The organism is Paenibacillus sp. JT22N15, from assembly GCF_059383755.1.
Genome location: NZ_JBXENV010000020.1, coordinates 1 through 57671, shown reverse-complemented (window position 1 = coordinate 57671; position 57671 = coordinate 1). Strand labels below are relative to the sequence as shown.

The window sequence follows — 57671 nt, the reverse complement described above, 5'->3', positions numbered from 1 at the left end:
TATCTTTCATGTCCATATCACTCATATCCATGTCGTGATCCTTGTTGGTGTCTTCTTCTGTAGCTGTGGAGCCGCCATGATGATGGGCAGAGCCGCCTTCGCCAATGTATTGCATCACGACTTTCTGGAACAGTCCTTCAGGGAAGGAGGAGAACGATTGCACCGTCTCAACACTTGGCTCAGTAAGCTTCTCAAAGCCTTCTTGTGTCAGCGCTGGGGCGGTTGTCTTCACCTCTTGAACCCACGCTTTATAATCATCCTCGGAAGTTGCCTTCACATTAAAGGTCATTTGGGCAAAATGCTCCCCAGTGAAGTTGGCGCCCGAGCCATAATAATTGCCAATCTCATCTGCTTGCAGATAAAGCGTCATAGCCATGCCGGACATCGTATAAATTTGGCCGCCCAGCTGCGGAATCCAGAACGAATTCATCGCCGTATCCGAAGTCAGTCTGAACTGAATCGGAGTGCCCTCTGGAATTTGAAGGTAGTTGACTGTAGATATGCCCTCTTCCGGGTACGTGAACAGCCATTTCCAATCCAGCGAGGTCACTTCAATCGTTATCGGTGCTTTCGCGGAAGCAATCGGCTTGGATGGCTCCAGCTCATACGAATACTTGACCGTTACGATTGCCAGAATAGCGATAACTACAATTGGAATACTCCACCAAATAATCTCCAGCTTCGTGCTGTGATTCCAGTTCGGCTGGTAGGGAGCGTTGTTGCCTTTTTTGTCACGGTAGCGCCATACGATGTAGCCGGTCAAGATCAGAACGGGCACGACAATAACCAGACAGAGGATCGTTGAAAAATAAATCAAATCCTTCTGGCTCTCGCCAATTGGCCCTTTTGGATCGAGCACCAGATACTGCTCGCCGCAGCCAGAGAGAAGAACGGCCATCAGCATGATGAGCAGGGGTGTCAATACACGAATATAACGTCTCAAATGGTTCAACTCCTTGGATATACTCTTAGCCTTAACATTAGCAGAAGTTACGGAGAATAACTGCTGACTTAACAATTACGTCAACAATTCGTCTTTTTTTTGTAATAGAAAGTTCACCAGTTCGACAATTGTCTTTGTCGGGCTCTCTAAAAAGCTCCGGCTTTATCTAAGGTGAAACGGATATCTCCGTCCTTTGGCGGTTTGCGCGGGCTAAGGCTTGTCCTGCTGCATGAATCCTATCGTCATAATTATGGCTGCATTAAATAGGTTGAAAAAAATAAAAAGCCTCACTGTCAAATCGACGGTGAGGCTTTAAATTGTACGTTCTCAATGGCTGTGCTGCTTCAGCACGGTTACTTCTGTTCTTCTTCAGCCTGCTGGGCCCGTCTTGCATGCACAAGGCCAATGGCAGTGCCAATGGTGTAGATAAATACGCTGCCTACCATAAATCCGAGCCCGACCATAAGCCATACGTTCTTATCGCTGAAGTGGCTGAGATTTATTAAGCAAAGGACTACGCCTACTGAGAGAACGGTCCAAGCGATGATGGTCATTGCGGTTACTAAACGTTTCACACTAGCTGCAGTTGCAGATTTAACGTCGCTGATTGTTGCTGTTTTCGTTGTCATTATAAACACCCCGTTTACTTGTAAGTGCTTTCTTGCACTCATTATAACACACTTTATGCGAAATGTTCAAAGAAAATTCACGATTTGATCAAATTTCCGACAAAATTAGGGGAAGTGCCTTTACTTTTAGGTTTTTGTATTAGTCGTGCTGCCACCAGCGCTTCAAATCATTCCACCAGGATTTTCGCTCCTCGGCAGCTTTGCTCTCTCCTGTTCCCTGAACGGAGGTGTCCCCGGGCTCTCCCGATGCTTCGCCGCATACTTCGACAGGTTCTGTGCCTTTGACGAAATATTCGAGCTGCTTCGCCGAGCAGGTGGCTTCTGCCAGCTTGCCGCTGGCGGGATCGACGTAGACGCTGACGACATCCTCCGGTATCGGAAAAATTTTCGGCGGAACCGCCGACAGCGCCTGTTCGGTATAGGCGGCGAAAATCGGCGCTGCGCGGTGCGCCTCGGCAACGGTCAGCTTGCGGCCTTTGTCAAAGCCCGTCCAGACTGCTGTAGCCAGCTCTGGCGTATAGCCAACGAGCCAAGCATCATTAGCGGTCGTGCCTGTTTTGCCAGCGACAGGCCGTTTAATCATGGCCGCTACGCGATTTCCTGTACCTCCGGTATCGAAGACACTCTCCATCAGGCTGGTCAATACGAACGCATTTGCGGGATCGACAACCTGCTCGGCTTGTTGCTTCGCTTCATATAAGATGTGTCCGCTGCGATCCTCTATTCTTGTAATAGCAATCGGCTCTACCCGTTTGCCGCCGTTAGCCAGCACAGCGAAAGCCGAAGCCATCTGGTAGGGGCTGACCGGGAAGGTGCCCAGCGCGAGCGATGGCAGCGGGCTCATCGGGCTGGTTATGCCCAGCTTGCGCGCCGTCTCAATGACTTTGTCCGCGCCGACCGCCATAATCGTATCTACAGCGTAAATGTTATCGGAGCTGGCAATCGCCTGCCGCATCGTAATAAAGTCATTGGTGTACTTGTCATTGTAATTGCTCGGCTTATACACTTTGCGTCCCTCATCATAGATGAAGGAGGTCGGCTCGCTTTTGAAGCGTGAAATGGGCGTCAACAGCCCGTTTTGGAGCGCGGTTAAATAAACAATCGGCTTGAAAGAAGAGCCGGGCTGGCGTGTATCCGCAAATACGCGGTTAAATTGATTGTTCTTGTAATCCCGCCCGCCAACCATGGCTTTAATGTAGCCATTGCGCGGATCAAGCGAGATGAGCGCTGCTTGCTGACCGTCACTGTCCGCCAGCTCCTTGTCGACGGCGGCTTCGGCAGCATTTTGCGCCACAGGATCAAGGGTTGTATAAATCGTAATGCCGCCTTCGTTCAGCAGCTGCTCGTTGATGCCGAGCTTGTCTACGGCTAAATATTTCACATAATCGCGAAAATACGGTGCGAATCCGGTCTGGTTGCCGGCTCCGAGCGGCTGGAATTGCAGCACCTCTTTATAAGCCTTACCCGCTTCCGTCTTCGAAATCACACCATCTTCCGCCATAATGGACAAAATGGTAAGCTGCCTGTCCTTGGCGTTTTTCATATCCATGTATGGGGAATAGTATTTGGGACCCTTCGGAATGCCGGCCAGCATGGCGCTTTCGGCGAGCGTCAATTCCGATGCTTTCTTATTAAAATACAACGACGCTGCCGCCTCAATGCCATACGCGCCATGCCCGTAATAGATTTGGTTCAAATAGAGGCCCAAAATTTCGTCCTTGGAATAATGCATCTCCAGCTGAATCGTATAGATCGCTTCTTTGAATTTGCGCTGCCACGTTTTCTCATGCGTTAAATACAAATTGCGGGCGAGCTGCTGCGTCAGCGTGCTGGCGCCTTGCTTGGCTGATAACGAAACGGTATTCGCCACGATGGCGCGTCCCAGCCCTTTGATGTCGAAGCCAGGGTGGTCGTAGAAGCGCCTGTCTTCAATTGCAATGGTCGCCTTCACCAGATTGGGGGATATTTGATCGAGCGGGACGGAACGGCGATTTTCGCCCGTATGGAATGTATCGATAACCTGGCCATGCAGGTCGAGCATTTGGGAAGTTTGGCTTATGGATGCCGCAGGCAGCGACTGCATGCTTAAATACAGCAGTGCACCGACAAAGCAGGCGGTCAGCAGCAGAAACAGCGCGGCGAGCCGCCCCGCCCATTTTTTAAATCGATAAAAGGCTGTAGGCTGCTGGACCATTCCGGGTACCTGATGCTGGGGCGTCTGATGCCGGGATGCTTGCTGTGCGGATGCTGGGGCCGCTTGTGTGCGCCGGTTTCGGTTCAAGCTTGGACGCTGGTGGAGTCTAGGGAAAAACCGTTCAGAAAACGCAGAAAGCTTGCGTCTTAAGGACGGCTTGGCGGGCTTGATTTTGTGCTTGTTCATGGAGCGTGCTCCCTTCGGATGAACGATCATTCCTCATTAGTATGGAAAAAGCAGGGAGGCTATATTCATCCTATGTTAGCGGAGTGTTAATTTTTTGGGCGGATATGGTTTAAAAGGTTGCTTTTTGACCTCGTTCTACTATAATACAGATTGAACCATTGACGGAAAGAAGGGATATCACGCTATGGAATTGTGGTACACGGAGAAACAAACTGACAGCTTCGGCATTACGGCGAAGATTAAAGAAACTTATGTTACGGAACAAACAGACTTTCAAAAGCTCGATATGATTGAGACGGAAGAATTCGGAACGATGCTCGTATTGGATGGCATGGTTATGACGACAGTGAAGGATGAGTTCGTTTACCACGAGATGGTTGCTCACCCGATCCTGTTCACGCACCCGAACCCTGAGCATGTGCTCGTCGTGGGCGGCGGCGACGGCGGCGTTATTCGCGAAATCATGAAACACCCTAAGGTGAAAAAAGCAGTCCTCGTTGACATCGACGGCAAAGTTATCGAATATTCGAAAAAATATTTGCCGACTATTGCTGGCGAGCTGGACAACCCGCGCGTAGAAGTAATCGTGAATGATGGCTTCATGCATATCCACGATCACAAAAACACGTATGATGTCATTATGGTTGACTCCACAGAGCCAGTTGGCCCTGCAGCCAACCTGTTCACACGCGGCTTCTATCAAGGCATTTACGAAGCGCTGAAGGAAGATGGCATTTTCGTTGCTCAGACGGACAACCCTTGGTTTAAAGCGGACCTGATCCAAAGCGTCAACAAGGATGTGAAAGAAGTGTTCCCAATCGTGCGTGTATACGGTGCGAACATTCCTACGTATCCAAGCGGCCTGTGGACATTTACGCTGGGCAGCAAAAAATACGATCCGCTTGAGGTTGACGAAGCGTCGATCGCCGAGATCGATACGAAATATTACACTCCGCGCCTTCACAAAGCGGCATTCGTGCTGCCTAAATTTGTGGAAGACCTGATTAAATAAGCAAACGTACAGAAAGCGAGGACAAGCCCTCATGAAACTCGATCAAAAATATTCCGGCAACGTCTTCATCCTGAGCTCTGAGGATTATGCGGCTTCCAAAGCAGTCATCTACGGCATGCCTATGGATTTCACCGTCAGCTTCCGTCCAGGCTCGCGCTTCGGCCCTCCGCGCATTCGCGAAGTATCGATTGGCCTGGAAGAATACAGCCCGTATCTTGACCGCAGCCTCGAAGAGATTGAATACTTCGATGCAGGCGACCTGCTGCTGCCATTCGGCAACGCGGCACGCAGCCTTGAAATCATCGGCGAATTTGTGCGCGGCGTACTGAACGATGGCAAAATGCCAGTCGGAATGGGCGGCGAGCATCTCGTATCTTGGCCGATTTTCCAAGAGGTGTATGCGAAATATCCGGATCTTGCGATCATTCATTTTGATGCGCATGCGGATCTGCGTGAAAGCTACGAAGGCGAGCCTTTGTCGCACTCCACGCCGCTGCGCAAAGCAGCAGGACTGCTTGGCGGCAAAAACATTTACCAATTCGGTATTCGTTCGGGCTCGCGCGAGGAGTTCCAATATGCTCGCGAGAACATTAATTTCCACCCGTTCGAGGTGCTGGAGCCTTTGAAAAAAGTGCTTCCGGAGCTGGCAGGACGTCCGGTTTACTTGACGATCGACATCGATGTGCTTGATCCTTCGGCAGCGCCGGGCACGGGCACAGCAGAAGCAGGCGGCATCACATCGAAAGAGCTGATCGAAGCGGTTCACGCTATCGCGGCTTCCGGTGTGAACGTTGTGGGCTGCGACCTTGTCGAGGTAGCGCCAGCTTACGACCCGACGGAGCAAACGCAAATCGTTGCGGCGAAGGTCATTCGCGAAATGCTGCTTGGTTTTATTAAGTAGAACTTGAATATAAGCAGCACTTGAAATCAGAAAGAAGCTTGCTCTGGCATAGATTGCCGGGGCAAGCTTCTTTTTCATTCAGACTCAGGATTTCTACTTCTGAAACGAAGGCTATTTCGTCATTTCATCGCTTCGCCGACAGCTTCTCCCCGCCCGGTATTTCATTGTTGGCGATCATTTCGCCGAACGGGCTGATGAAGGAAGGGTTGCTTTCGGTATCCCTAAGGTTTAAGGGCAGCTTCGGAAAGAGCAGCTCGGCTGTTCGGTAAGCTTCCTCCAGATGCGGATAGCCTGACAAAATAAACGTTTCAATGCCCAGCTCCGCGTATTCTTTCATGCGTGCAGCTACGCTGTCCGGGCTTCCGACCAGGGCCGTACCTGCGCCGCCGCGAACAAGTCCGATGCCCGCCCACAGATTAGGGCTGATCTCCAGCTTGGAGCGGTCGCCGGCGTGCAGCTGCGCCATCCTCTTCTGGCCCTCAGAGTCCATTCTGGCGAAAATTTGCTGGGCAGAAGCAATCGTATCTTCATCTAAATGCTGAATCAATTCATTTGCAGCCTTCCATGCTTCTTCATCAGTAGAACGGACAATGACATGCAGGCGAATGCCGAACCGCAGTGTTCGGCCCTGTGCGGCTGCGAGCTTCCGCATCCGGGTGATTTTTTCCTCGACCTGCTGAGGCGGCTCGCCCCATGTTAAATACACATCGACATGCTCGGCTGCGACCTCCATGGCTGCTTCCGAGGAGCCGCCGAAATAGAGCGGAGGGTAGGGCTTTTGAATCGATGGGTACAGCGCCTTGCCTCCTTCGATCCGGATATGCTCGCCTGCAAAATCCACCGATTCCCCTTCGAGCTCCTTGCGCCACACCTCCAAAAACTCGTCCGTCAACGCATACCGATCATCGTGGCTGAGGAAAAGGCCGTCTCCAGCCAGCTCTACGGGATCGCCGCCCGCTACGACATTAATCAACAATCGACCGTTGGAGAAGCGGTCTAGCGTCGCGGACATGCGTGCGGCAAGGGTAGGCGATACGAGCCCGGGCCTGACCGCCACCAGAAATTTCAACCGTTCTGTAACGGGGATGAGGCTGGAGGCGACGACCCAGGCGTCCTCACAGGATTTGCCCGTCGGCAGCAAAACGCCGCTGTAGCCGAGCTCATCCGCTGCTTGGGCAATTTGCTTGCAATAGGAGTAGCTGACGGCCCGCGCTCCCTCGCGTGTTCCTAAATATCGCCCGTCGCCATGTGTGGGAATAAACCAGAATATTTCCATGCCGTAGTGGCCTCCTTTATTAAAATCGTTGCTTTATCGCAAGCTTGTCATTCAGCGCTTGCTGCTTTCCTTAAGCAGCCGCCAGACGGGGTCTGTCAGGCTTTCCTTATCAAAGCCGAGATATTGGTTGGCATAAGCCCGGACGGGATCGCCGGCATAGAAACGCTCATACAGCTCATGCCGTGACCCGAGCGGACTTCCGACCAAATCCCAGGCCAGCTTGAACAACTGGACCTTCTTCTCGGCGCTGACGGAGGCACCCTCAAAATAAAGATGCATCAGCTTCGAGATGGGGCCATAAAAGTCCTCGACGCCTGCGGGTGCCTGCACAAACCCGCCGCCACCGACCTGCTGGACAATTTCAATGGCTCGCGGGTAAAACTTCGTTCCAATATTGCGAGCTGCATCAATGTAGGAAATATCCGGAACGAGCACGCCGGCAGCATCGGGCCGGGCCTGTGTCTCGGAGGCGATGACAAGCGCCTTCATGACCGAAATTTGTGTCAGCAGCTCCCCGAGCTTTTCCTGCACATGCAGAAAGCCATTGGCGCCAATCGCCTCCGCAATCGCGAATGCAATGCCGGTTACAAATTCGAGCTTGGCGACATAGCGCACAACATTTTGATGGAAAGCCAGCGCATTGGCTGTCTTGTTCGCTCTGAGCGCGAGCACCTTCTCGGAATCGCCGTGCAGCAGCACCCTTTCCCAAGGAATGAGCACATCATCGAAAAATAGCACCGCATCCATCTCGTCATAACGGGAGCTCAAAATATGATTCTGCTCTCTGCCGTCCGCGAAGGATTCCCGGCACACAATATGCAGCCCTGGCGAGTTAGCCGGTACGATCAGCACATGAGCGTGCTTGCGCTCCTCAGACTTGAATTTAAGAAAGGAGAAAATGAGGAAATCATGGGTATAGGGCGCGCCTGTCGCAATCATTTTGGCACCCCGTACGACGATGCCTTCGCTCGTCTCCTTCACCACATGCAGAAAACGTTCAGAGATGCGGCTGTCTTCCAAACTGCTGGATCGGTCAATCTGCGGGTCGATAATGGCGGTAGTCAAAAATAAATCCTGATCCCGCGCTTTCTCATAATAGGCGGTGATTTTGGGTTCGAAATGGGGATCTATCTGCCCCAGCTCGGATCTTGCCGCATACCAGCCGGTTACCATCGACCGTGCATAGTCGGACAGCCTGCTCATCATGCCGTGCGTTTCCTGTGACCAGAAGGCAAACGACTCGCTGCGTTTCGCAAGCTGCTCAGAAGTATAGGGCACAAGGAAGGAGCTGTGGGCATAGCGGTCGGTCCCTGGAACTTGAAAGCCGATTTTATCTCGCACTTCCGGGTCGTCGAGTTGATTAAATAAGGTTTTGATCGTCTCAAGCGTGCCTTTGAAGGCAGGATGGGCAGGCAAATCACTTAGCTTCTCTCCTCCAAGCCATACGCTTCTTCCATCATTCAAGCTTTGAAGAAAATGTCCTCCCCGCACTGAAGCTGGTCTCCTTTCATGGGTAAACCCTTGCTTTTTTAATCTCGCAAAAACCAATTGATTTAGTTTGATTTATTTATTATTATAGCTAGTAACCTGAAGGCAGCAACAAACAATCTGCCTGCTTTTATTGCTAAACCAACATTAAGCGGCCATATGTTGCCGTGCTTTGCCCATAGCCTATTTTTCCAACATATTCAATTCATGTGTCGGACTAAGCGGAGGAGGACTGAAGTTCATCAGATGGAACATTCAAACGCTCATTCTGTTGATCGCCGTATTCAACGCACGCGCCAGACGATTATCGATGCATTTGTGAAGCTCATGATGGAGAAGGAGTTTTCAAGCATTATCATTAAGGATATTACGGAGAAAGCCAATGTGAATCGCTCAACGTTCTATGCCCACTATTTGGATAAGTATGATTTGCTGGATAAAATCGTGGAACAAAAGTTTTCTGCCCTGCGCATTCTTATGGAGCATGAGCTCGCGAAGCCGGAGCGCGAGCAGCCGGGTTTTGAAGCGCCTGATCCTTATTTTCTCGCTTTATTCGAGCATATTGCGGACAATGAAAGCTTCTATAGCGCGATGTTTGCTAAAAAGCCGAGCGAAGCTTTCGGGGTGAAAATGGCAGATGTCATTCGGGAAAGCTGCTATGCCCAAATATCAGCGATGAGCCTGGAGAAGAAGATGATGGTTCCTATGGACTTGCTGCTCGATTATATGAGCGCATCCATTATGGGCATTATCCAAAGCTGGCTTGACCAGCGGATGATTTATTCCCCGCGTTACATTGCCCTCCAGCTTACACGCCTCTCCCTTTCGGGAACGTATGCGGCAATGGGGCTGCAAAAATAAGCTCACTACAGATTCAGCTGCAAAGTGGATTATTGTTTTGATCCCTGCTATTCCATACGCTAAATGTAGGATATCCAACAAATTCGCTATAAATGGCGGTTGCATTGCTAGCGTGATTAGCTATTATAAATATCAAATACGATTAATTTTATCGGAATTAAATGCTTTCTTTTTTTAAAAACGTTTCATCATCAAAAACTGCCGATTAGACCACTAAAGGCACCTGATTTAAGTAAAGCTTCAGGTGTCTTTTTCGTGCGCAAAAATTGGGCCGCAAGGATGGATAGCGCAGGCTATCCTCTTGACTAAAAAATCAGTAGAGGTGAGTAAAATGACTTTGAAATTTGCTTATTGGGTGCCGAATGTAAGCGGAGGCTTGGTCATCTCCAAAATTCCGCAAAAAACCGGATGGTCGTTCGATGATAATGCGAGATATGCGCAGATTGCAGAAGAAGCGGGCTTCGAATTTGCGCTGCTCCAGACCCGTTTCATTGCCAGTTATGGAGCAGACAATCAGTTGGAGGCGATTAGTCTGGCTTCTGCGCTGGCGGCAGTGACCTCAAAGATTAAATTGATTGCGGCTGTATTGCCGGGTTTATGGCATCCGGGGACAGTAGCCAAAATGATTTCAACTATTGATCATATCAGCCATGGAAGGGCTGCCGTTAACATCGTCAGCGGCTGGTTTAAGGGAGAGTTTCATGGCTATGGCGAGCCATGGCTGGATCACGACGAGCGCTACCGCAGGTCGGAGGAATTTATCCGCGTGCTGCAAGAGCTGTGGTCGCAGGATGAAGCTTCCTTCCGCGGCGATTTCTACCGCCTTAACTCCGCACCCCTGAAGCCGAAGCCGAGCGTCATTCCACCCGTATTTCAAGGTGGCAATTCCTCGGCAGCACGAAAGATGGCCTCGCGAGTATCGGATTGGTATTTTATGAATGGCAATACGATCGACGGCTTCAAGGCGCAAATTGATGAGGTTAAGGCGGCTGCAGCGGCTAATAATCGTGAGCTGCGAGTAGGGGCAAATGCATTTGTCATCGTGCGGGATACGGAAGAAGAGGCCAGAAAGGTGCTGAGGGACATTATTGCGTATTCGGACCCCGAGGCTGTAGAAGGTTTCCGCAGTCAAGTGCAGTTCGCCGGGAAAGCCTCGCCTGAGAAGGAGGGGATGTGGGCGAACTCGGATTACAACGATCTGGTGCAGTACAACGATGGCTTTAAGACGGGTCTCATTGGCACGGCTGAGCAGGTGGCTGACAAGATCATCGCGCTAAAGGCCATTGGGGTGGACCTCATTCTGACCGCCTTTCTGCATTACGATGAAGACATTCAAGCATTCGGCGAAAAAGTGATTCCTCTCGTTCGGGAGAAGGAAGCAGCGTTGCTGAGCGTAGCATCCCAATAATAAGAAACTTAAGGAGAGATGAAGATGAGTGTACAAATAGCATCGACTGCAGACCATGTTAAGCCTGACTATGAGCAGCTAAGGGAAGAAATTCGCAGCTTGGTAGAAGCGGAGATTAAGCCAAGAGCGGAGACCACGGATAGAGAAGGCCGCTTTCCTAAAGAAAATCTGCAAGCACTGGCTGAAGCTGGCTGGAATGGCGTGCTGATCCCTGAGCAATGGAAGGGGCGCGGATTGGATCATGTCGCCTTCGCGATTGCGGCTGAGGAAATCGGCAAGGGCTGCCCTTCTACCTCGCTCGTATATGTGATGCATGTGGGCGCCGTCCAGACGATTGCGCTGTACGGCAACGACGATCAGAAGGAGCGCTGGCTTGTGCCGGTAAGCGAGGGGCTTGTAGGCACCTATTCAACAAGCGAGAAAGCATCGGGCGGTCATTGGTGGTTCAACTTCAGCGAAGCTTCCCGCGATGGGGACGATTATATACTGAATGCCGAGAAGTCGTTTACAACCAGCTCGGGCCAGGCGGATTTTTATGTGTTCCAGACGAGGACGCCTGGTGCGCAGACCCCTACCGATGTTAGCTTTTTCCTTGTAGATAGCAAGCTGCCGGGCATTACACCTGGCGTATGGGATGCATTAGGTGTGCGAGGCAACCATAGCGGCCCGATTACTTATGAGGGTGTACGGGTTGAGGCTCAGGACAAATTAGGAATCGAAGGACAAGGCCGGGAGATTTTGGAGAGCGGCGTATCTCCGGTATACCTGATTGGGCTAGGATCAACCTGGCTGGGCGTTGCAGAGGCTGCTCTGGAGGCTGCGACCGCTTATGTGAAAGGCATGGTTCACCGGGATTTCAATAAACGGCTGGCCGATTATCAAATTATTCGCCAGCAGCTGGCCGAAGTGAAAATTTTAATCGAGAGCCTTAAGCCGTGGCAGCAAGCATTGGCGAAGCAGCTGGATGAGCTGCAAGCGCAGGGCAGGCCGCAGGTAGAGCTGCTGCTGCCGCTGGTGGAATTTAAGGTGCATGCGGCCGAGGTGGCGAACAAAGCGACTAAAGCGGCATTGGATGTAACAGGAGGTTATGGCTACAAAAAAGGCGTATTCGAGCGTTTGTTTCGAGATGCCAGAGCTGGCATTGCGATGGGGCCTTCCAACAATATCGCAAGAGAGTGGATCGGCAAAGCGCTAGTCGGTCTGCCGCTGGAGCTGTGGCATGAGGGCGGAGACTAATCGAGAAGGAAGCAGCTTTTATTAAAATAAATAACGGGTACTGCTCTGATTGTAGAGCAGTACCCGTTTTTGTAATTATAAATGCGATTGAATCGCCTCGCGAATTTTCATCATCGTGCGATTCAGGTCGAGATTTTCCAGCACATGCTCACATTGCTTGCGGTAGACGACCTCTTCGGTGTAAATCGACATGTAGCTGTTGATAACCTCCGCAGGAAGCCCCTTCGCCTCCAGCCGCTCAATGACGGTGCGTTTCTCTACGTACAGGAAGATGCGGACGACTTGCTCGCCGTACAGCTTCTTGATCAGCGAAGCGCCATCGCTGTTGAGAATCATATACACATGCTTGCCCTCGCTCAGTAAGTCAGTAAGCTCATGAGTGCGGATTCCATAATGATGCTTATGGATAACGGCGGTTTCAATAAAATCGCCGCTTGCGTTCATCCGGTCAAATCGTTCTTGCTCAATATAGTGATAGTCGCGGTCAGGCGGCTCAGAATCTCGTGGAGGGCGTGTTGTGTAAGAGCTGACATGCTTGATGCCAAGTTCCTTGCCAATCCGGTGAGCCATCGTTTTTCTTCCAGATCCGCTAGTACCGGTGAAAATGAAGATATAAGGTCCAGCCATAGCCTGTCGCCTCCTTCATCGCGTAGAAATATAAGTCCATTTATAAGCTCATCTATAAGCTCTTCACTTAAAATGTCTTATATTTTAAAGATAGCATTCGACAAAAATCGCGTGAATCCTTCTTTATGGAAGAAGCCGCTATGATAATTTTCAATAAATTGGTAAATCAAGACCCCTTCGATTCAAAATAAGCCTTCGTAAACCGTATCCATTCTTGGGCGGCAAACGATAAATACCCGTCTCGACGCCAGATCATCGCAAGATTCCAAGGAATGACGGGATCTACCATAGCAATCGTGCTGATGCGCGACGTATCGAGTTTCTGGCAAATGGCTTCGGGCAGCAGAGCGATGCCGAGTCCAACCGCCACCGTTTCATAAATAAAATCCCACTGGGAGCTTTCGAGCATGATTTTGGGTTTAAAGCCGAGACGTGCGCATTCGTCTATGATGCGGGCATGCAGCGCGAAGTCCTCGCGGTACATAATGAACGCCTCCTGCTCAAGCTCGCGCAGCGTCAGCTTGCTGCGTCCTGCCAGCGGATGCTGGCGGTGCATGACGACTCTAAGGCTTGCATTTTGAACCGGAAAAACCTCGAATTGGTCATTTCTCACAGGCATCATGACAATCCCGGCATCAATGGCGCCGCTAGCTACTTCGGCCTCTACGGTCAGCGAGCCCTCCTCGATCAGCCGAATCGTCAGTCCGGGATAGCGCTTCACGAACAGGCTGACGATCTCAGGGAACATAATCGAGCTGATCATCGGCGGGAGGCCAATGCGCACCAGCCCTTTGCGAAAATCAGTTACATCGTTAAGCTCGTTTTGCAAGGTTTTGAACAGGCGGACAATATCCTGCGACTGGGCCACGATAGCTTGACCTGCATCGGTCAGCTGCACTTTTTTACCGGATCGAATGAATAGGGGAGTCTGCAGCTCATCCTCCAGGTTTTTAATCATTTTGCTAATGGTAGGCTGTGTAATATGCAGTGCCTCGGCTGCTTTCGTGAAGCTTTCATGGCGCACGACCTCCAGCACATATTCCAAATGACGAATGTCCATTCAGGCACTCCTATTTTTCTGACATAGATAATATCAATACGGATCATTCTAATTATTCATTTTACCTATGTCAATTCGCAGGTATACACTGGATGAAGGAAGGGGCTATACGCATGATAAGAAAAATAACACTTGGACTCGTCCAGGTTCTCTTTTTTGTAGCACTGTTTTGGACGCTTAATGGATTATCGGTTTGGCTGCATTTGAAGGTGCCGGGAAGCATTTTGGGGCTGATTCTCGTCTTTCTGCTGCTGCATTTTAGAGTGATCAAGGTGGAATGGGTCGAGCTGGGCTCGAAGTGGCTGGTGGCGGAAATGCTGTTGTTTTTCATTCCTCCTGCTGCGGGCATGATGCAGTTTAAAGATTTATTGCTGGGAAGCGGCGTGCAAATTTTGCTCGTTATTGTGGTGACTTCTATTCTCGTCATGGTGTGCGCTGGCGTAATGACGCAATTCGTAGCGAGCAGGAAAGAGCGGGGAAGAGGATGATGGCGCTGATCTATATTTTGCTGACAGTAGGCATTTATTGGGGAGCAAAGCGGCTTCATCGCTTGAAGCCCATGCTGCTGCTGTCTCCGCTGCTTGTGACACCGATTGCCGTCATTCTTATTCTGGCATTAGGGAAAATCCCTTATCAAAATTATAATGAAGGCGGCCATTTGCTCAGCAGCATGGTTGGCCCGGCAACGATTGCTTTGGCGGTTCCTATGTATAAGAATGCAGCTATTATGAAAAAGCATGTGCTTGAAATTATTGCGGGCGTTCTATCGGGCTGGATTGTCGGCATGATGGCGGCGCTGTTGTTCAGCCGTTCGCTGAAGCTGAGCGATAGCCTGATTGACTCGCTGCTGCTTCGCTCGACGACAACGCCGATTGCGCTGGCCATTAACGATATGATTGGCGGCATTTCTACCTTGACGGCTATTTTCGTGCTGGTTACAGGCATCCTTGGCACGATTATCGGGCCGCTCGTTATTCGAATGGCACGCATTCGCAGCGATATCGCTAAAGGGGTTCTCATGGGGAGCAGCGCACATAGCGCTGGTGCTCATAAAGCGTTTGAGTTTGGGCTTGTACCGGGATCGATAGCGAGCATAGCGATGATCGCGACCGCCTTTATCTCGCTGGCGCTGCTGCCTTGGCTAACGGGGCTGTTCATGCATGGGTAAGTGAGGCCAGGTGGTAAGCGAAGAGGCTTTGCTTGCCTCAGCTTAAGGCCCGAAAAAAAGCACGGCGAGCGGTGAAAACATAAAAATGTACCAGCCGAACAGCAGGAAGTTGACCCAAGCGACAGCTGCGTGCCAAATGGATTGTTTTCTAGCCTGAAACGGGCCGCAAAAGCTTAGAATCGAGCCTGCCAGGCTGGTTGCAAACCCAATAAGCCACTGCGAACCGAACAGCTGCTGCTTTGTCATTAAAAAATAGACGGTTAAAAGTGCCATGCATGCGGCTAATAGGGTAAGCATACTGCGTGCTTTGCTCATTTGATCAGCTCCTTGTCCTTTTATTTTAGAAAATTAATGCGGATTGAAGAAGTACTAACTTTGTGTAGTACTTCTTATTAGCATGTGTTAATTTGTGCGCGAGAAATTTCCCGCCAAAAATGCCATAATAGTTAAAACAGCTGGCAGGGGGTGACAGAGCGATGACAGAGCGTGTATATTCTTTTCCTCCCGTCATTGATGAGCGGGCCCGCGTGTTGGTGCTGGGGACGGCGCCGAGCGTGAAATCTTTGGAGCATCGCCAGTTCTACGGTCATCCGCGGAACTATTTTTGGGGAATGGTGTACGGGTTGTTTGATGCTGGGGCGCCGGATGAGGATTATGCGAAGCGGCTCGCTTTTTTGCAGGAGCATCGGCTGGCGGTGTTCGACGTCATTGAATCCTGCGAGCGCGAAGGCAGCCTTGATGTGAACATTAAGGATGAGAAGCCGAATGATTTGCCTGCGCTGCTGGCGCAATATTCGGGGCTGCGCTGCTTTGCATTTAATGGTACGAAGGCGTACGATACGTTTCGAAAATATTTTCGCGAGCATCCGGCGTTTGACTCGCTGGCGCTGCTCAAGATGCCGTCCACGAGCCCGATTCCGACGCAGAAAATGCGAAATCTCGAAGATCGGATCGCAGCGTGGCGCGGCATTGTTCCTTTTCTAGAGGAGCAGTAATCAACGGTAATCGTTGAAATTGGAAGGATACGTGTATATAGTAGAAGCATACGTCAAGACTGAAGATACAGGAGCACGAGGATGTCAGAAAGAATGAACGTCAGCATTAAGCTGGAAAGCAGGCAGGATGGCGCTGTTCAGGTGGGTGAGCATCGCGGGGAGCTGTTTCGCAAGGATCGCTCGCTCTATATCCGCTATGAGGAGCCGATCGAGGGAGAAGCGAATGCGGAGCCAATCAGGTCGCTTATTCGCTATCGCCAAGGCGAGCTGCTTATTACGCGCAGGGGAGCGGTAGAATCGGAGCAGCTTTTCGCTGTGGGCGGCAAGCGGGCTGGGCGCTATCGGTCCCCATTTATGAATTTTCAAATGGAGACGGAGACGAAGCAGCTTGTGCTTCATGCGGCTGGCGCTGCTGCGGGAGAGCTGGCGGAGCCTCCTTTTTCAATAGAGTGGAAATATGATTTGTGGATTGACGAGCATTTATCTGGCCGATTTCATATTCGGCTGCATATTCAGGGGGAACAGTAACGATGAGTGGAAATGTATTAGAGCAATTGTATGAGCAGGTAAAAGCGGCTATTGCCGACGCGGCAGTAGCGGGCGGGCTCGCAGCGCGCGAGGAGCTGCCAGCATTCGTGCTGGAGGTGCCTAAGGATAAAGAGCATGGCGACTTGGCGACCAATGCAGCGATGCAGCTTACCAAGCTGGCGAAAAAAAATCCGCGGATGATTGCCGAAACGATTATCGCGAATCTCGATTATGCGAAAGCATCGATTCAATCGGCTGAAATTGCCGGCCCAGGCTTCATTAACTTCCGCATGGACAAAAGCTACTTGTACGCCGTCGTTGGCGAGGTAGTCGCAGGTGGCGACAACTACGGACGGACGCAAATCGGCGCAGGCAAGCGCGTGGAGATGGAGTTCGTCAGCGCGAATCCGACGGGCAGCCTGCATCTTGGACATGCACGCGGCGCAGCGGTAGGCGATGCACTGTGCAATGTGCTTGAATATGCGGGCTATGAAGTAACCCGCGAATATTATATTAACGATGCCGGCAATCAGGTGAACAACCTGGCGAAGTCGATTGAAGCGCGCTACCAGCAGGCGCTGGGCAAGGAAGCGGAGATGCCGGAGGATGGCTACCACGGCGCGGATATTGTCGGCTTTGGAGAGCTGCTGGCTGAGCAGGAGGGCGATCGTCTGCTGAGCTTGAGCACAGAGGACCGTCTGGAGTTTTTCCGCAGCTTCGGCCTGGAGCGCGAGCTGGACAAGATCAAGCATGATCTTAATCGCTTCCGCGTCGGCTTCGATATCTGGTACAGCGAAACGTCGCTTTACAAGAACGGCAAGGTTGAACAGGCGCTTGAGGCGCTCAAGGAGAAGGGCCACGTCTATGAGGAAGAGGGCGCAACCTGGCTCGACACGATGCCTTTCGGCGACGATAAAAACCGCGTGCTCGTCAAAAATGACGGCTCCTACACGTATTTGACGCCGGACATCGCGTACCATATGGACAAGTACAGCCGCGGCTACGACCGGATGATCAACATTTGGGGCGCAGACCACCATGGCTACATTCCGCGCGTTAAAGCGGCGATGGAGGCGTTAGGCAACGACCCAGGCAAGCTGGTCGTGTTGATTGCCCAGATGGTCAGCCTGTTCCAGGACGGCGAAAAGGTGAAAATGTCCAAGCGTACCGGCAAAGCGGTTACGATGCAGGATTTGATGGATGAGGTAGGCGTAGACGCCATCCGTTATTTCTTCACGATGCGCAGCATGGACTCGCATCTGGATTTTGATATGGATCTCGCGATTTCTACATCCAACGAGAATCCGGTGTTTTATGTGCAATATGCGCATGCGCGTATTTGCAGCATTTTCCGCCAGGCGCAGGAACAGAACCTCGCGCTGCTGCCGCTTGAACAGATCGACCTCAGCAAGCTAACGTCGGAGGCTGAATACGACCTGCTGCGCAAGCTCGGCGAGCTGCCGCAGGAAGTGGCGGAGTCGGCGGAGCAATATGCGCCGCATCGCATCATTCGCTATGTATATGAACTGGCCTCCCAGTTCCACAGCTATTACAGAGCAGAACGCGTCATTACCGAGGACGCGGCGCAGACTCAGGCGCGCCTTGCGCTGCTTGGCGCTATTCGCACCGTCATTGCGAATGCGCTCCGCCTCGTGGGCGTTTCGGCTCCTCAGCAAATGTAATATTCCCATGCAGACAAAGATCAGCCTTTGCGGCAGCGGTGGCAGACAGCTACCCTTGCAGCAAGGGCTTTTTTTCTTGAAAATGGTGCATAATACGTTTTAAAGAAAAATGCCCAGCCAAATAGCAGCGATTTAACTTTACTTTAACCAAGGAATGCTATTATACTAATTGTCGAAAAATGGACAACATCATAGAGAGCGAGGGAAAAGTCATGAGAGGCGATGAGTCCGATTTGCCTATTGTATCGATCGTCATGCCCTGCTATAACGAGGAAGAAGCGCTGCCGGAAACGGTGCGGCAAATGTCCCTGCTGCTGGAACGGCTGGTGAAGGAGAGAAAGGTGTCCGAGCACAGCAAAATGCTGCTTGTAGACGATGGCAGCCGCGATAAAACGTGGTCGCTCATTGATTCCTTTCACCGGAGCAACCGTTTTGTGAGCGGGCTGAAGCTTTCCCGGAACGTCGGGCATCAGCGGGCACTGCTGGCAGGCTTGTTGACGGCGAAGGAATATGCGGATTGCATTATTTCCATCGATGCCGATTTGCAGGACGATATTACGGTGATCGACCAGTTTATTGAGAAGTACAAGCAGGGCTATGAAGTCGTGTACGGCGTGCGGAACAAACGAACGACCGATACGATGTTCAAAAAGTTCAGCGCGCAATTTTTCTACAAATTAATGATTAAGCTTGGCGTAAATGTCGTTTATAATCATGCGGATTACCGGATGATGAGCAAGAAGATCGTTGACAAGCTGGAGGAGTACCAGGAGGTCAATCTATTCCTGCGTGGCATTATTCCTACCATCGGCTTCAAATCCGACAGTGTGTATTACGATCGTCTGGAGCGAACCGCCGGCGAATCGAAATATCCACTGAAAAAAATGCTTATCTTCGCATGGGAAGGCATTACCTCGTTCAGCGTGTCTCCTATCCGCGCGGTGTCGGTTGTCGGCTTTTTTATGTCGGTCATGAGCCTAGTGTTCGCCCTTTATGTATTCGTCAGGCATTTGCAGGGCAACACGGTATCCGGCTGGAGCTCGATGATTCTTTCGATTTGGTTCATTGGCGGCATTCAGCTGCTGTGCATTGGACTAATTGGCGAATATATCGGCAAAATTTACATTGAAACGAAGAAACGCCCGAAATACTTCGTGGAAACCGTGCTGCATAACGTTGTGCCGGTGGAAACGAAATCGCAGCAATTACAAGAGACGAGGTGACGAATGGAATCGCTGCTGCTTAAAGCAAAATCGAATACGCAAGTTTTGATCTTCCTGCTCTCCTTGTTTGTCATTACGAGAATATTGCTTTATTTTGCAGGCTTTCTCGGCATGAATCTGTTTTCGAACTATCAAATTCCGCCGGACTATACGGTCGTGCAGGGGCATGATTTCACATCGAGCCAGCTCTCGATCCAGACGGATATTTCACAGCTGAAGAAGCCGAGCTTCGAGGATCTAAGGAAATTTGACAGCGTATGGTACTTGGGAATTGCCGAAAATGGCTATGATACGTATAACATCAACGAATCGCATCCTAGTGCAAATTGGGTGTTTTTCCCTTTATACCCTTTGTTAGTCTTTTTGGTGGAGTCTATTTCTAAATACGATGCGACAGTCGTGGGATCGGTTTTATCGAATTTGTTTTTGCTCGTATCACTTTTTTATTTTTATGGCATTTGTTTAAAAAGAGGACTGAAACAGGAGCACGCCCAAGTCGCGGTGCTGCTGCTGCTCATTTTTCCGACCGCCATCTTCTATGCCGTGCCTTATACAGAGAGCCTGTTCCTCATGCTGTCGCTAATGACCGTCTATTATGCGATGCAAAAACGATATTTTCTCGCGTTTCTGTTCGGGGGCTTGTCCGCTGTGACGCGCAATTTGGGCTTCGTCAACTTGTTTTTCGTTGTGGGTACGCTGTTGATCGAACACAGGCTGTACCGTTTCAAGTGGAAGGACACGAAGTATTTAGGCTATGCAATCATTTCGGCGCTGCCGCTAGCCGGTTATCTGTTGTACATGAAATGGCTTACTGGCGATTTGCTGGCTCCGATTACCGAGCAAAGCATCAACTGGTATCGCAAGACGGTTGCTCCGTTCTCGAACTATATTCATTTTATCCAAAAGCCTTATTTCTCAGGAAATGGCGGCTGGGAAAATGGCCTGCTTGCCTTTATTATCGCGAATGCCGTCCTCGTCATTTTTGCTGCCTTTCTTATTATGCGCTGGAAAGATATTCGCCGTAATGCTCATGAATGGCTGTTTTTTGCCTATGGATTGCTGCTTATGCTCATTCCGTTCGCCAGCGCCGAATTTTTGCAGAGCATTCCACGTTATGTCATGGTTGCGTTCCCCTTCTACATTTATTTTGCGGATGTGCTGAAAAATAATAAGGCGCTGCAAATGTTTTATTTCATGATGTTTTTCCTGCTTCATATTGTGTATGCGATTTGCTACTTTAATGGATATTTTTTCGTTGTATAAATTTATGAAAAAATAAATTGACGAAATTTGCGCTTAAGGTGTACAATAGCACCATATTACTTTAGCTCGTACTTTATACCTAGATCGTTTAACGAAAAGGCAAACTCAGGGAAACCTGATGTGCGCAAAGCTACAGGGGCTTCATTCCTAACGGAATATGCTCGCCAGCTACCGAATTCAACATCGATTCTTCCTTTATTAATCAAGGTAGACTTTGTTCTTTCGGGAGCAGGGACTATCTTTTTTTTATTGCTTACACGAAAAGGCAAACTCAGGGAAACCTGATGTGCGCAAAGCTATAGGGGCTTCATCCTTAAACAGGATATGCTCGCCAGCTGCCGAAGCCCGACATAGCCTCCTTTGCCTGATGAAGGTGCGGCGTGTTCTTCGGACCACGACCATCATTCGCTCGGGGGAGGAACTTACTATGAAAACTACAAAATTCGCTCTTACACTCCTTATGCTCGCTTCGACATTACTCTGGGCACTCCCTGCTAGCGCGCAAACCAACTTTTACAACGGAGCATGGATCGGCACTTGGCCGAACCAAAGCTTGAACAACATCGCTGCCTACGAGCAACTAATCGGTGGACACCAAGATGTTGTACATACTTTTGTCAACTCGAACCAAGGGATTAATGAATGGAAGGGCTTTATGGACTATGTAAATAATAATGGTTCGATTAACCTACTTACCCTTGAGTTTAAAAATAAAAATTACAAAGAATATTCGACTGCTGATATTAATAGAGGCGTAGTAGACGCTTACCTGAAACAAACGGCAAAACAACTGGTTAACTGGCAAGCAGCTAACAAAAACCCTGAAATTTGGCTTCGCATTTTCCACGAAGGCAATGGCAACTGGTACGGCTGGGGCGTTGGCGACAGCACAGTTAACACAAACGAGACTTACAAAGCGGCATTCCAACGTGTCGTTACGATTTTCAGAGAGCAAGGCGCAACGAATGTGAAATTCATGTACAACGTAAACGCTGAAAATGTTGGCAAAAACGCATCGTTTACAGCTATGTACCCAGGCGATGCTTACGTAGACCTGCTTTCGATCGATGGCTACAACTTTGGAACGAAAGAATCGTGGAGCTCGTGGAGAAGCTTTAACGACGTATTCTACGCTTCGTACCAAGCGCTGACAAGCATTTCGAGCAAGCCGATCATTATCGCTGAAACTGGCACAACAGAAAGCGGCGGCAGCAAAAACGAATGGGTTATTGATGCGATGAATCAAGTGCAATCGCCAGCGTACAGCCAAATTAAAGGCTTGATCTGGTTCAACGAGAACAAAGAGCTGGACTGGCATATCGATTCGTCGGCTGATAGCCTGAGCGCTTACCAAACGCTGCAAAAAACGCTTTAAAAGATTAGACGGGGCTAGTCGTCAAGTCCTGGTCTCAACTCTATCAAACACTGGCTGATATAATACTAAATAGGTATTCTGAGAAAACTCTAATTTCGCGTAAACCGCGTAAAATTAGAGTTTTTTCGCTTTTTTTCTACACTTTTGCCAATAAGATTACAATGTTAAGAAGAAAAATTAACTTTTAAAGGGGCAAGGATTGTGATAAGATAACTTTGAATTTGAGCCTTAGCCGCCAAAAATATCATATTTCCGGCCGATTTAACAAATATCGACAGCGAAATTAGACAGTATAGTCAATCCATGTTGTAGATTAGTCAGAAAAGGAATGGAATTATGGCGAATAAATAGAGCGCAAAGGATTGGGGTTATTTGAAAACAAAAGCTAGGTACATATTAACAACGCTATCCATTGCTATCATGATCGTGTATCTAGTATGGAGACTTGTACAAACACTCCCATCTGGCTGGTCATTAATTTTTGGATCGTTGTTACTATTTTTTGAAATCATTTCTATTTTTCAATCCGTTTTATTCCACATTCTTCTGCTAAAACCCACTGAAAGAAAGCCTGCGCCATTACCTGACAACCTTTATTCTGTGGATGTTACGATCGCTACCTACAATGAACCGCCATCCTTGGTTAGAAAAACCATACTTGCTTGTAAAAACTTGAATTATCCGGAAAATCTGTTAAACATTTGGGTGTGTGATGATGGAAAGCGAGCGGAAATGAGAGAATTAGCCGAAGGTTTAGGCGTTCATTATCTCGATCGTCCCGGAAATGAACATGCTAAAGCGGGTAATTTGAATCATGCGCTGACGAAGATGAAGGGCGATTTGCTCCTTACTTTAGATGCCGATATGATGCCCAAACCGGATTTTTTACAGCGAACGGTAGGATTTTTTGCAGAGAATGAGAAGCTTGCTTACGTACAAACGCCCCAAGTTTTTTACAACGAAGATATTTTCCAATACAACTATTACCAAGGGCGCAACATTCCGAACGAGCAAGATATGTTTATGCGGCTTATTCAATCTGGAAGAGACCGTTTTAACGCTGTTATTTATGTGGGCAGCAACTGCATCTTCCGGCGCAGCGCCATTGACCATATTGGTGGTTTCGTTATCGGTACGATAACAGAGGATTTGGCTACAGGGATGAAGCTTCAATCCAATGGATTTGATTCTTATTGCTTGAATGAGGTGCTGGCACTAGGACTAACGTCTGAGTCCATATCCGATCAAATCAAACAGCGGGCCCGCTGGGCAAGGGGCACGATACAGACGACGAGGATGTCCAATCCGCTTGAGGCTAAGGGTTTATCTTTGATGCAGCGCCTGCTTTATTTCTCCAACCTGCTGTATTGGTACTTTGGCGTTACGCGCTTTATGTACATATTGTCTCCTATGCTCTTTTTGACCTTTGGTGTGGCGATTCTTGAAACAAGCTTGAAACAACTGCTTATTTTCTGGCTGCCGTATTTCTTGTTCTCGGTTACCGTTGTACCTTATTTAACGAATAAGAAGCTTAATGTGTTCTGGAACAATGTTTACGAGACGGCCATGACGCCAACGCTATTCCTCGCAGCCCTTCAGGAAACAATCTTCCGCAAGGCTATTCCCTTTGAAGTGACGCCGAAAGGCATTTATCAGAACAAAACGTCTATTAATTATCGTTATATGATGCCATTGTTTGTTCTGCTTGCGCTGTCGATTGTACTGATGGGTTTAAATGTGGGGCGTATTGCGGGTGCAGGAGAAAATGAATTGCAGCCTATGCTTATTAATTTATTTTGGCTCGGTTATAACGGAGTATTCCTGCTTCTCGCGCTGTTGCTTGGTTTTGAACGCCCGCGCATGCGGGAGGCGGAACGCTTTGCCAAGGAGCTGCCGCTCACGCTTCGTTATATGGATGATGAAGAGCTGAAGATGGAAAACGTCAGGACACTGGATATTAGCGAGACAGGCTGCCGTATTTATACGGACTCGATTTTGCCGCTCCCAGAGCGCATGGAGCTGGATATTCCGTTATCCCAGGACGCTATACGCGTAGCTGCCGAAAAAATATTTTATGATAAGCATGGCTCCGGATTTCAGGTGGGCTTCAAGCTTCATTGGAGCAACATTGATGAGGAGCGCAAATGGCTTGCTGAAGTATATGGCAGTGCGGATGAGTTCGTTAAGGGCATTTTCCAGGCGGGCGTGTGGACTTCTGTGACCAGTTATCTTTCTAACTTCAAGTACACCTATAAGTCGATAAATCGCAAGTCCCCGAGAGTTAGGCTGAAGCGGCGCGCTTCGATCGTGGTCGATCAAGAAGAGCGCTACCGGACACAGCTGCTTGATATTAGCTACACGGGCTGCCGAATTGAACTCCCGCAGAAGGCGGCGATGCATGAAGGCAAGAAGGTCAGGCTGCAAATTATCGGCTCGGCGTTCGAGGCAAACGGTCGTCTTATCCGCGTAAGCTGGGCCAAACGCAATAAGATGACAGCGGCCATTGTATTCGATGAAGCTTTTGATTTAAGCCTGCTGCTGGGGGAGTCCAGCAGCATACCGCCAAGCAAGGAGCTGCGTTCTGGCATTGTACCAGCAGAAGCGAACTCCAAGTCATAGACAGTCTGAATAGGAATGAACGCCAGGCTATGACGGGCGAATGATTGTTTTGCAAGGGGATGAGAGATTTGGAAATACACAGAATGGTTAAGCTGATCATCCGCAGATTGCCGTTTGTCATTATTCCGGCACTGCTGCTGTCAGTCGCAGTGGGCTATGTGAAAATGCAAAGTCCTCCGTCTTATAAGGCAACGGCTGAAATTGTAATAACCTCACAAGAGACAAGTGATAATTTCACTTCCATTCAAGGCAGTCTCAAGCTGATGGATACGTATAATGTGATTTTGAAAAATCCACTGATTTTGGAGCAGGTAATTGCGGCGCTTGGCCTGCCTTACAGCACAGATCAACTGGCTGCCAAAGTTAGCGCGAAAAGCGTCGAGCTCTCGCAGGTTATCCGAATTACCGTAACCGATGGTGACCGTAAGCAGGCAGCGTCCATTGCCAACACCATCGTTAGCGTGTTCCGTTCGCAAAGCTTGGAGCTGTTTAAAATCAACAACGTAGTTTTATTGCATAAAGCAAGTGCGGAGAAGGCGGTTTATGTGAACCCCAATCCGTTATTTTATGTGCTGCTCGCATTTGTTGGCGGACTGATTATCCTATTGTGCTTATGGCTTCTGCTGCATATGATGTCGCGCAAGCTGCAGACAGCGCCGGAGGTGCAAGCGATATTCGCCGAGGTTCCGATGGAAACGACGAAGCTCGCCAGCCGGGCGGAAGCTGCTATCCCGTTTTATGGGGGATGGCTGAAGCGCCGTGCGGCAGAGGAAGCGAAGTCGCGTGCAATGCGTTACCGCCATGTGATGGAGAAAAGCGGGAAGCGTACATTGGCCTTTGGAACGCTTGACCGCAAAGGTGCGAGCGGGAATATCAGCAAGCAGCTGGCGCAGAAGCTGGCTGTGGAAAGCAAGGTCGCTTGGGTGAGGTTTAACCCGAACGGCAAGCTGCCAAGTACGGCTTCCGGCAAAAAAGGCTATGCGGAATGGTCAATTAGCCCAGGCTTTTATGGCAAAATCAAAACCGCCGGACAGCAGTTGGATTACATCGAAGTATGCGTGGTAGGCGGAGGCCTTTCCATGAAAACGTCGGCTGAGGAATTGATGGCGCAGCTTCGGGATAGCTACGAAGTTGTAATCTGGGAATTGCCTTCTTATGTTCATTGCTCGGAAGCACAGACGATTGCAGAGCTGGTCGATTGGCATACGCTCGTGATCAAGGAGAACCGGGTACTCGCTCCGGTTGCACAGGAATGGAAAAGCCGTCTTGCGGCAACGGATGTTCAGATAAATAGTATCGTGTTTATTGAAGTGTAACCACTTTTTATCTAACTTGGGAGGGATTTGCGATGAAAGTAACAAAAGCGATTATTCCGGCAGCCGGACTTGGAACGAGGTTTTTGCCAGCAACAAAGGCGATGCCGAAAGAGATGCTCCCCGTCCTGGATAAGCCAACGATTCAATATATTGTAGAAGAGGCCGTACAATCCGGGATTGAAGAAATTATTATTGTAACGGGTAAAGGCAAACGTTCGATTGAGGACCATTTTGACAATGCGTTTGAGCTGGAAGCGAATTTGCTGAAAAATCAAAAGCTGCATCTGCTTGAGAAGGTACAGGAAATTTCCAAGGTCGACATTCATTATATTCGTCAAAAAGAACCAAAAGGTCTCGGGCACGCGATTTGGTGCGCACGCAAGTTTATCGGCAATGAGCCTTTCGCCGTGCTGCTTGGTGATGACATCGTTAAAGGCGAGACGCCATGCACGAAGCAGTTGATTGATGCTTTTGAGCAAACGGGCAAATCGGTTATCGGCGTACAGCATGTACCGGATAAAGAAACGGCGCGTTATGGCATCATTGATCCATCTGAGGTGAATGATCGTTTTATTAAAGTGAACAATCTGGTAGAGAAGCCGAAGCTGGGCACAGCGCCTTCCAACTTTGCCATTATGGGGCGGTATGTGCTGACGCCGGAAGTATTCAATCTGATTGAGCAGCAAGAGGTCGGAGCTGGCCAGGAAATCCAATTGACCGATGCGCTGCAAAAGCTGAACCAAGTCGAGGACGTACTCGCATATCTATTTGAGGGCAGACGCTACGATGTCGGTGAAATTCCGGGCTTTATTTTGACAAATGTAGAGTTCGCACTCGAACGTCAGGAGTTTTCCGCAGATTTAATTAAATCGCTTGAACAGATTTTAAGCCTTGCGAAAAGTGGAGTGAATGCATAATGAAAGTTACGATAATTGGTACAGGCTACGTTGGCCTGGTGAACGGCGCTTGCTTCGCAGAGAAAGGCCATCATGTCATTTGTGCCGACATTAACCAAAACAAAATTGACCAGCTGAATGACGGTCAAATTCCCATTTATGAGCCGGGTCTTGCTGAATTGGTACACGCGAACCGCCAAGCGGGAAGACTTGCCTTCTCAAGCGACGTGGAAGCGGCCATTCAGGCTTCGGATATTATTTATATTGCAGTGGGCACGCCAATGTCGCCAACCGGCGAAGCGGATCTGACTTATGTTGACGGCGTGGCCGAGACGATTGGGAAGTCGCTGAACGGCTATAAAGTTGTCGTGAACAAAAGCACAGTGCCTGTTGGAACTGGCAAGCGGGTAGAGTCGATCATTCGGGGGCATTTGGGCGGAAGAGAGGCAGGCTTTGATGTCGTATCCAATCCGGAATTTTTGCGTGAAGGTACGGCCATCAAGGATTGCATGAATATGGAGCGTGCTGTCATCGGCGCTGAAAACAAACAGGCGATGCAGCTCATTCGCGAGCTCCATGAACCATTCAACACGACCATTGTCGAGACCAACATTGAAACGGCTGAAATGATTAAATATGCCAGCAATGCCTTCCTCGCGATGAAAATTTCCTTCATTAACGATATTTCCAATATTTGCGAGCGGGTCGGTGCGAATGTGGTCGATTTGTCTTACGGGCTAGGACTGGACAGCCGCATTGGAAATAAATTTTTAGATGCCGGTATCGGATTTGGCGGCTCTTGCTTTCCGAAGGATACCGAGGCACTCATTTCCATCTCCAAAAATGTCGGGTACGACTTCAAGCTGATTGAATCCGTTATTACGACGAACAAAAATCAGCCGATCCATTTTGTGCAAAAAATCGATACAATTGTAGGTTCTGTCGCAGGCAAAAAAATTGCTGTGCTCGGTCTGGCGTTTAAGCCGGAGACAGATGATATGCGCTCTGCGCCTTCGATTCCGATCATTCGCGAGCTTATCAGCCGCGGTGCTGAAGTGCATGCGTATGATCCGGTAGCGGTTGAACAAGCGAAGCTGGTTATTGGCACAGATGTTGTTTATTCGGATGATCTGCTGCAAACGGTCGACGGCTGCGATGCCTGCGTCATTTTGACCGAGTGGCCGCAAGTGGTGAAGATGGATTTGGATGAAGTGAAAAAGCGGCTTAGGCAGCCGATTTTGATCGACGGACGCAACATATTTGATTTGGCAGAGATGGAGAAGCGGCAATTCGTGTATGCTTCCATCGGCCGCCCGGATATTAACGCTTATGCCAGCCAAATTGGATAATCACGTGTCGGAAGCTGGCTTGACCCGCAGAACCCGCAAGGGCTTTCTGTGGGCATTCACGGGAACCGGATTGCAAAATGTCATCCAGATGGTCGTGCTTGTCGTCCTTGCCCGCTTCGTCGGTGCCGAGGAGTTTGGACTCATTAATATGGCGCTCGTAATCGTCAGCTTCTCGACCTTGTTTGCCAGTATTGGTGTAGGTCCGGCCATTATTCAGCGCAAGGAAATTAACACGGTCGACTTGCAGGTTTCCTTCTTTATTTCTTCAATGCTTGGCGTTGTAGTGGCAGCGGTGCTTTGGCTGTCCTCTGATCTGCTGGCAGGTTTTTTCAAAATGCCGCAGCTTGCAGAAGTGCTGGGCATATTGGCGCTCGTGTTTCCGCTCAATGGCGTTGCCATTGTATCTGAAGCTTTGCTGCAACGGGAGCTGAAGTTCCGTCAGCTATCGCTGTCGCAAATCGTATCTTATACGGCGGGCTACGGCATCGTCGGCATTATGCTCGGTGTGTATGGCTATGGCATTTGGGCGCTGTTAGCAGCGCATTTGGTGCAGACGGCTATTCGCTTTACGATGCTGATTGCTGCACAGCCGCCCCGGTTTCTGCGGGAAAAGACGAGTGGACATGCACAGGCAGCGAAATCGCTGCTGCGATTTGGCGGTGGCGCAACCATCGACAGCCTAAGCAATTATTTGGCGGTCCAAAGCGATAATTTGATCATTGGCCGCGGGCTTGGCGCAGCTGCGCTGGGATTGTACGGCAGAGCCTATCAGCTGGCAGTGCTTCCGGCTACGCTGCTTGGGCAAGTGCTCGATAAAGTGCTGTTTTCGTCGATGTCCAAGCTTCAGGATGATCTTCAGCAGCTAAAAGCCTCTTATATAAGAAGCATTTCTTATACATCCCTGCTTGTTGCTCCTATTAGCGTCATCTGTTATTTGCTAGCTCCCGAGATTGTCGCTGTCGTTTTGGGAAGCGGGTGGACGGAGGTCGTTGTTCCATTCCAAATTTTATGCGTTGGCATGTTATTCCGTACAACTTACAAAATCAGCAATTCACTCGTATTGGCAAGAGGGTATGTGTATAAACGGGCTTCACGGCAGGTGCTTTACGTCCTGCTTGTTATCGCGGGTGCAGGGATTGGCATGCGCTGGGGCTTGTCCGGGGCTGCTTTCGGCGTTTTAATTGCCATAAGCTTGCACTACTTCAATATGCTGTACCTGTGTAAAACGATTTTGTCGTGCACATGGCGGGAGCTGGGGAAGGCACATTTGCCTGCTCTGCTTGGCAGTGTATGGACGCTGATTGGCTTATATGCCGTGACGGAGGCGATCAGGCCGCTTGGCATGGTCAGCTTTGTAAATCTTGCAGTGTCAGGCATTTTTGCAATGGTATGGTTTGCAGTGGTTGTGCTGCTGTTCCCTAAAGCGATGGTACATACGAGCAGAACGGCGCTCCGCGGCAAAATGCAGCAGGTGCTGGGCAAGGTGCGCAGAAAACGGCAAGCTTAAATTTTCAGGCAGAAGGTGGTTTACGATGGTTCAACATAAGGTGGTTCATATGACAACGGTGCACCATCCGATGGATACCCGCATTTTCCATAAAGAATGCGCCTCGCTCGCGAATGCGGCCTATGATGTGACGCTGATTGCGACGGACCATCCGGATCTGGACCGAGTAAAACCGGCTTTCAAGCTGATCAAGCTTCAGAAAGCAGCGAACCGCTGGGTTCGTATGACGAAGAACAGCTGGCAGGCATACCGGCTCGCCAAGCAGCTTGAGGCGGATGTGTACCATTTTCATGATCCCGAGCTGATTTGGGTAGGGTGGCTGCTCAAAAATAAATCCAATCATGTCGTTTACGACATCCACGAGGATTACGAAACGGGCATTCGGCAGAAAAAATATTTGCCGGTGTGGGCTAGAAATACGCTTGCGAGCATTTATCGCATCGTAGAGAAGCTTTGTATAAATCAGTTCGAAATTGTGCTGGCAGAAAAATATTACCGGGACAAATATTTGCGCGGCGTAGATGTGCTGAACTATCCGATCCTGCAGCCGATGGCGGACAAGCCTGCTGCAGACGCGCAAGCTGGCGCAGCGCAGCACGATGATGCCATTCATCTGCTGTACACGGGCAATGTCACGCTGGATCGCGGCTCCGAGCTGCATGCTCAGATAGCGAAGCTGGATGAGCGCATTCATGTGCATTATGTAGGCAAATGCGCGCAGCCGATTGCAGACCGGGTTGCCGAAGCTGCCGGTGCTGCGGCGGATCGCGTAACGATCGACGGTGTGGAGAAGTTTATCGCCCGCGAAGCGATTGACGCTTATTACGCCGAGAGCCGCTGGCTGGCGGGTCTCGCGCTGTTTCCGCCGACGGAGCATTATGCGAAGAAAGAGCTGACGAAGTTTTTTGAATATATGAATGCAGGGCTGCCGATCATTTGCTCCAATTTTCCAAGCTGGGAAGCGTTCGTGAACCTTCATGGGTGCGGCATCGCGGTCGATCCTAACGATGGGCCGGCGGTACTGCGAGCGATTAATGAATTGAAGAACGACCCGGCGAAAGCGGCAAGAATGGGACGCAATGGCCAGCGGGCCGTACGCGAACAGCTGAACTGGGTGCATGAAGAGAACAAGCTGCTTGGTTTCTACTCGCAGCTGCTGACCAAATAGAGTCTACAATTATAGTGAGTTGGTATAGGAGGAGAGAAGAGAGATGTGGAAAAAAAGAATTCCACTCTTGTTATTCGTTGATATTTTAACAAGTACGCTCATCACATTAATCTGCTTCGCTTTAATGTATGAAGGCGAAGGAGCGAGCTACTGGCATGCGGTGCTTATTTTTGCGCCTGTCCTGTCGACATCAACGATTTTATTCATGCTTCGTTACAATTTGTACCAGCGAATATGGAAGTATTCGAGCGTCGGCGAGCTTGTGTCGATCTTCAAAGCGGTCACGTTGGGCGTTATCGTCAGCGGACTGTTGTTTAGCGTTTTGAAGTGGGAGTGGGTGGATCTAGCTCTGCTGCTGTTCATTTTCCAGTCCTCGCTGATCGTTAAAGGCAGCACGCGCTTTGCGCTGCGTCTCAAAAGCGATACCTACAACAAAAAAGGCACCGGCGATATCAAAGTATTGATTATCGGCGCAGGCGACTGCGGCTCGATGGTGGCTAAGGAAATTAAGCAAAACAAATACATCAACAACAGCTACCCGGTTGGTTTTATTGATGATGATGAGCAGAAGCGGGGCAACCGCGTTGGCGGCCTTCGCGTACTAGGCAATCGCAATGATATCGCTGCAGTTGTCGAGAAGCATGAGATCAACCACATCATTATTGCGCTTCCGGCGGCAAGCAAGAAGGATATTTCCGAAATTATCAATCTCTGCAAGGAAACAAGCTGTGAGCTGAAAATTGTGCCGCGTCTGGACGACATTATTCTCGGCAAAGTGACGGCATCGTCGATTCGCAATGTTGAAGTAGAAGATTTGCTCGGCAGAAGCCCAGTGGCCATCGACCTCGAAGGCATCGCGAATTACGTGGAAGGCAAGGTTGTACTGGTGACGGGAGCAGGCGGCTCCATTGGTTCAGAGCTGTGCCGCCAAATTGCGCCGTTTAAGCCAGGCAAGCTGCTGCTGCTCGGTCATGGGGAGAACAGCATCTATCAAATTGATATGGAGCTGGGCAAGACGTTTAAGGAATTGCAGACAGAGGCGATTATTGCCGATGTACAAGACCGTGAGACGCTGTTCGCGCTGTTTGGCGAATACAGTCCCCAAGTCGTATTCCACGCGGCTGCTCATAAGCATGTTCCGCTGATGGAGCGCAATCCGAAGCAGGCGGTCATGAACAATATTATGGGTACGAAAAATGTAGCCGAAGCCTGTGACCAGCACGGCGTGGAGCGATTTGTTCTTGTCTCGACGGACAAGGCGGTCAATCCGACGAGCGTCATGGGTGCGACGAAGCGTGTAGCGGAAATTATCGTGCAGTCGATCAGCTTTTACAGCAAAACAAAATTTGCAGCTGTGCGATTCGGCAACGTATTGGGCAGCCGGGGCAGCGTCATTCCGCTGTTTAAAGCGCAAATTGCCGAGGGCGGCCCGGTTACCGTAACCGATCCGGAGATGATTCGTTATTTTATGACGATACCGGAAGCTTCCCAACTGGTCGTGCAAGCAGGCGCCTTCGCCAAGGGCGGCGAGGTATTCATTCTCGATATGGACAAGCCTGTCAAAATTTATGAGCTGGCCAAAGACTTAATTCGCTTATCCGGCTTCGAGCCGTACCGCGATATTGACATTAAATTCACCGGCCTGCGACCGGGCGAGAAAATGTATGAGGAGCTGCTGACCGATGCTGAAGGCATGTCGGCTACACTCAACAACCGCATTTTCATCGGTAAGCCAATGGCGCAGGATATTGAGCCGGTCATGCTGGAGCTTCAGCATTTGGAAGGCATTATCCGTTCGGATTTGTCGGAGGTTAAAGCCTTCGTGAAGCGGACGATAACATCCCAGAACCGCAGCGCAGTATAGCTTTACAGCATACTTTTAAGAAGGAAAGAGAGGGTGGTCACTGATGTTAAAATCGAATGCATTTGGGGCCACGCTCTTGCCTGGCGCCAAGCGGAAGTGGGGGGCTTTGGCTGCCCCGTTTGCGATATTGGCGTCAGGGGAATTTCTGCTGGGCGTATTTTTATTATCCGGCTATATTAAATCGGGCATTTCCTTTCCCGTCGACTTAACCTTTTTTCTAATGGCAGTGACGATGCTTCTTTATTTTGTTCGCCTTATGCAATCCCAAGAGCTGCCGAAGCCGGCGCTAATTCCGCTGCTGCTGTTTGTGCTGCTGATTGGCTACATTTTGTTCAGCTTTTCTTATTCGACAAGCTATTCCTTCGCGATTCAGAAAACATCCCGTTTCATGCTGCTGACCGCCTGGTCCTTCATCGGGCCTTTTTTGCTTATTCGTGATAAAAAAGGGCTGGAGCGATTTTTCGTCGGCATTATTGCCGTCTCCTCGCTAATGACCTTTTATTGCCTGCAGATGTTTCTGGAGAAGCTGCAAGCTGGCCAATTCATTGGACAGATTGAGGTGCTTGGCTCGGATTATCTGTCGCTTGGCCGAACGAATGGCATCGCGGTTATCGCCTTGATCGGTTTATATTTATACAATCCGCTGCTGCGGACACCGGCCAAAATTGTCGCCAGCCTGTTTCTGGCGCTTACCTTTCTATCGGTTGCCGTCAGTGGTGCCCGGACGCCGCTTATTACGCTGGTCGGAACGATCGTGCTAATTATGTTCCTGTCTGTGAAAGTGAACCGGGGCAAAATTACCTTCTCCAAAGGAGTAGGCACGCTTTTTTTCATTATTTTGCTGCTCGCTGCGCTCGCAGTACCACTCGTAGCTTCTGGCGTAATGGACACCTTCATTTATCGCATCTCGGTGCTGTTTAATCAGCCGGGAGGCGGAGAATCGGCGGAAGGCCGGGTGGAGCGTTATGCGGTAGCGTGGCAAATGATACAGGATCATTTTTTCTTCGGCGGCGGTATTGGCAGCTTTACGATCGCTTTCGCCCATGAGGATGTATCGAATTATCCGCATAATATTTTTCTGGAGCTGTGGAGCGAGCTTGGGCTTGCTGGCGTATTGCTGTTTCTTGCGATATTCTGGGGTGCGGTTCGAGCAGCTGCGCACTTTATAGCTGGTAAAATGACAGACCGCTTCACTTTAGTTACTGTTTTCTCGGTAGTGTTCCTGTTCCTGAACGCCAATGTGTCTGGCGATTTGAATGAGAACCGATTGTTGTTCTGTTACGTAGCGATAGCCTGGCTGCTGCCCTATGCTACGCTCCAAGAGCGCAAGCCGCTGGATTTATTCAGGAAGTAGGCAGTAAGCCTGCCCGCACCGCAAGCACCTAATGATAAGCTGGAGGGATATTCGTGTCTAATTTGATGGACCCGGTCGTTACGATTGTAACGCCGTCCTACAACTGCTCGCGTTTTATTAAGGAAACGATTGCTTCGGTCAAAGCCCAGACATTCACCGATTGGGAAATGATTATCGTGGATGATTGTTCATCGGACAATTCCTGCGAGATTATTGAAGCGGAAGCTGCGCTGGACAGCCGGATTAAGCTGCATCGCTTGCAGAAGAACAGCGGAGCGGCGGTAGCCCGCAATACTGCGATGAATTTGTCGAGGGGCCGTTATCTCGCCTTTCTGGACAGCGATGATTTGTGGCTCCCGACGAAGCTGGCGCTGCAGCTTGATTTTATGCGTACGCAGGATATCGGTTTCTCCTTCACGAGCTACCGGGTGATGTCGGAGGAAGGGGAGCTGACGGAGCGTGTGATCGGAGTAGTTCCTTCTATTAATTACGATACGTTATTGAAAAATACGATTATCGGCTGTTTAACCGTCATGCTGGATCGGCATAAGCTCGGCCAGGTGCAAATGCCGAACATTCGGGCGAAGCAGGACACAGGCATGTGGCTGTCGATTTTGAAAAAAGGGCATTTGGCCTACGGCCTGCCCGTTGAGCTGAGCTACTATCGCCTCGTGAAAGGCTCGATTTCAAACAATAAAGTGAAAGCCGTCTACAAAATGTGGCGTCTGTACCGCGATGTAGAGAAGCTGAACCCGTTTAAAGCCTTATGGTGCTTGACGAATTACGTTAAAAACGCCGTGTTTAAGAGATTGTAGAGATAGATGCCATATAGTGTGGGGAGGAGTGGAGACGCGTGTACAATCAATTTGGGAAAAGAGCCTTCGATTTTATTTCCGCTGGCATTGCGCTGATTGTGTTTAGCCCGGTCATGCTGGTGGTGGCGATTTTGATCAAGCTGGAATCACGGGGCCCCGTGTTTTTCGTTCAGCAGCGGATGGGGCAAAATAACGAGCTGTTCGCCATTTATAAGTTCCGCAGCATGCGGACAGATACGCCGAACGTGGCGACGGATTTGCTGCAGGATCCAGCATCCTACATAACGAAGACGGGAAGATTTTTGCGAAAATCGAGCCTCGACGAGCTGCCTCAGCTCATTAACGTCGTGAAGGGGGAAATGTCGGTCGTTGGCCCAAGGCCTGCGCTGTACAATCAATATTCCCTTATTGAGAAGCGAAATGACCGGAAAATCAATGATATTAAGCCGGGCTTGACGGGCTACGCCCAAGTGTCGGGCCGGGATTCCATCTCCGATGACGAGAAGGTTCGTCTGGACGAGCATTATTTGCAGCAGATGTCCTTCGGCTTTGACATCAAAATTATTTTCATCACTATTTTCAAAGTTTTCAAAGCAAGCGATATTAAAGCTTAAGGCGGGGGTAGGAGCAATGATTCTGGTAACGGGCATAACAGGGCTGACGGGCCGATTTCTATATGAGCAGATTCAGCGGGATTTCAAGCGTGATCAAGTATGCTACATGGTCAGGGAATCAAGCGACGTATCCTGGATGAAGGAAGGCGAGCGTTTCGTCTACGGCAATTTGCGCGATGCAGACGATGTGAGGAAGGCTCTCGGCCATGAAGGTATAACGGAGGTGCTGCATCTGGCGCCGCGCAATCAACTGAAAAATGTGCTTGAAGCTTGCCTACAGCATGGCATCCAGCGCATTTATTACGTGAACAGCACCGGCATCTACAGCAAGTTCAAGAGCTCATCGCATATTGATTTGCAAAATGAACAGCTGCTGCGTGCCAGCGGTCTGACCTATACGATTATTCGTCCGTCGATGATTTGCGGCAATCAACAGGATGGCAACATCCATATGCTCGTCAAAATCATGAAGCGTTTTCCCGTTTATCCGATTTTGGGTGCAGGGGATGGACTTATGCATCCGATCTACGCCAACGATTTGGCCAAGGTGCTCGTCTCGATGCTGAATCGCGAGGAGCTGACGCGCGGCCAGGAATATGATGTCGCGGGAAAGGCGCCGCTGAAATACAAGGAGCTGCTTAGCCTGATCGCGGGGGCGATGGGCAAGAAGATTGTATTTTTGCATATTCCTTATAAGCTTGCTCTGATCGCGGGCCGAATCGGAGAGAAAATACCGAACCGGATTATTAATTACGAGAAGGTTCTCCGCCTGAATGAGGACAAAAACTTTGACTACTCCAAAGCAGCGAAAGAGCTGGATTTCAAGCCGATTGGCTTCGATGAAGCGATCGTGCTGGAAGTTGCAGCGCTGCGCAAGCATGGGACGATATAATGAGCCGATTCACGAGAGAGGGAAACAACAACACGATGAGACGCAGCTGGATTTGGGGAATTAGTTTGGTAGTTGTCATTTTGGCCGCGCTGGCTTTGCCATCGCTGAAGTCGGATAAGGCACAAACCTCCTCTACTGGTGGGAGCACAGGCTTTCATCTGGAGGTGGAAGGGAATCCATTAGCGAGTGCCGCCGCAGCGACAAGCAGTGCAGATGCCACTTATATCAATGTAGTGGATTACGGTGCAGTAGGTGACGGGAAAAAGGATGATTGGAGCGCGATTTCCAAAGCGATTGCCAAGGCAAAGGCGCTGCGGGATAAGGGACGGCAAGTAACGCTGCTTTTCCCGGAGCTAACGGAATTCCGCTCCTCCAAGGCAATTGTGATTCCAGCGAATATTTCGGTGGATCAGCGTGCCCCGCTCATTTATTCCGGAACGGCCTATGTGCCATTTCTGACGCTGGGCGAGGAAAGTACAGTAACGGGAGCTGAATATAGCGGCCTTAATGTACGGAGAAGCAAGCTGGTCGATTGGTCCAAGGACAAGTCGCGCAAGTCCATCGGCATTCTTGTGATAAATGCCAACAATTCAGGTATTCACATTCAACGTGCTGAGAATTTCTCCGTAGGTGTAGAGACGATTGGAATTGGGACCGGCTTCGCCTATAATGACATTCGGCTTGGCAAAATCACCTCCAACCAAATCGGCCTAAAGGTGACCAACAAGCGCAATAAGGCCAAAGTATCCGGCTGGAACAATGAGAATTTGTATTCGGGCGGCAACTTTGCAGTCTGGAGCGGCAACAATACGTCGCAGAGCCGATACGGCATTGTCATTACGACGGAGGATGGCTCTTATACGAATAACAACAACAATGTATTCGTGAAGCCTAGCTTTGAGCTGAATCAGCGAAATACGACGGGCTCTGCCGAAAGTGTGCCAATCGTCATTGAACATGGTCTAAACAATACGTTTGATTATGTTCGCAATGAGACGAATGGCGTTTATATGGCCCGGTTGAAAAATAAAAGCAACAACAACACCTTTAACGTCAGCTACGGCGACGCCAAGCTGGATGACCAGTCGGAGTTCGGCAATCAAATTGTTTCGACGCAGGAATCGAGCTTTTTTGACCAGTTCACGCTGCGCGAATCGTTTAATTTGTCGGAGCGCTGGAGCAAGACGAATACTGCGGTCACGCTTGACGGCATGTCCTTCTTGAGCAATACGGGCGGAGAGCCTGCAGCGACGAATAATTTTGCCTGCATCAGCAGCAGCAAAGGCTTTGTTACTTTTGCCAATGGCTGTGTAGCTGTGGGTGCCATGGTTGATGTCTCGGTCGTTAAGCAGTTCGTTATTAAGCGGGCGGCGCAGGATGAGCTGGGTGGACGGGTTATTGTTCGCGGCTATGACAAAAATGGCAAGCAGCTCAGCAGCTCGGGCAATTGGCTGCGCGGCATGAGCAACAACAGCTTTTATTTCGCCGATACGTACGGCGGTGTTTATATGTCTGCTCGCGATATGGCGGACCCAATCTACTTCGACGTGAAGGATAATGTGAAGAAGGTTTGGGTCGGCGTTACAGCTGGCAGCGGCAAGGCGGTTATTAATTCGTTTGGTATCTTTACGAGATCCACCCATTACCCTGCGGTTTATAGCGGCGGATAATAGGGCTTTGCTTGGTGAAGTGAGGTCTGCGCTGCGTGGACAGGTATGGGGTTCGTGTGGTGTTCGGTCGTAGTTACTTGGTAGAAGGTTACTTGGCGGAAGAATAGTGTCAGCTGACTGAGATGCCGCTATTGTTACGGATACAAGAAGAATGGGCAGTTATGCGGACAGGGAAGCCGCTATTCCCTTCAAAACCCCGAAAAACAAAGGGGAAATGGACCAATAGCGGCTCTGGTGTCCGGCTAGCGGATAAAAGGCGACATTTTACCGAAATAACGGCTCTGGTGTCCGCCAGCTCTACTATTCGCAGGGAACGATCACTTTCTAAACTGTCGTTTGGATTGCAGCTGCTTAACATCAGGTGATGCACAAAATATTTTTTTGGAATTGTGTGCTTCAATCTCGTGTTTTCTGATGCCACTTGTGATTTAGAACATCGAAAACAAAAGATTTAAGGTAGAAAGTAGAAAGTACAAGGTAGAAGGTATCTGCGCAGTGGAAGTTGATAATGGGGTGTGGGAATAATGAGGTACAAACTTGCGGGTAAAGCGCTGCTGGCCTTGCTAGTTGCGCTCGTGGCCTGGGAAGGCATTTTGGAGGTTACAACGATTCGTACGACAGGCTTCCAGCAGCATCCGGAACTGGGGCGCATCTTGAACCCGGGGCTGTATGTAAATGGGCAGGAAGGCTACGGCATCACTAAAATTTATGCGGAAGGCGCCATCGCACAGCCTTTCCCTGATCCCAATGAGACGGCCGCTGCCCGCAAGGCAGAGTACCGGATTTTGTTTTTGGGCGACTCCTATACGGAAGCGCTTCAAGTTGGCGATCAAGTGAAGTTTTTTCGCCAAGTGCAGACAAGGATGCCCGAGCTGGATTCCCGCAAGGTGATGACCTATGATGCTGGACGCAGCTCTGCCTCCCCTGCGCATTATGCCTATTTGGCGGACTTTTATAAGAAGCGGGTCGATATGGATGCCGTTGTCATCCAAATTAATGAGAATGATCTCAAGGATTTATATGGTGAAAATACGAGCTACTATGCCAAGAAGGACGGAGACTCGTATAAGCTTGTCTTTAATGAAGACTTTATTAGCCGCAATGCGGTTGCCGCGAAGCTTCAAGCTCTTTACGGCTTGCTGCGGCTGTCGGTAGTGCGTGTTGGCTCGGACCACATGCAAAAGCTGCTGGAGAAGGACGATGCGGCAGCGGAAGAAACGAAAGGCTCGGACTTCACGCCTCAAGCGGGGGATGCAGAGCTGGTGAAGTGGATATTCGGAATTTTGAAGGAACAATATCCGCAGCTTGTTTTCGTTTTTTTACCGCAAATCGATTTTCAGTCGCCAGAGGATGAGCAGCAGCCGGGTTATTTTGAAGAGCTAGCCGAGCGTACGGCCAAGGAGCAGGGTATTCCGATGCTGAATATGAGACAGGATTTTGTGAAGGCCTATCAGGATACGGGGCTGCCAGCCTATGGCTTCTCCAACACTACGTATGGAACTGGGCATATGAACAGCTCGGGGCATGATTTAGTGAGCAAAGCAGTAGCGAATTATTTCGAAGGAAGATGAGAAAATGATATTTTCAAGCTGGGAGTATCTGCTGTTTTTTGCCGTAATGCTTATCCTGTTATCTACTATTAAAATACATGCGCTGAAAAAAGCAGTTTTGCTGATCGGCAGCTATTATTTTTACAGCGTATGGGATTACCGCTTCGTCCTGCTCGTGATCGTGATGACGCTTATAAACCATGTGAGTGCCGTGTCGATCGACCGGGCAACAGAGGCTGCGGTACGCAAGCGCTGGCTCATATTCAGCGTCATTGCCAATCTAACAATTCTTGGCTTCTTCAAATATTTTAATTTTTTCATAGATTCGGCGAATGGCTTGCTGGATCAGTTTGGCATGACGTTTCCGCTGCTCTCGATCGTGCTGCCCGTGGGAATCTCGTTTATTACGTTCGAGGTAATGAGCTACACGATAGATGTGTACAAGCGCGACATTAAGCCGTCGTCCATTTGGGACTTCTCGCTTTTAATCGTGTTTTTTCCGCATTTGATCGCAGGGCCGATTCTCAAGCCGCGGCATTTTCTGCCGCAAATGGCCCGTGACATCGTCATCAAGCGCAGCAACTTAATTGAAGGCGGACAAATATTCATCTTTGGTCTAGTCAAAAAAATTATTATTGCCGATCATATGGCGATGTTTGTCGATCCGGTATTCGCAAGTCCCGGCGAATATTCGCCACTAACCGTATGGCTCGCCGTCATTGCGTATGCGGTGCAAATCTATTGCGATTTTTCCGGCTATTCCGACATGGCAATCGGTTCGGCAAAATGTATGGGCATCGACATTCCGCGCAACTTCAATATGCCGTACCTGTCCCGCAGCGTGACGGAATTTTGGCGGCGCTGGCATATTTCGCTGTCGTCTTGGCTGAGAGAATATTTGTATTTCTCGCTCGGCGGCAATCGCAAAGGGCCTATCCGTGCAAACATTAACCTCATTCTTGTAATGCTGCTTGGCGGCCTGTGGCACGGAGCGAGCTGGAATTTCGTATTCTGGGGGCTGCTGCACGGCCTTGCGCTCGTCATTCATAAGCTTTATTTCAACCATGTGCTCAAAAAACAGGAAATCAACCACTGGCTGTACCGAACGGCTGCATGGGCGCTTACATTTGTATTTGTCTGCATCACCTGGGTGTTCTTCCGCTCCCAAAGCTTTGAGCATTCTTGGCTGGTGCTGCGCAAAATGTTCCTCATCGACACCGGCGGCCTCATGTGGTTCTACCCTTATTTGGGCTTCGTACTTGTGCTTGTACTGGCCGGCCATATCGTTGGTGTACGGTTGAAAGATTACCCTCGCGTTAAGCTAACGACCTTTGGCGGCTTGTTTATTTTATTTTTCGTATTGCTCGCACTCCTATTGCTTATGCCAACAGCCTCCACACCATTTATTTATTTTCAGTTTTAAGGGGGACGAGGCGTGAAGCGGCAATGGAGTCGAAGGAAACGTGTCACCTTATGGACGCTCGGCATGCTGCTCGTTATGCTTGCGCTTGCCGTATGGCGCGCCGGCTACTTTTTGGCGGTTGCGCCGAACCCTGCTCCCTCGCAGGCGATCATTGTACTGAGCGGCGAAGAAGGGCGGCTGGCGAAGGGTCTGGAAGTTTTTCAGCAATATGGAGCAGAAGCACTCATTATTTCAAGCGCAAACGACCATTATATTCAAGAGGAGCTTCGCCTTGCTGTTTTGCCGCCAAGCGGGGTTTATTTGGAGACGCAGGCGCGAAGCACGAAAGAAAATGCGGCTTACGTACGGGAGCTTATGGACCAGCATGGGCTCAGCTCCGCTATTGTGGTCACCTCTGATTTTCATATGCGCCGCGCGAGGTATCTTTTTGAGCAAACGTTTGAGGATGGGCATTTTCGGCTCACCTATGCCAGCTACGAAAGTCCGCAGTTTAACGCCGCCAAATGGTGGAGCAGCAAAACCAGCCTGATGATCACGGGCAACGAATATATCAAGCTGGGCGGGAATTGGCTCGGTATCGATGGGAAGGAGGCCAAACGCCTGCTTAAACGCTTGAATAAAGCTGTATTCTGAATGGGACAACGACAGCTGCAGCCAGAATGATTTTACAATGGGGGTCTTGTGATGAAAAAAATGTGGGTGGTCCTTGGGCTACTTGTGCTTGTGATAGGTATCTATCTGGCCTTCGGCCAAACGAAGCAGCAAGGTGCCTCTCCGGAAGCGTCTCCGTCAAAGCCTGCGGAGAAAATCAGCTTGTCCTTCTGGACGTATTACGGCGGCTGGGAGGACACGATTAAAGCCTTTAACGACCTGCATCCGGAGGTTACGATTAAGGTGACAGAGGTTACCTACGCCGATCAAGTTGAAAAATATACCGAAGCGCTTGCCTCAGGCAGCGTTCCCGATGTCATTATGCTCGATAGTGCCGCCTTTCCGAACTTTGGGGATAGCGACAAGCTGGAAAATTTGCTCGACGCTCCTTACAATGCTGGCGAGTACAAGGCTGGCTTCAGCCAGCCGCTGTGGGACAGCAACCTTTCGTTCGACGGAAAGCGCCTGATCGGCTGGCCGCTCTCCTCATCGCCAAAGGTGACCTATTACCGCGAGGATATTTTGAAAAAATACGGCTTCCCTACCGATCCGGAGAAGCTGGCGACGTATATGGATGACCCGGACAACTGGGTCAAGATGAACAATACGCTGCAAAATAAAGGCGTTCGCATTACGCAGTGGTACGGCGAGACGATAAATCTATTCGCCAGCGCCCAAAAGACCGGCTTGGTGAATGACAACCATCAGTTTGCCTTCAATAATGATACGTTTGAGCAGGCGATTGCCCTGACGCAGCGCTTGAAGGAGCATGTGCCTGGCGTCAACATCTGGGAAGAATCAGGTGAACAGGCTGTTCGTGACGGTAAGCTGGCTATGGTGTACCTAGGCATCTGGGGAGATTCGGTGCTGGAGCAATGGGCGCCGGAAACAACAGGCAAGTGGCGGCAAACGCGTCTGCCGCTGAAATTGAACGGCTGGGAAAACAGCTCCGTATTTTTGCTGCCTTCTGGCGGCAAGCATAAGGAGATGGCATGGGCGTTCATGAACTACGTCGTAACCGATCATGCGAAATACGGTCTCGGCAATGCGGTTCCGGCTTATGCTCCCGTGCTGAGCAAGAGCAGTCAGAAGCCGGAGCCTTCGACATTTTTAGGCGGGCAAATCGTTTATCCACTTAATGTAGAGCTCGCTAGCAAGATGCATGAGCGCAAATACACGGCGCTGGATAATGATGTGCAGAAGCTTTGGAATGAGCAGCTTGCCAAAGGCATGGAGAAAGGCTGGAAGCCGAAGACCATTCTGGATCAGGCTGAAAAAGAAATCAATCGCAGCCTTGCTGACCTAGCAAGCAAAGCTGGGGCCACAGCACCGGCGGCAGATGCAGCAGGCAACGCATCAACTGATGCTGCCGCAGCGTCTGAGGGCGCCTCCAGCGCGCCGGCGAAGCCTTAAATGGGGCTTGCGCCGCAGCGGTGCTGCACGGCTGCTAGCGGGCATGAGGGATGAAAGCAACAGACTGTACGCGCGAGCTGCAGTCTGATTTGCGTTAAGACAGCAGCAAGCGAAAAAGCCGCTGACCTCATCGGTCGGCGGCTTGCAGCATGCGCATAATATCAAGCTCCCCGATGAGCCGCTGGGCTTTGCTGCCCCTCAGCGGCTGGGTGGATCGCTTGAGTATCCATTTAATGTCGGCGGGCGATAGGCCCGGTTTATAGGCGAGCAGCAGCGCAATGGCGCCGCTGACATGAGAGGTTGCCATGGAGGTGCCGCTCATCTCATGGTATTTGCCGCGCAGCCATGAGGAAACGATTTTATCGCCAGGGGCGTAAATATCGATATGGGCACCACGATTGGTGAAGGGGGCGACGCGCCTAAGCCGTGTAGTCGCGCCTACAGAAATCGTTTGCGGATAACGGGCCGGATAATCAACCGAGCGGCGTTTTCCGTCGTTGCCTGATGAGGCGACTACTATGATTCCTGCGTTATAAGCATTGGTAATGGCGGTAAGCAGCGCTTTGCTGCGGGTTTTCATGCCGAAGCTCATATTGATAATGTTAACCCGGTTTCTTACGCACCAGTCAATGCCGAGTATAATGTCCGAGACGAAAGCGCTGCCGTTGTGGTCGAACGCTTTCACGGGATAAATCTGCGCACGCGGAGCGATGCCAATCATGCCCTGCATCTGATTGGCGGCTGCAATTGTTCCGGCAATATGGGTGCCATGTCCATTGTCATCATGTGGAAGCATGCTGCGGTTCAGCAAATTAATGCCGCGCGACAGCGACTGGCGCAGGTCGGGATGGCTGAAATCGACGCCGGTGTCAATGACGCCAATTTTAATGCGATGGCCGGTAGTCATGCCCCAGGCTTGCGGAGCTTTGACATGCTGTACGCCCCAAGGAACTCCTTTTTCGGACATTAAGGATTTGGGTGTAGCGGCATGAACGGTAATGCGTCGATCTTCCTCAATCCATACCCCTGTGGAGAATCGGGCGAGGGTTTCTTCGACAGGCAGACGACAGGAAATAGCGCGTATGATGGGCATCTGTTTGACGGCTTTAAGCGCAGCCTTGCCATCCGGCAGCTCCGACCAGTCTTTTATAAAGCGCTGGTACTCGCTCTGATGGTAAAAACGGATAATGCGCTTTGGTGTTGTCTGCTCCGAGCTTGCCATCGCGCCTTGCAACCAATGGAGAAAAACGGTGGTGTCCAAATTTCGCGTCCCCTCCCGACGGACGATGCTGAGCTATTGTATGACGGAGAGGAGCAAGCTGCATGAGCCACTTGCCTTTTTTGATATAATTAGGCGTGAAACCGTGTCAAAATGCACAGTCGCACATAGGATGATGTAAGAGTTCTATGGGGCTCTTACCTCTCCGGAACGTTAGCGGCCAGCGCGGCCCGGATGGATACAGTCAGAGCGAAGGGATTCCTTCGCTTTTTATCCTGTTGTCCAAGCTGTGAAGAGCGGTTCAAGCCGCTCTAGCGCTAATAAATTCATTATCGTGGAGTGAGCTTTGTGGACAAGCCTCACAATGGATAGGCTGACGCTTGCTTTTTTGAAAGAAATAGGTTTTACTATAGTTTGATAATGAATGAAGATGGCAAGAGAGGATGTGTCCATATGAGCGGCAGCAACATCACTTTGAAGCTGGACCCTGAGCGGATTAAGGAAATGCCAATGGTTGATTTGGCATTTGAATTTCTTAAGACAGCTAATACGCCGTATTACTACCGTGATCTCATGATGGAGATTGCTAAAATACGCGGATTGTCTACGGATGGGATTAATCAGGTCATTGCACAAGTATATACTGAAATTAATATTGACGGCCGTTTCGCTTGCGTCGGCACAAATATGTGGGGCCTTAAGCGCTGGTATCCAGTAGAGCGCAGCGAAGATCCAATTTCCAACGCCAAACGCTCCAGAATCATTAACGACGACGACGATCTCGATGATGATGATCTGTTCGCGGATGAAGAAGAGGAAACTTACGCAGCGGACGAAGAGGACTACGATGTTTATGATGAAGATCGTGAGTTCGAGGAAGCTGAAGAAGAAGCCGAAGCAGACGAAGAAACCGGAATCGAAGGCGAAGAGCTGGAAGATGAAGAGGATGATTCGGATGAGGAGCTGGAAGACGGCGAGGAAGCGGACGATTTTGAAGAAGATGAAGAGGAAGAGGACGACAAGTAAGTCCTTGTTCACCCATGAATCGTGTAGGCTTGAAATCGAAGAAAGGGTAAGGAGGTTTCTTAACCATCCCTTCTATTTCTGGGCAGAACGCTCGCTGACGCCAAGTATGACAGGCAGCGCCGTTTATACTTGACAGGTTGTATACGTCAGAGTAAACTATTGCATGGGCTTTAGATTCGGTTAAGACAACCGCTTAATAATACGCCAAACGAAAAGTGCCCCGTACTCTACGGGTGTCACTTTTTTTGTTTGTAGAAGAACATGTTCGGCGACGGAAGGCTCCGGCTTTTCGTTTGATGATACAGATAAACCGCTGTGGCGCGAAAGCGCCTATGTTTATTGGATAGATTGGGAAACCTATAGGAATACACACTAGAGCTTGGAGGGTATTGGCACAGTGACAAAATATATTTTCGTAACCGGAGGCGTTGTCTCTTCCTTGGGTAAAGGGATTACAGCCGCATCGCTTGGTCGATTGTTGAAAAACAGAGGCCTCAAAGTAACGATTCAAAAGTTCGACCCGTACATTAACGTAGACCCGGGAACGATGAGCCCTTATCAGCACGGTGAAGTGTTTGTAACCGATGATGGCGCAGAGACGGATCTTGACCTTGGCCACTACGAGCGTTTCATCGATATCAACCTTTCCAAAAACAGCAATGTAACGACAGGCAAAATTTATTCCAACGTTATTACCAAAGAGCGCCGTGGCGATTACTTAGGTGGAACGGTGCAGGTTATCCCGCATATTACGAATGAAATCAAGGATCGTGTATTCCGCGCAGGCAAAGAATCGGCATCCGACGTTGTCATTACGGAGATCGGCGGTACGGTTGGCGATATCGAGAGCTTGCCATTCCTGGAAGCTATTCGTCAAATCAAGAGCGATATTGGACGTGACAATGTGATGTATATTCACGTTACACTGATTCCATTTATTAAAGCTGCCGGCGAAGTGAAAACGAAGCCGACTCAGCACAGTGTAAAAGAGCTTCGCAGCATCGGCATCCAGCCGAACGTAATCGTATGCCGTACAGAGCATGCGATGGCTGAAGACCTGAAGCACAAAATCGCCTTGTTCTGCGATATTGATGCAAATGCAGTTGTGGAATGCCGCGACGCTTCCACTTTGTATGAAGTGCCTTTGATGCTTCGCGAGCAAGGCTTGGACGATATCGTCGTCAACCACTTGAAGCTCGGCACGAACGAGCCGGATATGACGGAGTGGACGAGCCTCGTTCAGCGCGTGAAGTCGCTGCACAAAACAACAGAAATCGCAATTGTTGGTAAATACGTAGCTTTGCATGATGCTTACCTCAGCATCGTGGAATCCCTTGCTCATGCAGGTATTGATGCAGATTCCGAAGTGAAAATCCGCTGGGTAAATGCGGAAGAGCTGACGGACAGCAATGTAGCAGACCGCTTGCAGGGCGTTCACGGCATTCTCGTGCCAGGTGGCTTTGGTGATCGTGGTATTGAAGGCAAAGTGATTGCCATTCGCCATGCTCGCGAACAGCAAGTGCCGTTCTTTGGTATTTGCCTTGGCATGCAAGTGGCCGTTATTGAATATGCACGTCATGTGGTTGGCCTTGATGGCGCCAACAGCTCGGAGATTAACCCATCGACGCCATACCCTGTTATTGACCTGCTGCCTGAGCAGAAGGACATTGAAGACATGGGCGGCACAATGCGTCTTGGCCTGTATCCTTGCAAGCTTATTCCAGGCTCGCTTGGTGCTACAGAATATGATGATGAGCTCGTCTATGAGCGTCACCGTCACCGGTACGAGTTCAACAATGAATTCCGCGAGCAAGTGGAAGCAGCTGGCTTGACCATTTCGGGAACTTCGCCGGATGGCAGACTGGTAGAAATGGTGGAAATGAAGGATCACCCTTGGTTCTTGGCCGTGCAATTCCACCCGGAATTCACTTCCCGACCTAATCGTCCACAGAAGCTGTTCCGCGGTTTTGTCCGCGCTGCGCTTGCGTTTTCGGAGAGATAGTGTATTCGTAACATAAATGTATAAACCGTCCAATTTTTTTCCTGGGGCAGAAGGATATTCCGACTTGATCCGCGAATATATTAACGATGATGGAAGAGCTGACCAATTGTTGTCGCTCTGTCGTGGGAGGTATTATATTTTGGAACAAAAGAAGCTATTAATAGTGGACGATCAGAATGGAATCCGTGTGCTTTTGATGGAAGTGTTCAGCAGCGAGGGTTATGCGACTTTTCAAGCCTCCAACGGCAAGCTTGCCTTGGAAATTGTGAAGAAGGAAAGCCCTGATTTGGTGCTGCTTGACATGAAGATTCCCGGGATGGACGGTTTAGAAATTTTAAAGCATGTGAAAGCCATTAATAAAGACATAAAAGTCATTATGATGACGGCTTATGGTGAGCTGGATATGATTAAGGAAGCGACCGATCTCGGAGCTCTGATGCATTTCACCAAACCGTTTGATATTGATGAAATGCGAATAGCGGTGAACATGCAGCTAGAAGGCGGTTCCAGCAGTCGTTTCGCGATAGGGTCCTGATTAGCGGGCCCTTTTTTATTATTCTACGGTTTGTACCTTGGCAAAAGAGCTTTACCATTCCTGACGCCATTATGGTATAATGGCTCAGAATCAAGCTGTTTATTTGTCTATCGCATTAGGTATTGGTAAAATAAATGTAAACACAGAGAACCAAGTGGCTTGCAGCTCTGCAATTCTCGAAAATGATGTCGGCGAATGGACAAGGCATTCATCCATGGAGGCACCTGGCTCCTGCTCGTTTTGCAAAGCAAGCCGTATTTCAAGAGAAAATCCGCTTGTTCGGAAGTAACAATCAAGCGTAACAACAGGAGCACGGGATGACGAACCGCCTTCTAACAGTGTGCATGCGGCGGCGTGTGCTCGCTGTGGCGGTTTTTCCTTTGTTCTCTTTCGATACAACGGGAGGACTACAAAATTGATGGAGAAATTGATGATACGCGGCGGACGTCCGCTGCAAGGAACGGTCCAAATCAGCGGTGCTAAGAACAGCGCCGTAGCGTTGGTTCCCGCTGCAATACTAGCGGAGTCCGAGGTTGTGCTGGACAATTTGCCTCATTTGAGTGATGTTGCTGTTTATAGCGAAATTTTGCAAGATCTTGGTGCGGTCATAGACTGGCAAGGCGACATGATGCGTATTGATCCTTCTAATCTTAAAGCAAAGCCTATGCCGAATGGAAAAGTTAAGCTGCTGCGCGCTTCCTACTATTTGATGGGAGCGATGCTAGGACGCTTTGGAGAAGCCGTTATTGGCTTGCCTGGCGGCTGCAATTTTGAACCAAGGCCTATCGATCAGCATATTAAAGGCTTTGAAGCGCTGGGTGCAACTGTAACAAATGAGCATGGCTCGATGCGCATATCTGCGAAGCAGCTGCGGGGAGCGAAAATTTATCTTGATGTGGTAAGTGTAGGAGCAACGATCAACATTATGCTTGCGGCCTCTCGGGCCAAAGGCTCTACGATAATCGAAAACGCGGCAAAAGAGCCTGAAATTATAGATGTAGCTACTCTTCTCAATGCCATGGGCGCAAAAATCAAAGGGGCCGGCACGGAAACCATTCGGATTGAAGGAGTGGATAGCCTGCACGGCTGCCGCCACTCCATCATTCCTGATCGCATCCAAGCTGGAACTTACATGATTATCGCCGCGGCAACGCGTGGAGATGTCCTGATTGACAATGTCATCCCGAAGCATATGGAAGCTATGACGGCGAAGCTGGAGGAAATGGGCGTTACCGTATACGAAATGGATGAATCTATCCGCATCGTAGGCGCTCCAAAGTACAATGCCATTGATGTTAAAGCATTGGTTTATCCGGGCTTTGCGACCGATTTGCAGTCCCCTATGACGAGCTTGCTGACCCAAGCGAGCGGTGTAAGCATTTTAACCGACTATGTATACAGTAATCGTTTCAAGCATGTTCCTGAGCTTGCGCGCATGGGCGCTAACATTCGTGTTGAAGGAAGATCGGCCATTATTGAAGGCGGACCGCTTAACGCCGCTAAGGTACGAGCAGCAGATCTGCGCGCAGGCGCGGCGCTTGTTATTGCAGGATTGACTGTACCGGAAGGCATTACCGAAATAAGCGGTGTGGAATATATTGACCGTGGCTATGACCACTTGGTTGATAATTTGCGCAGACTAGGCGCCGATGTGTGGCGCGAGACGGAAACCTCCTAAATAGGCAGGAAGATTGGAGCTTGGCGCTGGTTCAATGGGATGAGGAATATCCGGCGCCAACTCTGGTATATACTGATAGATCGGAATATAGCGGTTTGCTGTACCATAAAACTGAATAAAGTGGTGAGAACATGACAGATCTTCAGATCGCCGATCTGGAAGAGTTGAAGCTGACGGATTTGTACAAGCTGGCGAAGCAGTATCAAATTCCGTATTATGGCCAACTCAAGAAGAAGGAATTGATTTTCGCAATATTGCGGGCCCAGGCTGAGAAAAGCGGCCTGATGTTCATGCAAGGCGTCCTGGAAATTTTGCCGGAAGGCTTCGGCTTTCTTAGGCCTATCAACTATTTGCCAAGTAAAGAGGATATTTATATTTCGGCTTCCCAAATTCGCAAGTTCGATCTTCGTACGGGCGATCTCGTATCCGGCAAATGCCGGCTTCCGAAAGATTCGGAGAAATACTTTGGTTTGCTGCAAGTAAATGCAGTTAATGGGACGAGTCCTGAACTCGCAGCTGAACGGTTACATTTTCCCGCATTGACTCCTCTTTTTCCACAGAAAAAACTGGTGCTTGAGACGGCATCCTCTAAACTTTCCACACGAATTATGGATTTAATTGCGCCTGTTGGACTTGGCCAGCGTGGACTCATTGTTGCACCTCCGAAAGTCGGCAAAACGTTGCTTCTCAAAGAGATTGCCAACAGCATTTCTACCAATCATCCTGAAATCGAGCTGTTCGTACTGCTTATTGATGAACGGCCTGAGGAAGTAACGGATATGCAGCGTTCGGTTAAGGGCGAAGTCATCGCTTCCACTTTCGATGAAGTGCCGGAAAATCATATTAAGGTAACAGAGCTTGTCTTGGAGAGAGCGCTGCGACTGGTGGAGCATAAGAAGGATGTAGTTATTTTGATGGATAGCATCACGCGTCTGGCTCGTGCCTACAACTTGGTAGTGCCGCCATCCGGCCGTACGCTGAGCGGTGGTATTGACCCTGCTGCATTTCATCGTCCGAAGCGGTTTTTCGGTGCGGCGCGGAATGTGGAAGAAGGCGGAAGCTTGACGATCCTCGCGACAGCGCTTGTGGAGACAGGCTCGCGTATGGATGACATCATTTATGAAGAGTTTAAAAGTACCGGCAATATGGAGCTGCACCTGGACAGAAAACTGGCTGAACGCCGGATTTTCCCAGCGCTGGATATCCGCAGATCGGGCACGCGCCGAGAAGAAATGCTCCTGACGCAAGAAGAACTGGAGAAGCTATGGGTAGTTCGCAAAAATATGAACGATTCCATCGAGTTCGTTGACGGCTTCCTCAAAAAGCTGAAAAACAGCGAAACGAATAGTGAATTTCTCATGTCGCTCGATTCCATGCCAGAGACGAAGCCGCCGCAGCGCAGCAGCACGATCAAAAGCAGCAGTACCAGTTCGTCGTCATCATCAACGCCAGCGGCTGGACGCCGTTCGGCAGCCCCTCGCACGACGCATAGCTCATAGCGCTGCCTGAAAGGAGAACATCATGAATCTTGTATATGCTGATGAGCAAGGAAATGTCTTTGATCATCCTCACTATATAGCTTTAGGCCGCAGCGGCGATATGATTGTCGAAATGATGGAGGACGAGCTCATTCCGTTGCCGGAAGGGGCGACGCTTGTAAGCTTGCCATTTACGAAGGCGGTTGGCCTGAACCCGGATACGGGCGAAATGCAGCTGCTTCCAGGCAATAAGCAGGCGGTAGGCGCACTTTTGCCGCAAGGCTTTACGCGGCTTGCCCTGCCAGGCTATGTCAAAGCGGATAAAAATGAAAAGCTGCCTTTGTTCGGTTATACGGCTGTCGTATGGAAAAACAATGGCTTCTATGTTGCAGCTGAGCAGTGCGATGATCCGGAGCGCTGGGATCCGCTCAATTGCGACCGCGATGAGGTAAAGCAGCAAGTCGAGCGCATCACGTCCAAATATCCAGAAAATCGTCTGTACAAGCATTTGTCGAACTGTGCACTGGGGTATGAATGCTTGACGTCGTCCAATACGTTCCTGCAGCGCTGGGAAGGTGCGGTTCCGGTATCGTATTCGTGCAATGCGGGTTGTTTTGGCTGTATTTCCGAACAGCCGGATGACAGCGGCTTTGTTGCTCCGCAAACCCGGATGAATTTCAAGCCGACGGTGGACGAAGTGACGGAGATTATGCTGGAGCATCTTCGCCATGAAGATTCCATTATTAGCTTCGGCCAAGGCTGCGAAGGCGAACCTTCAACGCAGGTGCGGATTATTGTCGATGCGATGCGCCGGGTGAGAAGCCAGACGTCGCTTGGCTACATTAACATTAATACGAACGCTGGGCTGACAGATCACATCCGTGCCATTGTTGATGCGGGACTGAATTTGATGCGTGTGAGCACCATCAGTGCGCTTGATGACCATTACAATGCCTACTACAAGCCGCGTGGCTATACGCTCGCCAATGTAGAGAAGTCGTTGAAATATGCGGCGGACAAGGGTGTTTATACGTCGATCAACTATTTGATTTTTCCTGGTGTGACGGATCGTGAGGAAGAGATGGAGGCCATGATCGGCTTTGTAAAGCGGACCGGCCTTAAGCTTATCCAAATGCGGAACCTGAACATCGACCCGGAAAGCTATTTGTCCTTGATTCCGCCGGCACAAGGCGAAATTTATGGAATGAAGCAGATGCTGGAAATTTTCCGCGACGAGCTGCCAGATGTCGTAATTGGCTCATTCACGCATGTTCCGCCTGCGAGCTTAATTCAATCTTGATGCCCCAGAAGGAGCGGTTGTTCCGGTGACGGACAGCTCCTTCTTTTGTATTTTACAACAAGGACGGGGCTATGCTATAATGCAGAGATGTATGACTTAATTCTGGGTCCGCCTGTGGCTCAGGGCAGAAAGAGGTGAAAGAGATGAAACAAGCTATTCATCCGACATACCATATCACTACAGCAACTTGCGCTTGTGGTAACACTTTCGAGACTGGTTCCATTAAACAGAACCTTCGTGTAGAGATTTGTTCCCAATGCCACCCATTCTATACGGGTAAGCAGAAGTTCCTGGATGTGGGCGGCCGCGTCGATCGTTTCAAAAAGAAATACGGCATCTAATTGCTGTGATGTCTATTTTGTCTATATTTGGCAGAATACAAGAACCTCCCGTAGCCATTCTAATGGTTATAAGGGAGGTTTTTTTGATGAGATTGAACCAGAGCGTATTGCCTTTAAAAAGCTCGCGCATGCTGTTATTAGCAGGTGTCTTGCTGCTGGCAGCGTCAAGTGCTGCCGGCTGTGGCCAGCCTGATCATAAACAGCAGATGCAATCCTATGGCCATGACGGTTATATGGGGCTGTCCAACAGCAACCCGAACATACCGAATAAGCATTCGTATTTAAATTATGGCTCAGACGGCAAGTTCGTCGGCGAGTTGATTAAGAAGATGGACGGCGTTCAAAAAAGCTGGATTCATTTTAACGGGGAGCATCTGGTCGTTCATTTGACTGCCAAGCCGGGCATGTCCGATGCACAGGTGAAGCAGCTTCAGCATAAAGCAGAGGAGACTTTACAATATAATATGCCGCGCTATGAGGTGCGGGTCAAAACGAGCCGATAATACCCGTTTTTAAGCGAAACGGCGCCTTTCGTCAAGGAAAGGGCAAGCTGTTCACGCTTGATGACAAGGCGCATTTTATGTCTTGTCCTCAGAAAAGTTGCGCTTTGTAACATTATCAGCTATACTTATTTTTGCCGTGCTAGATGGGGAGTTAGCGGTGCCCTGTAACTCGCAATCCGCTTTAGCGAGGTTGAATTCCTGTTTGAGGTTATGTCTATGCGGGGTTTGGCGCTTGCGAGCAGTGTTGACAGTTGGGTCCTCCGCAATGGACGCTTGTGAACTCGGTCAGGTCCGGAAGGAAGCAGCCGTAAGTAAGTTAGTTCATGTGCCGGGGGAGTGCCTGGCTCGAGCTGTGGTGCAAGAGTGCCGCCTGGGTTACATTAATCAAGGGCAGGTGCACGGTATTAAAGTTTTATATTACGGATGTTAACAGACACCGGCGACGCTTTTCGATGAACTCGAATGGTGCTGCGGGTGTTTTTTGTTTGGCTTGAGGCTTTGATGATGTATAATAAGAGATAGAGTATTATAGAGTATTTTTGCAGAATTCCTGTAAGGAAACAAGAAGGGAACGGTCCATGTGACTCATATTGCCTTGTACCGTGCCTGGCGTCCCCAGACGTTTCGGGACATGGTGGGACAACAGCATATTGTGCAGACGCTGCAAAATGCGATAAAAGAGGATCGCGTTTCGCATGCCTATTTGTTCAACGGTCCCCGGGGGACGGGGAAGACGACGACAGCTAAGGTATTGGCGAAAGCAGTCAATTGTGAATCCGGCCCGGCAGTGGAGCCCTGCAACGAATGCGACGCATGCCGCGGTATTACAGCTGGTCATATTATGGATGTTGTGGAGATTGACGCTGCCTCCAACCGGGGCATCGACGAAATTCGCGATATTCGGGATAAGGTGCGCTACGCCCCATCTGAAGTGAGATATAAAGTGTACATTATTGATGAGGTGCACATGCTTACTTCAGAGGCATTCAATGCTTTGCTCAAAACATTGGAAGAGCCGCCTGCACATGTTATCTTTATATTAGCAACAACTGAACCGCATAAGCTTCCTGCAACGATTATTTCTCGCTGCCAGCGTTTTGATTTTCGGCAGGTGTCGCTTGCAGAGCAATCGGAGCGGCTTCATGAGATTTGCAAGGAAGAAGGCATTACCGCCGAAGATGATGCGATTGCTTATATTGCAAGGCTGTCAGAAGGCGGCATGCGTGACGCGATCAGCCTGCTGGAGCAGGTAGCAGCTTTTGGAGGCGGAAGCATTACGCTCGACGGCGCTGTCGATGTGACGGGCGGAATGGCGGCCGACCAGTTCTACGAGCTCGCGGAAGCGGTTCGCGACCGTGATGTTGGTGCTGTGATGCCACTTGTCGAAAGCTTGACGCAAGCGGGCAAAAGCGCGGATAAGTGCATGGAAAACCTGATTTATTATTTCAGGGATTTGCTTGTGCTCAAGCTTGCCCCGCAAGGCGGAGCGGCGACGGAACGCGTCGTTGATGCAGAACGCTTCCAGGCAATGGCGGATGCTTTTACGCCGGACCGCCTGTTTCGCATGATTGATACGCTGAACAGCTATCAATCCGAAATGAAGCATGCTGCTCAATCGCAGACGCTGTTTGAAGTCGCGTTGATGAAAATTTGCACCATCGGCGATAACCGCGAAAGCGCATCTGCGGGGGACGCTGCCCAGCCATCTGGCGGGACGGCGAGTTCTTCCGCAGAGGTGGGCCGTCTGCGCCAGCAGGTGGAGCAGCTTGAGCATAAGCTGGAGCAGCTGCTGCAAAATGGCGTTCCAGCTGCTGGCGGAGGAGCGTCTGCCAGCGGCGCAGCGGCTCGGGCTGGGGCGAATGGCAATCGTCCTGCCTTTAATAACCGCAGCGGCGGCTCTAACTCGGTATCTGTTCGGACGCCAGTTAAGCTGGGGCCATATTTATCCGCTGCTGGCAGCAGTGAAACGGGGCAAGTTCGCATGAAGTGGAGCGAGTTGCTGCAGCGGGTGAAGGAAACCAAAATCACGGTTCATGCGTGGTTGATGGATGGCGAGCCGGTATCCGTTGTGGACGGCAACGTATTGGTTGCTTTCAAAAATACGATGCACCGAGAAACAACGGAGAAGCCGACGCATAAAGAAATTATTGAGCGGGTTATGCAAAGTGTGTTTGGGCAGCCCCTTCAGCTTGCAACGGTTATGATTAAAGAATGGCAATCGGCCACCGATAATGGTTCAGGAACGCCGGACGAAGCGTTTGAACTGCAATCGGATATGCCGGACGCAGCACCAGCCCAGCCTAAATGGGTAGAAGAAGCGGTTAAGCTTTTTGGTGAAGAGCTCGTCGTTGTGAAAGAGGATTTTTAACTATAAATAAGAGGTGATTATAATGAACAATATGAATCAAATGATGAAGCAAGTGAAGAAGATGCAAGAGCAAATGATGAAAGCACAGGAAGAGCTTGTCCACAAAACCGTTGAAGGCACAGCAGGCGGCGGCGTAGTTAACGTTACCGTAAACGGCCACAAAAAAGTTCTTGATATTACAATTAAACCGGAAGCTGTCGATCCGGAAGATGTTGAAATGCTGCAGGATTTGATTATTACAGCTGTAAACGATGCCTTGTCAAAAGTGGACGATGTCGCGAACCAGGACATGGGCAAATTTACAGGTGGCATGAAAATCCCAGGCTTGTTCTAAAAACAAGCCGCAGCTCGTTCTGATTTGAAAGGAGCTACACCTGTTGCATTATCCCGAACCGATAGCGAAGTTGATTGACAGTTTCACCAGGCTGCCGGGTATTGGACCGAAAACAGCTGCAAGACTGGCTTTCTATGTGCTTCGCATGAAGGAAGACGATGTCATTGATTTTGCTAAAGCGCTCGTTAGCGTGAAGCGCAATCTGACTTATTGCTCCATCTGCTGCAATATAACCGATACGGACCCTTGCCGTATTTGCCAAGATAAGCTCAGGGACAACTCCGTCATTTGCGTCGTACAAGAATCGAAAGATTTGGTGGCGATGGAGCGGACGAAGGAGTTCATGGGGCATTATCACGTGCTGCAAGGGGCAATCTCTCCTATGGAGGGAATTGGTCCGGATCAGATCAAAATTGCCGAGCTGCTGCGCCGCCTCAGTGATGAGCGAGTACAGGAACTTATTCTGGCAACCAATCCGAATGTTGAAGGAGAAGCAACCGCTATGTATATATCGCGGCTGGTGAAACCTTTTGGCATACGGGTCACGCGAATCGCTCACGGCTTGCCGGTTGGCGGCGATTTGGAATATGCCGATGAAGTTACGCTGTCCAAAGCACTGGAAGGCCGCAGAGAGCTGGGTTAAAGATAGGCAAAGCTGTTCTTATCGTTCAAAACGATAGGGGCAGCTTTTTTATATGAAGTAGGGTAGGTGAGTATAGCGCATTGCCTTTTCGTTTAGAAAGCTGCTGCGGCTGATTGATCTCGGTGCTAGTTCTATTTGCAAGGCTCCCTGCTTATATATGGAATAAAGGCAGCCTTTGCTTTTGAATGGACAAGCGGGAGGTCATGAGGGAATGAAGCAGCTCAATAAATGGAGAATCGGCAGTAAGACAGCGGAGAAAAAGTCGGTTAATGGGGTTCAAGGGGAGATGGATGCCCTGCAGTGGACCGATCGGCTGCGCCAGGAAATTTATGAGGCCCATCTGGAATGGGAAAATGCAAACCGTTTTTTTGACTATGCTTTGGGCAAAGATCAAATTGATTATGCGATATACGCCATTATTACGGCTGAAAAACGATATGACTCTTTGCTCCGCACTGCCAAAAGAGCGTGCAAGAGCTGGTCGGAATGGAGGGCGGTTCAATGATGAGTACAATCCTACTCGTAGTCCTTGTCTTCTCTTCGGTTGCACTGCTTGCCGTAATTGTTCGACATCGTCTTTCATGGTCATGGGCAAAAAGCTTCACCTTGCACCTGATAAGTGCTTGCGCAGTTCTTTATTTGTTGAATTACTCCGGTCTTATTTCTGATATTAAAATCCCCATTAATCCGGCGACGATATCAACGGTGGTCGTACTCGGTATTCCGGGTATTGCGCTTATTGTAGGCCTGCAGCACATAATGGTGTAGTTATCCGCAAGCAGCGGAAGGCAATGTTTATGGACTAAAGGTGATCAGGACAAGCCTGGATAAGGGCTTTCCTGATTTTTTTGCGTTTGGGTTGACTTGTCCTTATGGTTCATGGTATTCTATATCTCGCGTCAAGGGCAGGTACATACGGGGTTGAAAAACACCGAAAAAGTTTTTTGGAAAAAGTACTTGCAATTGCCTAGGCGCCTGTGATATATTATATGAGTCGCCGCTGAGACATACGGCAGACACGAACGAAACGCAAGCAAGAGAAATTGTTCTTTGAAAACTGAACAACGAGTGAAACTGCCACATTAACT

Annotated in this window: 51 protein-coding genes, 1 other RNA gene and 2 riboswitches (1 of these 54 running past the window's edge); of the genes, 43 read left to right on the top strand and 9 right to left on the bottom strand. The window is 49.8% G+C overall.

From position 1 onward, the window contains the following. The 3 genes from cyoA to AC50X8_RS29120 form a co-directional block, all read right to left on the bottom strand. Nucleotides 1-904: the 5' portion of a ubiquinol oxidase subunit II gene (cyoA, locus tag AC50X8_RS29130; protein ID WP_494865037.1), read on the bottom strand. It extends 59 nt beyond the left edge of the window; only the first 904 of its 963 coding nucleotides appear in the window; its start codon is at nt 902-904; its stop codon lies beyond the left edge, outside the window. A gap of 392 nt (nt 905-1296) precedes the next feature. After that, a complete protein-coding gene (locus AC50X8_RS29125; protein WP_056035225.1) occupies nt 1297-1572 on the bottom strand; it encodes a hypothetical protein in 276 nt (91 codons plus the stop codon). 139 nt (nt 1573-1711) lie between these two features. Next, nucleotides 1712-3766, bottom strand: coding sequence for a transglycosylase domain-containing protein (locus tag AC50X8_RS29120; protein ID WP_494883078.1), 2055 nt, complete (start codon nt 3764-3766; stop codon nt 1712-1714). Between the two features lie 370 nt (nt 3767-4136). On the opposite strand from AC50X8_RS29120, the gene speE reads away from it, so the two are divergent. Together speE and speB are read left to right on the top strand one after the other, a co-directional pair. Continuing rightward, nucleotides 4137-4964, top strand: a complete 828-nt coding sequence (speE, locus tag AC50X8_RS29115) for a polyamine aminopropyltransferase (RefSeq protein ID WP_046229590.1) — start codon at nt 4137-4139, stop codon at nt 4962-4964. 31 nt (nt 4965-4995) lie between these two features. Next, nucleotides 4996-5865, top strand: a complete 870-nt coding sequence (gene speB, locus AC50X8_RS29110; protein ID WP_046229589.1) for an agmatinase — start codon at nt 4996-4998, stop codon at nt 5863-5865. Nucleotides 5866-5989: 124 nt separating this feature from the next. Here the strand turns inward: speB and ssuD are convergent, their stop codons facing one another. Together ssuD and AC50X8_RS29100 are read right to left on the bottom strand one after the other, a co-directional pair. Continuing rightward, complete coding sequence (gene ssuD / locus AC50X8_RS29105; protein WP_494864967.1) at nt 5990-7141, bottom strand: FMNH2-dependent alkanesulfonate monooxygenase; 1152 nt, start codon at nt 7139-7141, stop codon at nt 5990-5992. 51 nt (nt 7142-7192) lie between these two features. Further along, nucleotides 7193-8632 carry a 4-hydroxyphenylacetate 3-hydroxylase family protein gene (locus tag AC50X8_RS29100; protein ID WP_494883030.1) on the bottom strand — a complete coding sequence of 480 codons (1440 nt, stop codon included), beginning with the start codon at nt 8630-8632 and terminating at the stop codon, nt 7193-7195. A 243-nt stretch (nt 8633-8875) separates the two neighbouring features. Between AC50X8_RS29100 and AC50X8_RS29095 the strand changes: the two genes are divergently transcribed. From AC50X8_RS29095 to AC50X8_RS29085, 3 genes are all read left to right on the top strand, one after another. Beyond that, complete coding sequence (locus AC50X8_RS29095; protein WP_056035037.1) at nt 8876-9490, top strand: TetR/AcrR family transcriptional regulator; 615 nt, start codon at nt 8876-8878, stop codon at nt 9488-9490. Nucleotides 9491-9821: 331 nt separating this feature from the next. Further along, entirely contained in the window at nt 9822-10898 is a 1077-nt protein-coding gene (gene sfnG / locus AC50X8_RS29090; RefSeq protein ID WP_494883028.1) for a dimethylsulfone monooxygenase SfnG, read from the top strand. A gap of 24 nt (nt 10899-10922) precedes the next feature. Then, complete coding sequence (locus tag AC50X8_RS29085; protein ID WP_056035031.1) at nt 10923-12134, top strand: acyl-CoA dehydrogenase family protein; 1212 nt, start codon at nt 10923-10925, stop codon at nt 12132-12134. Between the two features lie 75 nt (nt 12135-12209). Here the strand turns inward: AC50X8_RS29085 and AC50X8_RS29080 are convergent, their stop codons facing one another. Together AC50X8_RS29080 and AC50X8_RS29075 are read right to left on the bottom strand one after the other, a co-directional pair. Further along, complete coding sequence (locus AC50X8_RS29080; protein ID WP_056035029.1) at nt 12210-12761, bottom strand: guanylate kinase; 552 nt, start codon at nt 12759-12761, stop codon at nt 12210-12212. A gap of 166 nt (nt 12762-12927) precedes the next feature. Next, nucleotides 12928-13821, bottom strand: a complete 894-nt coding sequence (locus AC50X8_RS29075; protein ID WP_494883026.1) for a LysR family transcriptional regulator — start codon at nt 13819-13821, stop codon at nt 12928-12930. A 113-nt stretch (nt 13822-13934) separates the two neighbouring features. On the opposite strand from AC50X8_RS29075, the gene AC50X8_RS29070 reads away from it, so the two are divergent. Both AC50X8_RS29070 and AC50X8_RS29065 read left to right on the top strand, forming a co-directional pair. Next, the gene (locus tag AC50X8_RS29070) at nt 13935-14309 is read left to right on the top strand and encodes a CidA/LrgA family holin-like protein (RefSeq protein ID WP_056035023.1); all 375 of its coding nucleotides are present in this window, start codon (nt 13935-13937) and stop codon (nt 14307-14309) included. Beyond that, on the top strand, nt 14309-14989 hold the full coding sequence (locus tag AC50X8_RS29065) for an LrgB family protein (RefSeq protein ID WP_494883024.1): 681 nt from the start codon (nt 14309-14311) through the stop codon (nt 14987-14989). The genes AC50X8_RS29070 and AC50X8_RS29065 overlap by 1 nt, the downstream gene beginning before the upstream one ends. Nucleotides 14990-15031: 42 nt before the next feature. Here AC50X8_RS29065 and AC50X8_RS29060 read toward each other — a convergent pair whose 3' ends face one another. After that, the gene (locus AC50X8_RS29060) at nt 15032-15304 is read right to left on the bottom strand and encodes a hypothetical protein (protein WP_494883022.1); all 273 of its coding nucleotides are present in this window, start codon (nt 15302-15304) and stop codon (nt 15032-15034) included. A gap of 161 nt (nt 15305-15465) precedes the next feature. Here AC50X8_RS29060 and AC50X8_RS29055 point away from each other — a divergent pair, with 161 nt between their 5' ends. The 22 genes from AC50X8_RS29055 (at nt 15466) to AC50X8_RS28950 (ending at nt 43156) form a co-directional block, all read left to right on the top strand. Further along, nucleotides 15466-15984, top strand: coding sequence for a DNA-deoxyinosine glycosylase (locus AC50X8_RS29055; protein ID WP_056037573.1), 519 nt, complete (start codon nt 15466-15468; stop codon nt 15982-15984). An 81-nt stretch (nt 15985-16065) separates the two neighbouring features. Beyond that, nucleotides 16066-16512, top strand: a complete 447-nt coding sequence (locus AC50X8_RS29050; protein ID WP_494864946.1) for a YwiB family protein — start codon at nt 16066-16068, stop codon at nt 16510-16512. A 2-nt stretch (nt 16513-16514) separates the two neighbouring features. Continuing rightward, entirely contained in the window at nt 16515-18194 is a 1680-nt protein-coding gene (gene argS, locus AC50X8_RS29045) for an arginine--tRNA ligase (protein ID WP_494883020.1), read from the top strand. 179 nt (nt 18195-18373) lie between these two features. After that, nucleotides 18374-19417, top strand: coding sequence for a glycosyltransferase family 2 protein (locus AC50X8_RS29040; RefSeq protein WP_494883018.1), 1044 nt, complete (start codon nt 18374-18376; stop codon nt 19415-19417). A gap of 3 nt (nt 19418-19420) precedes the next feature. Further along, nucleotides 19421-20680, top strand: a complete 1260-nt coding sequence (locus AC50X8_RS29035; RefSeq protein WP_494864940.1) for a mannosyltransferase family protein — start codon at nt 19421-19423, stop codon at nt 20678-20680. Between the two features lie 88 nt (nt 20681-20768). Further along, a riboswitch (cyclic di-GMP riboswitch) is annotated at nt 20769-20856 on the top strand. Nucleotides 20857-20934: 78 nt separating this feature from the next. Next, nucleotides 20935-21023, top strand: a riboswitch (cyclic di-GMP riboswitch). Nucleotides 21024-21107: 84 nt separating this feature from the next. After that, nucleotides 21108-22055, top strand: a complete 948-nt coding sequence (locus AC50X8_RS29030; RefSeq protein ID WP_056037586.1) for a glycoside hydrolase family 26 protein — start codon at nt 21108-21110, stop codon at nt 22053-22055. 420 nt (nt 22056-22475) lie between these two features. Beyond that, nucleotides 22476-24674 carry a glycosyltransferase gene (locus AC50X8_RS29025; protein WP_494865029.1) on the top strand — a complete coding sequence of 733 codons (2199 nt, stop codon included), beginning with the start codon at nt 22476-22478 and terminating at the stop codon, nt 24672-24674. Between the two features lie 68 nt (nt 24675-24742). Then, nucleotides 24743-25990, top strand: a complete 1248-nt coding sequence (locus AC50X8_RS29020; protein WP_494883016.1) for a Wzz/FepE/Etk N-terminal domain-containing protein — start codon at nt 24743-24745, stop codon at nt 25988-25990. Between the two features lie 32 nt (nt 25991-26022). Then, entirely contained in the window at nt 26023-26907 is an 885-nt protein-coding gene (galU, locus tag AC50X8_RS29015) for a UTP--glucose-1-phosphate uridylyltransferase GalU (RefSeq protein WP_494883014.1), read from the top strand. Continuing rightward, entirely contained in the window at nt 26907-28235 is a 1329-nt protein-coding gene (gene tuaD, locus AC50X8_RS29010; protein WP_494883012.1) for a UDP-glucose 6-dehydrogenase TuaD, read from the top strand. The genes galU and tuaD overlap by 1 nt, the downstream gene beginning before the upstream one ends. Next, a complete protein-coding gene (locus AC50X8_RS29005; protein WP_494883010.1) occupies nt 28216-29742 on the top strand; it encodes a lipopolysaccharide biosynthesis protein in 1527 nt (508 codons plus the stop codon). The genes tuaD and AC50X8_RS29005 overlap by 20 nt, the downstream gene beginning before the upstream one ends. Before the next feature lie 25 nt (nt 29743-29767). Further along, entirely contained in the window at nt 29768-30910 is a 1143-nt protein-coding gene (locus AC50X8_RS29000) for a glycosyltransferase (RefSeq protein WP_494883008.1), read from the top strand. 43 nt (nt 30911-30953) lie between these two features. Beyond that, nucleotides 30954-32774 (top strand): polysaccharide biosynthesis protein, encoded by a 1821-nt coding sequence (locus AC50X8_RS28995; protein WP_494883006.1) that lies wholly within the window; start codon nt 30954-30956, stop codon nt 32772-32774. Between the two features lie 43 nt (nt 32775-32817). After that, nucleotides 32818-34128 (top strand): O-antigen ligase family protein, encoded by a 1311-nt coding sequence (locus AC50X8_RS28990; RefSeq protein WP_056037609.1) that lies wholly within the window; start codon nt 32818-32820, stop codon nt 34126-34128. Nucleotides 34129-34193: 65 nt separating this feature from the next. After that, nucleotides 34194-34943: a glycosyltransferase family 2 protein gene (locus tag AC50X8_RS28985; RefSeq protein ID WP_494865027.1), complete on the top strand. Its 750-nt coding sequence runs from the start codon at nt 34194-34196 to the stop codon at nt 34941-34943. A gap of 38 nt (nt 34944-34981) precedes the next feature. Further along, entirely contained in the window at nt 34982-35557 is a 576-nt protein-coding gene (locus AC50X8_RS28980) for a sugar transferase (RefSeq protein ID WP_494864924.1), read from the top strand. Nucleotides 35558-35573: 16 nt separating this feature from the next. Beyond that, on the top strand, nt 35574-36449 hold the full coding sequence (locus AC50X8_RS28975; protein WP_099517705.1) for an SDR family oxidoreductase: 876 nt from the start codon (nt 35574-35576) through the stop codon (nt 36447-36449). Continuing rightward, a complete protein-coding gene (locus AC50X8_RS28970; RefSeq protein WP_494883003.1) occupies nt 36449-38119 on the top strand; it encodes a pectate lyase family protein in 1671 nt (556 codons plus the stop codon). Before AC50X8_RS28975 ends, AC50X8_RS28970 begins: the two co-directional genes overlap by 1 nt. Nucleotides 38120-38643: 524 nt before the next feature. Then, on the top strand, nt 38644-39690 hold the full coding sequence (locus AC50X8_RS28965; protein ID WP_056037622.1) for an SGNH/GDSL hydrolase family protein: 1047 nt from the start codon (nt 38644-38646) through the stop codon (nt 39688-39690). Nucleotides 39691-39736: 46 nt separating this feature from the next. Beyond that, entirely contained in the window at nt 39737-41092 is a 1356-nt protein-coding gene (locus tag AC50X8_RS28960; RefSeq protein ID WP_494883001.1) for an MBOAT family O-acyltransferase, read from the top strand. Between the two features lie 12 nt (nt 41093-41104). Beyond that, nucleotides 41105-41725, top strand: a complete 621-nt coding sequence (locus tag AC50X8_RS28955; protein ID WP_494864910.1) for a YdcF family protein — start codon at nt 41105-41107, stop codon at nt 41723-41725. 51 nt (nt 41726-41776) lie between these two features. After that, nucleotides 41777-43156 (top strand): ABC transporter substrate-binding protein, encoded by a 1380-nt coding sequence (locus tag AC50X8_RS28950; RefSeq protein ID WP_494882999.1) that lies wholly within the window; start codon nt 41777-41779, stop codon nt 43154-43156. A 127-nt stretch (nt 43157-43283) separates the two neighbouring features. On the opposite strand, the gene AC50X8_RS28945 is transcribed toward AC50X8_RS28950, so the two are convergent. Beyond that, nucleotides 43284-44417 carry a S8 family peptidase gene (locus AC50X8_RS28945; protein WP_494882997.1) on the bottom strand — a complete coding sequence of 378 codons (1134 nt, stop codon included), beginning with the start codon at nt 44415-44417 and terminating at the stop codon, nt 43284-43286. A 411-nt stretch (nt 44418-44828) separates the two neighbouring features. Here AC50X8_RS28945 and rpoE point away from each other — a divergent pair, with 411 nt between their 5' ends. The 14 genes from rpoE to AC50X8_RS28875 all read left to right on the top strand — a co-directional run bounded on the left by rpoE (nt 44829) and on the right by AC50X8_RS28875 (nt 57351). Continuing rightward, nucleotides 44829-45401 carry a DNA-directed RNA polymerase subunit delta gene (gene rpoE, locus AC50X8_RS28940; protein ID WP_056037638.1) on the top strand — a complete coding sequence of 191 codons (573 nt, stop codon included), beginning with the start codon at nt 44829-44831 and terminating at the stop codon, nt 45399-45401. Nucleotides 45402-45798: 397 nt separating this feature from the next. After that, on the top strand, nt 45799-47403 hold the full coding sequence (gene pyrG / locus AC50X8_RS28935; RefSeq protein WP_056037640.1) for a CTP synthase: 1605 nt from the start codon (nt 45799-45801) through the stop codon (nt 47401-47403). 139 nt (nt 47404-47542) lie between these two features. Next, nucleotides 47543-47938, top strand: coding sequence for a response regulator (locus AC50X8_RS28930; protein WP_056037642.1), 396 nt, complete (start codon nt 47543-47545; stop codon nt 47936-47938). Between the two features lie 418 nt (nt 47939-48356). Next, on the top strand, nt 48357-49616 hold the full coding sequence (gene murA, locus AC50X8_RS28925; RefSeq protein ID WP_056037646.1) for a UDP-N-acetylglucosamine 1-carboxyvinyltransferase: 1260 nt from the start codon (nt 48357-48359) through the stop codon (nt 49614-49616). 131 nt (nt 49617-49747) lie between these two features. Then, on the top strand, nt 49748-51115 hold the full coding sequence (rho, locus tag AC50X8_RS28920) for a transcription termination factor Rho (RefSeq protein ID WP_056037649.1): 1368 nt from the start codon (nt 49748-49750) through the stop codon (nt 51113-51115). A 22-nt stretch (nt 51116-51137) separates the two neighbouring features. Beyond that, nucleotides 51138-52394, top strand: coding sequence for a radical SAM family protein (locus AC50X8_RS28915; RefSeq protein WP_494864898.1), 1257 nt, complete (start codon nt 51138-51140; stop codon nt 52392-52394). 143 nt (nt 52395-52537) lie between these two features. Further along, nucleotides 52538-52735 (top strand): 50S ribosomal protein L31, encoded by a 198-nt coding sequence (gene rpmE / locus AC50X8_RS28910; protein ID WP_056037655.1) that lies wholly within the window; start codon nt 52538-52540, stop codon nt 52733-52735. A gap of 86 nt (nt 52736-52821) precedes the next feature. Then, on the top strand, nt 52822-53238 hold the full coding sequence (locus AC50X8_RS28905) for a hypothetical protein (RefSeq protein WP_494864895.1): 417 nt from the start codon (nt 52822-52824) through the stop codon (nt 53236-53238). A 134-nt stretch (nt 53239-53372) separates the two neighbouring features. After that, nucleotides 53373-53640: signal recognition particle sRNA large type (gene ffs, locus AC50X8_RS28900), an RNA gene on the top strand. 178 nt (nt 53641-53818) lie between these two features. After that, on the top strand, nt 53819-55606 hold the full coding sequence (gene dnaX / locus AC50X8_RS28895; protein WP_494882995.1) for a DNA polymerase III subunit gamma/tau: 1788 nt from the start codon (nt 53819-53821) through the stop codon (nt 55604-55606). 22 nt (nt 55607-55628) lie between these two features. After that, nucleotides 55629-55940, top strand: a complete 312-nt coding sequence (locus AC50X8_RS28890) for a YbaB/EbfC family nucleoid-associated protein (RefSeq protein ID WP_056037661.1) — start codon at nt 55629-55631, stop codon at nt 55938-55940. 43 nt (nt 55941-55983) lie between these two features. Further along, on the top strand, nt 55984-56583 hold the full coding sequence (recR, locus tag AC50X8_RS28885) for a recombination mediator RecR (RefSeq protein WP_046229552.1): 600 nt from the start codon (nt 55984-55986) through the stop codon (nt 56581-56583). A 211-nt stretch (nt 56584-56794) separates the two neighbouring features. Continuing rightward, complete coding sequence (locus AC50X8_RS28880; protein ID WP_430160558.1) at nt 56795-57088, top strand: DUF2508 family protein; 294 nt, start codon at nt 56795-56797, stop codon at nt 57086-57088. Further along, nucleotides 57085-57351 carry a pro-sigmaK processing inhibitor BofA family protein gene (locus AC50X8_RS28875; protein ID WP_494882986.1) on the top strand — a complete coding sequence of 89 codons (267 nt, stop codon included), beginning with the start codon at nt 57085-57087 and terminating at the stop codon, nt 57349-57351. The genes AC50X8_RS28880 and AC50X8_RS28875 overlap by 4 nt, the downstream gene beginning before the upstream one ends. Nucleotides 57352-57671 lie beyond the last annotated feature (320 nt).

Coding starts and splice junctions, on each gene's coding strand:
- AC50X8_RS29125 (WP_056035225.1), bottom strand. CDS start 1,572: ATGACAACGAAAACAGCAACAATCAGCGACGTTAAATCTGCAACTGCA.
- AC50X8_RS29120 (WP_494883078.1), bottom strand. CDS start 3,766: ATGGTCCAGCAGCCTACAGCCTTTTATCGATTTAAAAAATGGGCGGGG.
- speE (WP_046229590.1), top strand. CDS start 4,137: ATGGAATTGTGGTACACGGAGAAACAAACTGACAGCTTCGGCATTACG.
- speB (WP_046229589.1), top strand. CDS start 4,996: ATGAAACTCGATCAAAAATATTCCGGCAACGTCTTCATCCTGAGCTCT.
- ssuD (WP_494864967.1), bottom strand. CDS start 7,141: ATGGAAATATTCTGGTTTATTCCCACACATGGCGACGGGCGATATTTA.
- AC50X8_RS29095 (WP_056035037.1), top strand. CDS start 8,876: ATGGAACATTCAAACGCTCATTCTGTTGATCGCCGTATTCAACGCACG.
- sfnG (WP_494883028.1), top strand. CDS start 9,822: ATGACTTTGAAATTTGCTTATTGGGTGCCGAATGTAAGCGGAGGCTTG.
- AC50X8_RS29085 (WP_056035031.1), top strand. CDS start 10,923: ATGAGTGTACAAATAGCATCGACTGCAGACCATGTTAAGCCTGACTAT.
- AC50X8_RS29080 (WP_056035029.1), bottom strand. CDS start 12,761: ATGGCTGGACCTTATATCTTCATTTTCACCGGTACTAGCGGATCTGGA.
- AC50X8_RS29075 (WP_494883026.1), bottom strand. CDS start 13,821: ATGGACATTCGTCATTTGGAATATGTGCTGGAGGTCGTGCGCCATGAA.
- AC50X8_RS29070 (WP_056035023.1), top strand. CDS start 13,935: ATGATAAGAAAAATAACACTTGGACTCGTCCAGGTTCTCTTTTTTGTA.
- AC50X8_RS29065 (WP_494883024.1), top strand. CDS start 14,309: ATGGCGCTGATCTATATTTTGCTGACAGTAGGCATTTATTGGGGAGCA.
- AC50X8_RS29060 (WP_494883022.1), bottom strand. CDS start 15,304: ATGAGCAAAGCACGCAGTATGCTTACCCTATTAGCCGCATGCATGGCA.
- AC50X8_RS29055 (WP_056037573.1), top strand. CDS start 15,466: ATGACAGAGCGTGTATATTCTTTTCCTCCCGTCATTGATGAGCGGGCC.
- AC50X8_RS29050 (WP_494864946.1), top strand. CDS start 16,066: ATGTCAGAAAGAATGAACGTCAGCATTAAGCTGGAAAGCAGGCAGGAT.
- argS (WP_494883020.1), top strand. CDS start 16,515: ATGAGTGGAAATGTATTAGAGCAATTGTATGAGCAGGTAAAAGCGGCT.
- AC50X8_RS29040 (WP_494883018.1), top strand. CDS start 18,374: ATGGACAACATCATAGAGAGCGAGGGAAAAGTCATGAGAGGCGATGAG.
- AC50X8_RS29035 (WP_494864940.1), top strand. CDS start 19,421: ATGGAATCGCTGCTGCTTAAAGCAAAATCGAATACGCAAGTTTTGATC.
- AC50X8_RS29030 (WP_056037586.1), top strand. CDS start 21,108: ATGAAAACTACAAAATTCGCTCTTACACTCCTTATGCTCGCTTCGACA.
- AC50X8_RS29025 (WP_494865029.1), top strand. CDS start 22,476: ATGATCGTGTATCTAGTATGGAGACTTGTACAAACACTCCCATCTGGC.
- galU (WP_494883014.1), top strand. CDS start 26,023: ATGAAAGTAACAAAAGCGATTATTCCGGCAGCCGGACTTGGAACGAGG.
- tuaD (WP_494883012.1), top strand. CDS start 26,907: ATGAAAGTTACGATAATTGGTACAGGCTACGTTGGCCTGGTGAACGGC.
- AC50X8_RS29005 (WP_494883010.1), top strand. CDS start 28,216: ATGCCAGCCAAATTGGATAATCACGTGTCGGAAGCTGGCTTGACCCGC.
- AC50X8_RS29000 (WP_494883008.1), top strand. CDS start 29,768: ATGGTTCAACATAAGGTGGTTCATATGACAACGGTGCACCATCCGATG.
- AC50X8_RS28995 (WP_494883006.1), top strand. CDS start 30,954: ATGTGGAAAAAAAGAATTCCACTCTTGTTATTCGTTGATATTTTAACA.
- AC50X8_RS28990 (WP_056037609.1), top strand. CDS start 32,818: ATGTTAAAATCGAATGCATTTGGGGCCACGCTCTTGCCTGGCGCCAAG.
- AC50X8_RS28985 (WP_494865027.1), top strand. CDS start 34,194: ATGGACCCGGTCGTTACGATTGTAACGCCGTCCTACAACTGCTCGCGT.
- AC50X8_RS28975 (WP_099517705.1), top strand. CDS start 35,574: ATGATTCTGGTAACGGGCATAACAGGGCTGACGGGCCGATTTCTATAT.
- AC50X8_RS28970 (WP_494883003.1), top strand. CDS start 36,449: ATGAGCCGATTCACGAGAGAGGGAAACAACAACACGATGAGACGCAGC.
- AC50X8_RS28965 (WP_056037622.1), top strand. CDS start 38,644: ATGAGGTACAAACTTGCGGGTAAAGCGCTGCTGGCCTTGCTAGTTGCG.
- AC50X8_RS28960 (WP_494883001.1), top strand. CDS start 39,737: ATGCTTATCCTGTTATCTACTATTAAAATACATGCGCTGAAAAAAGCA.
- AC50X8_RS28950 (WP_494882999.1), top strand. CDS start 41,777: ATGAAAAAAATGTGGGTGGTCCTTGGGCTACTTGTGCTTGTGATAGGT.
- rpoE (WP_056037638.1), top strand. CDS start 44,829: ATGAGCGGCAGCAACATCACTTTGAAGCTGGACCCTGAGCGGATTAAG.
- murA (WP_056037646.1), top strand. CDS start 48,357: ATGGAGAAATTGATGATACGCGGCGGACGTCCGCTGCAAGGAACGGTC.
- rho (WP_056037649.1), top strand. CDS start 49,748: ATGACAGATCTTCAGATCGCCGATCTGGAAGAGTTGAAGCTGACGGAT.
- AC50X8_RS28915 (WP_494864898.1), top strand. CDS start 51,138: ATGAATCTTGTATATGCTGATGAGCAAGGAAATGTCTTTGATCATCCT.
- rpmE (WP_056037655.1), top strand. CDS start 52,538: ATGAAACAAGCTATTCATCCGACATACCATATCACTACAGCAACTTGC.
- AC50X8_RS28905 (WP_494864895.1), top strand. CDS start 52,822: ATGAGATTGAACCAGAGCGTATTGCCTTTAAAAAGCTCGCGCATGCTG.
- AC50X8_RS28890 (WP_056037661.1), top strand. CDS start 55,629: ATGAACAATATGAATCAAATGATGAAGCAAGTGAAGAAGATGCAAGAG.
- AC50X8_RS28880 (WP_430160558.1), top strand. CDS start 56,795: ATGAAGCAGCTCAATAAATGGAGAATCGGCAGTAAGACAGCGGAGAAA.
- AC50X8_RS28875 (WP_494882986.1), top strand. CDS start 57,085: ATGATGAGTACAATCCTACTCGTAGTCCTTGTCTTCTCTTCGGTTGCA.